This is a genomic window from Bacteroides sp. L10-4 (assembly GCF_013373675.1).
Taxonomy (GTDB): Bacteria; Bacteroidota; Bacteroidia; order Bacteroidales; family Bacteroidaceae; genus Bacteroides; species Bacteroides muris.
In genome coordinates, this window is sequence record NZ_JABXJH010000035.1 from 1 (window position 1) to 51499 (window position 51499).

Genomic DNA, 51499 nt, shown 5'->3' on the forward strand with positions numbered 1-51499 from the left:
ATAAGCTTGGCACAACCCATCACTGGAGATGCACCTTATAGTAGGCTACCGCTGACGGAACAGCGGGTTAAATCATGCAACTAATATCACTGTTTAACAATCAATTACGCGACTTTACAGGTCACACCCAGGTCTTGTTCAAATTGAGCATAATCGTGTAGGCAGATTCGTAGGCATCCGAGATGTCCGCCATGAATTTCGGGTTGATGGGATTGCACCTGTGCGAACGTCGCGGATCATCGAAATTGATGACATAAAATTCCGGCTTCACTTTGTAATTCTGAGTGTGTTTAAGTAGATGGTTATAAGCAATTTCGGACAAATCTGGGGCGGGTAGGTCGGCGCCCTTGCGGGTGCTTTCCCCCCTAAGAACCGTGCGTGATAGTTTCCCATCACACGGCTCAAGCAACAATATTTCAGACTTACTCCGAAACACGCTCATTCTTACACTTCTTTTTATGTGTCACACTCAAATAACAGTTTTCGTGGACAATAGACAATGAATTCTTACCGTTTACGGTTGACATCATTGTATGCCACGGTGTTTCAACTGTTATCGGCTCACCACAGATTGGACATCTTTGGTTTTGCCTTTTCCAAATATTGAAAAGCGTCCTTTTACCACTCATCGACATCTTCATTTTGACGGTGCGCCGTTTTTCACGGTACTCCGTCCATTCGGGGTCAAATGGATTGAGGTCGCATTTCAGTTGCGGATATGTCTGGATTTTTGTATTGAACAATATTGTCAACGGTACGAAGTATTCTTCTCCCTTTGAGTCAATTTTTGTCGTAGCAAATACCCAGACCCGATTTCCAATCTTGTGGAAATAGCGTTGTTTAATCCATGTACGGTTTTTGTTTCCGTGCCTACGGATTCCCCATCGCCACAGTTTCTTGAAGATTAGATGGTCCGCTTTTCGGAACGTTTCCGAGGCCGCACTATATTGATAATAGTTCGCCCATCCTTTGAGAATAGGATTGAGACGCATGATAAGTTCATGTTGGGAAGTTCCACGCGAGCGGTGTATCTCTTGCTTTACCTTATCCAACATCCTCTTTACACGGCCTTTGGCTGGTCTTGTCAGCAGAGTACCATTGAATTTGCGGACGTTGAAGCCGAGGAAATCGAAACCATCTTCAATATGTGTTATCAGCGTTTTCTCTTGGGACAGGGTAAGACCCCTTTCTGCAAGAAACGATGCTACCAACGGTTTGACTTTCTGTTCCAGCAGCTCCTTTGATTCGCCCGTGATAATGAAATCATCTGCAAACCTTACAAGCCTTACTTTCGGACAGTACCAGCCCGAGGAACCTTTCTTTGGTTCCCAAGGAAAGTTGTCTTCGAGTAGTTTCTGTAATCCATCGAGTGCCATATTGGCAAGCGTTGGCGATATGATACCACCTTGCGGTGTACCCTCGTCTGTCGGGAAGACTTCGTTTTCAAAGATATAACCACATTTGAGCCATTTCCCAAGTATGGTTTTATCCATTGGGATGTGCTTCATCAGCCAGTCGTGGCTGATGTGGTCAAAGCACCCTTTGATGTCACCCTCCAGAATCCATTGTGGCGAGTACCCCTTAGAGAGAAGAGTGTGGCAACGTGCCATTGCATCGGCAGTGCCTCTTTCCTTTCTGAAGCCAAAGGAATAGTTGTCGGCAGTTGTTTCCGACACAGGTTCCAAGGCGAGTAGGTAGAGTGCCTGCATTGCTCTGTCTTTCATTGTGGGGATGCCCAACGGTCTCAGTTTGCCATTGTGCTTCTTTATGAACATTCGTCTCAAAGGCTGAGGCTTGTAGCCTCTTCTTCCGAGTGTGAAGATGGCTTTGTATTTCGATTTCGGGGTTGACCACAATACCTTGTCAACACCCGAAGTCTTTTTGCCATCGTTTGAAGTGACACGCCTTACAGCCAATGCCTTGGCGTAAAACGAGTGGGTAAGAGTCCATTGCAAAGCCTTCACCTTGCCAAACTTACCCTCTTTCTGAGCTTTTACAATACGCGCTTGTAGCTTACTGACCGCTTTCTCACACTTGTTCCAATCAATGTTTTCCCAAGTTGATTCCTTGTGGTCAGAAGATGCACACGAGTTTTTAGGCTCGTCCATTTGCTTTTCTTCTTTCATAAGTTCTAAAAGTTATCTTGTAAAATGTTACCATATCGGAAGTCTGCACACTTTCGTGTCGGATGATGTGGCTCTCTGCCATACATGGCAATGAGGTCAATCCATATCCTCTCCGTTACAGAGCGGCATTCGCTTTCTCCGATTTTCCTTTACCTACATACCATTGTGCCTCCCTTGCGTTCGGCCTACCATGATTGCTCATGGAGATATATAGGCTTACCGTGTTCTGCATCAGTGCCGATGACGGTTTAGGCTCTGCCTCTCCACCGGTGGCTCTGTTGTTCGCGTAACCCCAAAATCCACAGGGTTATCCGGCCACACACCGTTTTGGTTCAAGCTTGTAAGCATTCGTAAGCTTGTTCGACTTAACGATGGTTCTGACAATTCACTTGCGTTAGCCATGCCGTCAAGCCAAGCTCCCCAACCACATAATGCTTGCGGTTCTTGAAGTCCCCTCACGGTTCATTCTCGACCCTTTCGGGAGGGTTACCTTGTCCGAGCAGCTTGGTACATCATAAGACGCACCTGCCGTAGGCTACTATTGGCGAAACAATAGGTCAACTCTTTTCACTCCTCTGAGTGAATGGCTGACAGCCACTGATGCAACTTTTCACGTCACACAAACTTATAATCGTAAATATACATGGCGAAGGATTTTTCAATCTGCTGTTTTATGTAGTTGTTTACCACTGCGTAGCTCTTACCCGAGCCGGGAGTTCCAAGCACGATGGACGCACGAAAAACATTTACAACATTAATCCATCCGTTCCATTCCCTGCCTTGATAGACGAACTTTGTCGGCAGGTTGACGGAATACTCGTTCTCCATGAGCCGTGTCTCCTGCATGAAACTCTCGTTGGCGGTATTGAATACATCTTCCATGAGGTTGTGTTTCAGCATCCGGCTTATCCACACGCCGGACATCAACAACAGGATATACCCGGCTGTAAGTGTTGCCGTGTACAAGGTGGCATTGACCATCGGACTGAACGGCAGGTCGAGCATCCACCAGTTCATGAAAAACAGCACCAATCCGGCAAGGAAAGAGGCATATATTTTCTGCCATGTCATCTTCTGATTCTTTACGCCTTTTGTTCCCAAACACGAGAGGGCAAGGAATATGACGGCAAATACTTTTGTGATGAGCAGGTTGCTGAAAAGCCCCGCTGTCCTCTGGAAATTCAGGAGTATCCTGTCGACTACCCCGATATTGATACCCATATCCACGAATGAACGGTAGCAGTACCAATAGACGTGGATGACAATAAACACGATGGATATGGCACGCATGAACTCCATGACCTTGGCCAGTCCCCTCAAATCATCTTCTTGTTGCATAATGAATATAGTTTTAATGGTTTATAAAATCTGTAATCAGGATATTCCGCGGGAACGGCGTTTCTTTTTCTTCTTGCGTTGCAGCCTGCGGGCAAGCGCCTCTTCCTGCGGGTCGGGACCGTTGGCGTCAATGCCGAAGATTCCGAAAGCCTGTTCGATGGAGCTTTCCATTTCGGAGGAGAAAACGCCTTGCCGATTAAGAGCAGGCATTGGCATATCCAAGTCAGGCATATTGGTCGGACTGTTAAACAGCCGCTCAAAAGCGTTTGCCGAAAACTCTTTTCCAAGTCGGGAACCGTTATATACCTCACGGTTCTTATGGTCGATGAAAGTTGCGCCATAGATACGTCCTTCATCATTTTCACGGAATACCACATCAATACCTTTCCCGGCGAGCAAACGGGTGAACTCCTCCTTGTTTCCACGGCATCCGTGCATGGCAAGCGCCACTTCGTTCCGTATCTTCGGTTGCCATTTCTTGTTCTTGTATTCACGGGCGTTGTACCCGATACGCTTTTCCAATCCCTCGTAGCCGTAGCGTTTTTCGATAAGAGAAGATTTGACGGGCGTACATATCGGCTTGCCACTATCATCGGTCATCGTATAGACAATTCCATTATAGGGTGTTCCTTCAAATTCGCCTTTTACTTGTTTCGCCTCGATATTGAAACAGGAGAGCAAGGCGCTGTACTCGCCGAAAGACTGGAAACGATAAGTGGAGAATACACTCTTGACGATATTGGAAACCTGCCGCTTCACATCACCATTTTGGTAGTCAGCCTTTTTCAGATACGGCTCCAATAGTTCCTTGCGCTTGTCATCCACCTGTTTCAACCCGAATTTCTTTTCCAGTTCCCGGCAGGCTTTCATCGAGCGGTTCCACTCGTAGGCGTCGTCTATCTTTTCACCTTTTTCGTTCACGCAGGTGGAAACGATATGGATATGCCTCCGGTCTATGTCCTCGTGCATATATACAATGTAAGGCTGGTTGCCATAGCCCATTCGCTGCATATACTCCCTGGCCAGTTCCGTGAATTGCAAATCCGTGAGCCGGTCGTCCAAAGAAGGGTTCAACGATATATGCAGGACTGGCTTTTCTGTATTCTTGTTGGCAAGCAGGTAGTTGTCAAACGCCCACAGGGTCTGTTGCATGACACGCTCCGTGTTCCCCGACACATTGGCAATCATGCGGTTCCCGTAAATGATGCGGGCTGTATTGTCGTTCACTTTCTGCTGGTTGTAGATGATTGCACCGTAGAGCGAAGCACCTCTGTTGATTTTAGCCACCATTTTCCTCCTCCTTCCGTTGTTTTATCAGATAGTTTTCTTCAAACTCACGGGTCAGCATGATAATCCGCTTGCTCAGCAACACTAAGTCTATTGTTGCTTTTTCCAGATTACGGAGCAGGACGAAAGCCCGTTTCTCCCCGAAATTTGTCTTTACGGCTTTCACCGTCTGGTTGTAGTTGTTGCCGATACTCTGGAATTGGTGGTAGAAATTGGTCAGGCGGATATAATAATCCATCGTCGCCTTGTCTATTCTCACCACCTTGATTTCCTTGCCGAAAATCATTGTCTTGATAAACTTGGAGCGTTCTTTCAATCCTGATTTTTGGAATTGAATATCAAAACGTCCGTTCTCTTCCGAGTTCAACCGTACCACATAACGATGCACGGCAGGGTCGGATTTTGGTTTCCTGCCTGCGCTTTTTCTTGAGTTTTTCTTCTTGTTTTCTTCCATACGCATTGATATTTTCAGTTTCTAATCTTCCGGCCCCGGATTCACGACTTTGGAGTGAATCCTCCCCGAGCCGTCAGGCGAGTGGCAAGTTGTTTTGAGTGCCCGAATTTATTTCGGGTGCCTCAAAACACAACTTGCTATGTTCGCTTGAACATGAATTTTCCTTCCGTCAAATTGTGTTTGACCCTCCGGCCTCATTCTTCGGCTTCGGGAAAGCCCCGCAGCGGTGTCCGTTCCGTTGTCGGTGCAAAGTTACGGCGGTATATACTACTGTAAAATAGTGAGTTATATGTAACGTGATGACAAACGATGACACAGGTCGTCACCTCCCTTGAAACATGGTGCCGGTATGAAAAAATACCCTTTTATTTGCAGCGTGAACGGATGAAACCGCACTTCCGATAATGGTATAATGGTCATATTGTTTGATGCTTCCGTTATCGGTCCGGATAGTGGAAGCAATGTCGGATATGACAGTTATCGGAATGTCATGACCAACAGACCGACCATTAACGGAAAGATGCTATAACGGATAAGTTACCGGTCGGAATAACGGATGAAGCATATCGTGGTCGGTTGGAAGGAAGCGTTCACGGATTGACGGATGAAACAGATATATATTCAATAACCCATTAAAAGAAAAGATTATGAGCAAAGAGCCTTTATTCGTTGCAGTCAGCAACCAAAAGGGAGGGGTCGGGAAATCGGCCTTGACGGTAGTGCTTTCCAGCTACCTCCATTTCGAGAAAAACCTGAACGTGGCAATCATTGATTGTGATTCTCCACAGCACAGCCTCGTGCGCATGAGAGAACGGGATAAAAAAGCCATTGCCAACAGTGCCTATTTTCAACAATTGTTACAGCAGCAATGGAATCGCGTACCAAAGAAAGCTTATCCGATTGTCGGGTCTACTTCGGAAAAGGCAAGGGAAGCCGCGGACGAGCTTGCCGCAAGCGGTGACTATGATCTGATTTTTGTGGATTTGCCCGGAACAGTGGAATCCACGGGGGTGTTCCGCACCATCGTCAATATGGATTATGTCCTGACTCCCACCACTCCCGATCTTATCATCATGCAGAGCACGCTCGCTTTTTCCACGACGGTTCTTGATTATGTCAAGAACACGAAAGATGTGCCGCTCAAGGATATTCTCTTCTTCTGGAACAAGTTGAAAAAACGTACCAACGTGGAAATTTACAAATCCTATGCAGAGGTCATGAGGGAACTGCATCTGACTGTCCTTGACACCAAACTTCCCGATTTATGCCGTTACGAGAAGGAAATCACACATGCAAAACGTGATTTTTTCCGCTGCACCCTGCTGCCTCCGCCTCCCAAGCAATTGGAAGGAAGCGGTCTGAAGGAACTGGCGGAGGAGCTTATTGTCAAACTTAAATTGGAACACGCATGACAAAGAAAAAGGTGGAAGTGAATGAGGATATCCTCAAGAATATCATTGTCGGGGATATTCCTGTATTCGGCAGGGCGCAACCCATGAACGAGAATACGGAACAACCCGGACAGGAATCCGTACCCGTCAAAAATACGGGACCGGCTCCAGCTACGGAACCGGTTGAGATACAGTCTGAGAAAACGTCCCCTGTAAAACCTCGAAAAAAGAAAGATGAAGCGGGTAGCTATAGAGACAAGTATCTGGTAAACATTCCGGCATCTAACCGTTCCCATGTCTATATAAATCGCGAGGTGGCCGAATGTATCAAGCGCATCCTTCCGGTCATTGCCCCGGACATGAGCATATCGGGGTATATAAGCAATATCCTCGTTGACCATATCCAGCAGCATTGGGAGGAAATCAGCGAATTGTATAACAAAGAATATTACAAACCATTAAAACCATTTTAGTCATGACACAGATTATCTTTCACATTGCGGCCATTGCCTGCATCGTTTACACAGTTTGCCGTTTCGGATTGTTCATTCACAAAAGAATGCGCAAGAACAAAAACATCGGAAAGCACGTCCACGTTCCTCCGCCCGAAACTTCCGGCAAAGCGGAACCGGATACCTGGGAAGACACCGCTTGTACATCTGCCTTAAAGGATGTCATCAACACGTCTTCAATTCAAATCGTTGAAGATCCATCGTATCGAACGACATATCTGGTAAATCACCCTATAGGTAATCGAATCCAGGTTTACATAAACAGGGACAGCTATGCCTACATCAAACGTTTTTTGGCAGTTGTCGCTCCGGAGACATCCATGTCAGGATATGTAAGCACAATCATTGATGAGCATCTGACAAAATATGAGGATGAGATGTCTGAATTATACACGGAAGCCATAAATAAACCCCTGTAGCCATGGAAGCAAAAATTTATTTCACGATAAAACTCGTGTGTGCGGTTTTCATATTCCGGCAACTGTGGATATTCATCTTCAATCGGGAAATGTATGGCATTTGGGAGAAAGCCTACCGCTTGATGCGCATAGTCCGCATCAATCTATGGAAATACCGGAAGAAACGTTCGGAACAAAAAGCGCGTGAGGCCAATAAAAAGGCAAGGCGAAGGGAAAAGACCGACGCACACAACAGGCATACGGCACAGCCGTCTTCTGCTGTTACTGAAGATGTAATCGGCAAGACAAAAATTGTCTATCTCGAAGACCCGGAAGTGGCGAGAAAAACTCCGACACGTTCCGAACCTATGGAAAAAGAGTCGATAGAGGAGGATGAGGAAATCGGTCCGGATGATGTAATACAGGAAGAAAAAGGTCTCACCAAAGAGGAAAAAGAAGAATTGATGGCTCCTGTGGATGCTGAACCTGACCCGGATTTTGACACAGCCATGACCTTTGAGGATATAAACAATGTGGCAGAGGTGCTGATATCTGAAAATCCGGATGAAGAGAAAGCCATACGTGCAGCCACTACCATACATCACAAGATGCACGATACGGTTATACTATCTTTTCTCACGGACAAGTTGAGTAATCAGGAAAAGGTAAACCGCCTGGTCAGCGAATGTCTGGATGAATCGGGCAGACCGTTGGCAAAACGAAAGACCGCATCCAAGAAGGTGGAGGCTTTCAACATAGATAAATTCGTTTAATTGTTTCTTTTTGCTGTCATAGTTTTTGAAGGCATGTCGATGTGATATCGGTGTGCCTTTTCATTTTCAGAGAATATCATCGGATAAAATTCAAATAATCATATCGTTATCATAATGGCAGGATTCGTACCTTTGCAAAAAATGAATGATTATGGCAGTGACAAAAGCGATATTGGAGAAATGGATGGTGGAGCAGAAACGCCACCGCCTTTTCGACAAACAGGTGCAGATGGCCCGTGAACTGGGATTGAACCCTGGCAAGCTCGGAAAGATAGATAACCACAAGCAGGATCACGAAAAGAAAAGCCAAAAAGCGACAAGAAAAAGATGAGTCCTACAAAATGTTCTTCCCGTTTCCGAATACTGCTGTTCCCCGTTACGGCGGGCAATTACCACTTGCAACCCCAAACTGAACCCGAAGCCGAGCATATAAATCGCCAAGAACCATATTCCGGCAATGGCGGATGCGCCCAGTTCCACATCACCCACATGCCCCAAGAACAAGGCATCGGTAATATTTATCAGTTGTTCGATAAGGATGCTCATCATTACAGGAAAAGCGATGAGCCAAATTTTCTTATAGGTATAATCCATTTGTTCAAACCAATATGATACAATAAGCCATGCCGCTTGGACAGCACAACAATCTTGTAGATTTACAATTAGGGATAATGACAAGGCAGTAATAGACAAACTTAAACGATAAGCCTGTCTATTGCTGAATAGCGTTAATCGAGGGCGCTATTCGCCCGGCGTAGCTATATGCACAACTGCCATTTCATATTGTTGAACAACTATTCTTTTTCTGTTAGGGCTACAAAGATAGCGTTTTTCCCTGAATTTGTATCTGTAAACTATCAATTAGCAGTTTTAGGAGAAACTATATTTTTGTGCTATACCTATTATATAATATGCAAATCAGCCCCCCGGAAAGAAAGATAGCTGGCAGAATAAACCAATAGTTGTTACTTATCAGAAACTTGGCTATCCAAAAAGAAGGGAGAAATGAAAATACATATTGGGTACTATCTGTAATGACAAAAGGTATGATCAATCCCACCATAACCAAAGCAGATACTTTTGCAAGTGCCATACCTTCCACTTTATTCCCCGCGTATGCTAAAATAATCATAGCAGCCACAACGCTTAGTATTGTAGCCAATATGGATATGATAAATGTAGTCCATAATGACATATCTGATACGGAACAGAAAGAAAGCAGCACGAAAGAAACAATGGCTGCAAATAAAACAGGAATAATCAATCTTGATATAAGATAACCCTTCTTCCCAAGTGGGGTGATTGTGATATACCTGTTGATTTTCATATCTGTTTCATCCAATACCACCAAGACCGAAGCGAAGCAAATCATGTAAGGACACATAATTGCAAGGAATAAATCCAATATCGGATAATATAGACTGAAATCCTTTAGCATCGGATAATGCTGTACAATTAAGGGGAAAACAAACCTATATATTGCCGCTAATAGTAACGGAATACATATTATTGCAGATAACATACCATCTGAGAATATGTTTCTGATAAACATTTTGAAAGAAATAATATTCTGATTCATAATTATATCGTCATCATTTTTTTTACTGACAGACAAGAAAAAATATACATCGCAATGCACCAAATGCTTATTGCCATTAGAGATATGACACTGATATTTCCAGACATAAGTTCTATCAGACTTATACTTGGATGTAATAGCATAACTCCCGATTTATAGCCCATTGTATAAACAGATATGGGAGCTACGGATATTATTAAAGTGGGAACCATAATCAGCATAAAGTTATTCATGGTTGAAATGAAAGCGGAAAGTGATATTCCAACCAGTGTGAATAATGCTGAACCTAACATAATTCCAACAGCAAGATGTATGTAAGAATGTTCCATGCCTGAGAACAATGCGATGAGAACTCCACTTAGCAAAGAAATTAGTCCAATGGAAATTACCTTTGACAAAATGTATGCGTGTATCGATATGGGCGAAACAGCTAATGCCTGCATTACTTTTTCGCTTTTCTCGAATAATATGATTGCTCCCATAAACATTAATCCAATCAGCACGGGGTCTGAAAATATAAGGGTAGTTGTGCATAGTTCTTTCCACTGCATAGGAAGAATGCGCAATACAGCAATATACACCAGTGTAAATAGCGTATATAGGGCATAAAAACCATATTTGTATTGTTGCCGAATATCGCCAAGTATTAAACCTTTAAGTTTCATAGTAATTTCCTCCCTGTTATTTCTGAGAATATATGGTCTAATGTCGGCTCATTGCTATGTATTGACAATAAGGCATTAGCTTGAATCAGAGATTGCAGCTTTTTGTCTGTACTTATTTTGTCAAGTGCGATTGTAGTATTCAATTCTTGTTGATTCTCCAAATATGAATATGTCACTTCATTATAACGCCTTGACATGATAAGATTATGAGGAGTGTCCATAGCTTTAATGTTGCCATCGACAATAAATGCCACACGGTCACAAAGTTCGGTCGCATCGTGCATATTGTGAGTAGTCAGAATGATTGTCACTCCTTTATTTTTAAGCTCACGAATAATGTCTTTCATCACTTGGGAGTTTGAGGGGTCTAAACCTGATGTTGGCTCATCCAAAAATAACACTTTGGGTTGATGAATGATTGACCGGGCAAAGTTTAATCTGGATTTCATTCCTTTAGAAAAACCTGCCACTTTCTTGTTGGCATGTTGTGACAGTCCGACCATTTCTAATAGTTGTTCGGCAGGAATAAGCTTGCTGTCATATAAAGAGCCAAAGAATTTTAAGTTCTCCAATGCGGTGAATTTCTCATAAAAACTAGGAAATTCAAAATCGACACCAATACTCTCATAGAAATGGTCAGGCTTATTTCTAATTTCATTATTATTAATAGAAACACTCCCCTTATATTTAGGGAGCATACCTATTAATATCTTTTGAAGAGTGCTTTTTCCTGCTCCAGAAGGTCCTAAAAAGCCAAATATTTCTCCGCTTCTTACTTGAAAATTCATATTCTCAATAAATGGTAGTTGAGAATAACTAAACGATAAGTTTTTTACTGTAATCATAATTTTTAATTTTTATATTTTATGACTAAATTAGTCTATATGGTCATATTGTGAATTCAGAGCATCGCCATGTAGCATATTTGCACATAGTCAGTTGATATTATATAATCTTATTGTGTTGGATTAGTCTTTAAGTAGTTGCTTTACTATTCCCCTAACTATAAACTTGAAAACTTCATTGTAAATATCTGTTCCAATTGTTTTCTCGTTTAGAATAGTCAAGAATGCAGCTCTTAAAGCCCCTGCAAATACCTTTGTGTCAATTGATTTACTTTCTGGAATAAATTTCAGCACTTCGTTTGCCAGCATGACATCATCATCTACGTGTTGTGAAAGTACTTCTTGAGGGAGCTTTCTACTTAGATATTCCACGTCACTATTCACAAAGACAGATACAAAGTATGGCTTGTTGTTGATTAGCAAGTCAGATATAATATCTGTCAATGTATCAACCGTAATATTATCGGTATGCTTATTTATGGCATTAAGAAATTCTTTTTCCAATTTCTTATGATAGTCTATTATTGTATCAAAAAAAAGAAGTTCTTTTGATGTATAGAATAGATAAAATGCTCCTTTAGAAATATTAGCATATTTAACAAGCTCATCTACAGAAGTTTTACGTACCCCTTGTTGCTGGATAAATAGCAAAGCTCCTTCTTTGAGTTTATCCTTTATAAGCTTCCTTTCGTTGTCATCAAATGCTTTTGCCATACCGTGTGACTATTTTATTATTATTGGTCACTGCAAACATAAGCGTTATTTTTGAATTGACAAAGAAATATCAGTTTATTTTTCCCCAGAAAGTTACTTCATATCAACTTGCAGTTATATCTTTCGACACAAATTAGTCAGTGTAAAGTCCAATGTGATTGCCCGCAGGGTCAGCAAATACGGCAAAATACCATTTCCCATCGGCTTGAATTTTAGTCTTGGGATAACTATGCTGCCACCTTGCTTCATTACTTGCCGGATTGACCTGTCAATGTCTTCACAGTTAAAGTGAATTAATACACCATGCTCTGAGGGTTTGAAGTTCGGTGCATAAGATATAGTACCTACCGTTTGTCCGTCCTGCACGAAACAAGCCATTTTCTCGTTATTATATTCGGCTACCATAAGTTCAACTCCCAAGATTGTTTGATAGAAATTTACTGATTGGTAGAAGTAGGTAACGGGAATTTCAAAGAATGCGATTAAATTTTTCACGTTCTTTTTCTTTTAGTTGCTATTTTGTCCTGCGCTAAGACAGTGCAAAATTACGATTGGCATAAGGAACTGGATAGAACGAAGGGGACATTTTAGAGGGTGCAACTTCACACGTTGTTGCCCCCTCCCTGTTGTTAACTTTCACTGACAGTGAAAGTTTTAGATTTTCTTTCCGATATAAAATACATAGCCATAAAAGCCTTTATACTTATTGTATAATGCTTCTTCAAGATGCTGAAACTCTATGAGTTTCTTTACGGTTTCATTATGGGGATATTTTTTCAGCATTAGTTTACGGGCTTCACTCAAAGGCTGATAGTAATGTTCCGTCCAGCATTTTTCCGGCAACACAAATGAAGCAACTGGGAGATAGCCAGCTCTCTGCATTTGTGCGACTTTAACAGGAATTGTATCTATCTCTTGATACCCCTGCATCCAAAAATCGTGTATTTCAGCCGGACGCTTTTCTGTAAACCATGAACTTTCCGAAACTGCAATATACCCATTAGGTTTCAAATAATCACGCCATTCATTTATACCTCTCTCAAAGCCGATATTATAAATAGCACCTTCCGACCATATCAAGTCTAAAGATTCTTTTTCAAAAGGTAGATTGTCCATTGAGCCGACAATCCCCTTTACTCTATTTTGCAAATTCAGCTTTAAGGCATCAAGATTAAACTTGTCAATAAACCCTGAAAAGAAATCAAGTCCTGTAATAGTTCCTGATACATTTTGTGCCAAAACCATAGTTTGACCTCCCGTTCCACAACCAATGTCTGCAATCTGCGCAGTATCACTCAGATTATCAATGAAACTTAAAGCCTTTAATGTAACATCAGGACTTCCCGGACCTTGCCTTTTTGTATTAAGAAAAAAATCACAAATTAAATTTACATCAAACCCGTAAATTGTGTTGTTATTGTTATTCATTTTTATTGTATATATTGTGTACAGGGAAAATATGATGATACCTTACCTATACACAGATTAAAATTATAATATAAGCACACGAAAATAGCCCCCGAAAAGAATTATCCGAGAGTAAACGTAAAGAACAATCTACATTAGAAATGCAGATTGCTTACAACACAATATCCGATTGGTTTGTTTTCTTCATGCGAGCGAAGGTAGTGAATTATTTTATGCCATGCAAATTCAGCTTTGAATTTAGGTCGAGTATGCCTGGGCATTTCAGCCCAAACCTACTCGACCCAATCGTAAAAAGTTTATTTTCAATGATTTGTGTTTGTAGAAATAGAATGGTATCTTTGAACTGAAGATAAAGGCAGACACAATCCCGACAAGGGAAGCCAAATGTCCTTTGAAAAAAGTACCTAATTCGTATCCATCAAAAGATTGAGGTACGCTAAAATATTGATTTTAAGACTTGTGAACTGCTCGATTCAAGTCCCGAGCGGAACCGAGGAAAGTGCCGCTTCCACAGCTTATAGAGCACATCTATTTCAAGCGGTTCAAGCGTGAGAAACCGGAAACGGTCAAGCCGCTGAAACAGATTCTGAAGGAAATGGAGACCAAGAAGAAGCTGCAAAAAGAGAAAAAGGAGGAACGGAGGAAACAGCGTGCCCTCTCTTCCGATTCCGCAGCAGAGTAAACAGCGTTCACATGACATGAAGCGAAGTCTGAAAGCCGTCCGGTTTTCAGGCTTCGCTTTTTTGGTGATTCGAACCAATTGTCGCTTTTTCATTCCTCATGAAGAGTGCCCGTTTTTATTTTCTGTTTTTCCCATCCTTCCCTGCCCAAAATCCTCTTTTTTATCGTTTGGAAAATCCTTGCTGATGTAACGTGATGACATACGATGACACGCATCGTAAGGTTTGTAAATCAATGAATTAAACGCTATATATTCGCTGTCGAAATGATTTTTTGTTTCACCAATTAAAATTTTCGACACATGAAAAAAAGATTCTTTTCGGCAGCTTTCATGCTGCTTGCGACAGTCGGGGCTTTCGCCCAGGGTAACGGTATCGGCGGCATTACGGAAGCCACCAACATGGTCACTTCCTACTTCGACCCCGGCACCAAGTTGATTTACGCCATCGGAGCCGTCGTCGGCCTGATCGGGGGCGTGAAGGTCTATTCCAAGTTCTCCTCGGGCGACCCTGACACCTCGAAGACCGCCGCGAGCTGGTTCGGCGCATGTATCTTCCTTATCGTGGCCGCTACCATCTTACGCTCATTCTTCCTGTAACATGGCGAAGTATCCGGTCAACAAGGGGATAGGCCGCAGCCCGGAGTTCAAAGGGCTCAAGAGTCAGTACCTGTTCATCTTCGCGGGCGGGCTGCTCGCCCTGTTCGTGGTGTTCGTCATCATGTACATGGTGGGTATCGACCAGTGGGTCTGCATCGGTTTCGGTGTCGTTTCCGCTTCGGTGCTTGTCTGGGCGACATTCCGAATGAACGCGAAGTACGGCGAATGGGGGCTTATGAAACTCCACGCGCTGCGTAGCCATCCCCGCTACATCATCAACCGGAGGAAGTTCCTTCGGTTGATTTCTCCAACCGCAAAAAAAGGAAAAGTATGAGAAATGTAATGAAAACAGCAACGCTGGAAAGCAAATTCCCGTTGCTCTCGGTGGAGCACGGATGCATCGTCAGCAAGGACGCGGACATTACCGTGGCTTACAAGGTGGAGCTGCCTGAACTCTTCACGCTCACGAAGGCGGAATACGAGGCCGTCCACTCGACCTGGGCGAAAGCGGTCAAGGTGCTGCCGAACTACAGCATCGTGCACAAGCAGGACTTCTTTATCGAGGAAAGCTACCGTCCCGACATTTGCAAGGACGACCTGAGTTTTCTCAGCCGCAGCTTCGAGCGGCATTTCAACGAACGCCCGTATTTGCAGCACACCTGCTACCTGTTCCTGACCAAGACGACTAAGGAACGCAACCGCACGACCAGCAGCTTCAACGCCCTCACGCGGAATTTCATCATCCCGAAGGAAATGACGGACAGGGAGACCATCACCCGTTTCATGGAGAGCTGTGAGCAGTTCGAGCGTATCGTCAACGACAGCGGTCTCCTTCGCATGACACGCCTGACGGATGAGGAAATCACGGGAACGGACACCTCTGCGGGAATCATCGAGAAATACTTCTCGCTCTCGCAGGAGGACACCGCCTGCTTGCAGGACCTGTCACTCGGTGCCGGGGAGATGAAGATAGGCGACAACTACCTCTGCCTGCACACCCTTTCCGACCCGGAGGACCTGCCCTCAAACGTGGCTACCGATTGCCGCTACGAACGGTTGTCCACCGACCGGAGCGACTGCCGCCTCTCCTTCGCCGCGCCGATAGGCATCCTGCTCACATGCAACCATGTCGTGAACCAGTACCTCTTCATCGACGATTCGGCGGAGAGCCTGCGCAAGTTCGAGCAGACCGCGAGGAACATGCACTCGCTTTCCCGTTACAGCCGTTCCAACCAGATCAACCGCGAATGGATCGAGGAATACCTGAACGAGGCGCACAGCAAGGGGCTGACTTCTATCCGGGCACACTGCAACGTCATGGCATGGAGCGACGACCGGGAGAAACTCAAACGCATCAAGAACGATGTCGGCAGCCAGCTGGCACTCATGGAGGCGAAGCCGCGCCACAACACGGTAGATGTCCCGACGCTGTTCTGGGCGGCGATACCCGGCAATGCCGGTGATTTCCCGTTCGAGGAGAGTTTCCACACCTTCATCGAGCAGGCGTTGTGCCTGTTCATCGGGGAAACGTCCTACAAGGATTCGCTATCGCCGTTCGGCATCCGCATGGTGGACCGGCTGACGGGCAAGCCCGTTCATCTGGATATTTCCGACCTGCCGATGAAGAACGGTACAATCACGAATAGGAATAAATTTATACTCGGACCCTCCGGTTCGGGCAAGTCTTTCTTCACCAACCACATGGTGCGCCAATATTATGAACAAGGGACCCACGTGCTTTTGGTGGATACCGGAAATTCCTATCAGGGACTGTGCAACCTTATCCACGCGAGGACACACGGCGAGGACGGCATCTACTTTACCTACAAGGAGGAAGACCCGATTGCCTTCAACCCTTTCTACGTGGAGGACGGCGTGTTCGACATCGAGAAAAAGGAATCCATCAAGACGCTCATCCTGACCCTTTGGAAACGTGACGACGAACCGCCCACGAGAGCCGAGGAGGTGGCACTGTCCAATGCCGTGAACCTCTTTTTGGCGAATATCCGCAAGGACAGGAGCATCAAGCCCTCCTTCAATAGTTTTTACGAGTTCATCCGTGACGAGTATCAGGACATCCTGAAGGAAAAGCGCACCCGCGAGAAGGATTTCGATGTATTCAACTTCCTGAACGTGCTTGAACCTTACTACCGGGGCGGCGAGTATGACTACCTTCTGAACAGCGACAAGCAGCTTGATTTACTCGGTAAACGTTTCATTGTATTTGAGTTAGACAATATCAAGGACAACAAGGTACTGTTCCCGATTGTGACCATCATCATCATGGAAACCTTCATCAACAAGATGAGGAAGTTGAAAGGTGTCCGTAAGATGATATTGCTGGAAGAAGCCTGGAAAGCCATCAGCAAGGAGGGCATGGCGGAATATCTGAAGTATCTCTTTAAGACCGTCAGAAAGTTCTTCGGCGAGGCCGTTGTCGTCACGCAGGAGGTCGAGGATATCATTTCGTCTCCTATTGTCAAAAGTACCATCATCAACAACAGCGACTGCAAGATTCTTCTTGACCAGCGCAAATACATGAACAAGTTCGACGAGATACAGGCGTTGCTCGGCCTGACCGACAAGGAACGTGCGCAGATCCTTTCCATCAACATGGCGAACAATCCTTCCAGAAAGTACAAGGAGGTCTGGATTGGTCTGGGAGGTACACAATCGGCGGTATATGCCACAGAAGTTTCACTTGAGGAATATTATTGCTACACGACTGAGGAAACGGAAAAGCTGGAACTGTTCCGTCTTTCCGAAAAGTTAGGTGGCAATATCGAGCTTGCCATCAAGCAGTTGTCGGAGAGCAAACGTGAGAAGAACATCTTATAAACCATCTAAATCACAAGTATGTATAGCGATTTGGAATCAGACCAGAGGAAACGCGAGGAAGTCATCTCGTCCCTTTATTGGTCATTGATGCAGAATTGGGACATTCCGAAATCCATTTATGACCATTACGGATTTACAGAGGATTACCGGCTGTTCCATCAACTTGAAGAGTTGGAGCCTGCCGAATACAAGCGGAAAAGAGAAACCGGTGAAGTTCCTGATATTCTGGAAGTGGATGCAAGGCTGACCCGCACAGTCGAAAAGGTCTTTGAGAGTTTGTGCGGTAAACCTCCTGCACCGTATCTCGACAAGATGAACGAGGAACTGGAGAAGTTGGGACAGATTGCCGCCTTGCCGGATTCCGTCCATGACATCCTCCATATCACTCCTGCCTTTCTCGTCAAGTACGGTATAGACAAAAATGCCTCTGCCACGGAACGCTCCTGTCAAGCGGAGAAAGCATATCGGGCACTGGATGCCAGGTTTGTGAAGATGACAGGACGCAGACCGTATGCCGATGAGCTTTTCGCTTCCCTCAGACAAAGGAAGGAAAAGACGCCGGAGGCGAAACGTCCGAAGCAGGTACACAAGCCTATCCTCCGCAACTCGCCGTCCAAAGGGCGAAAGATGGGACTTTGACATTCAACAGAATTTTATTCACCAATTAAAACAGTTACATCATGAAAAAGAAAATTCTCATGCTGTGTATGGGCTGTTTCTTCATCAGCCTTACAGCGAAAGCGCAATGGGTCGTGAGCGATCCCGGCAATCTTGCCCAGGGTATCATCAATGCCGCCAAGAATATCGTTCACACGTCTTCCACCGCGAGCAACATGCTCAACAATTTTCAGGAGACAGTGAAGATTTATAAACAGGGCAAGGAGTATTACGATGGACTCCGCAAGATCAAGAACCTTGTCCGCGATGCACGTAAGGTGCAGCAGACCATCCTCATGGTCGGCGACATCACGGATATCTACGTGAACAGTTTCGAGCGTATGCTCAGCGACCCTTATTTCACGCCGGAAGAGCTGAGTGCCATTGCAATCGGTTACACGAAGTTGCTGGAAGAGAGCGCACACCTGCTGAACGACCTGAAAACGGTGGTCAACGAGAACGGACTTTCGATGAACGACAAGGAGCGGATGGATATCATCGACCGCTGCTACACCGATATGCTGCAATATCGCAGCCTGGTGCAATATTACACCAACAAGAACATCGGCGTTTCCTACCTGCGTGCCAAGAAACGGAACGACCTGGACCGTGTGATGGCCCTTTACGGCTCACCGAATGAACGTTACTGGTAATCCCTAATCCGATTCACTTATGGTATTGTTGGCAATAAATTTCGACAACCTGCATCAGATCCTGCAAAACCTCTACACGGATATGATGCCGCTCTGCTCGCAGATGACGGGTGTGGCGAAAGGACTCGCGGGGCTTGGCGCCCTGTTTTACGTGGCCTACCGGGTATGGCAGTCTCTGGCAAGGGCGGAGCCCGTGGATGTCTTTCCCCTTCTCCGTCCGTTTGCGTTGGGGTTATGTATCATGTTTTTCCCGACCATCGTGCTGGGCACGCTGAACAGTGTCATGTCGCCTATCGTGAAAGGTACACATTCAATACTGGAGGCACAGACCTTCGACATGAACGAGTACCGTGCGCAGAAGGACAGGCTGGAGTTCGAGGCGATGAAGCGCAATCCCGAGACGGCCTATCTGGTCGACAAGGAGTCTTTCGACAACAAACTGGACGAATTGGGGGTTATGGACGCGATAGAGGCCTGCGGGATGTATGTAGACCGGGCAATGTACAACATGAAGAAGGCGGTTCAGAATTTCTTCCGCGAACTGCTGGAACTCATGTTCAACGCGGCCGCCCTTGTCATCGACACGCTGCGGACGTTCTTCCTGATTGTGCTTTCGATACTGGGACCGATTTCGTTCGCCCTGTCCTGCTGGGACGGTTTCCAGGCCTCGCTCAGCCAATGGTTCGTCCGTTATATCAGCATTTACCTGTGGCTCCCGGTGAGTGACCTCTTCAGCAGTGTGCTGGCACGGATACAGGTGTTGATGCTCCGGCAGGACATCGAACAGCTTTCCGACCCGAACTTCATCCCGGACGGCTCCAACGGGGTTTACATCACTTTTCTGATTATCGGTATCATCGGGTATTTCACCATCCCAACAGTGGCCAACTGGATTATCCAGGCAGGAGGCGGTGCAGGCAATTACGGCAAGAACGTGACCCAGACGGCATCCAAGACCGGTTCCGTGGTGGCAGGAGCCGGCGGTGCGGCGGTAGGCAACATCGCAGGAAGGCTCATCAAATAGTAATAACCATCTTAAAACGACATTGGAATGGAATTCAAATCATTAAAAAACATCGAGACCAGTTTCAGGCATTTGCGTCTGTTCGGTATCGTCTATCTCTGCGCGTGTACCCTGCTTGTGGGATATTCGGTGTGGAAGGCATACGGCTTTGCCGAGGCGCAGAGGCAGAAAATCTATGTGCTGGACGAGGGGAAGTCGCTCATGCTCGCCCTCTCGCAGGACCTGGAGCAGAACCGTCCCGTGGAGGCGAGGGAGCATGTCAGACGCTTCCATGAGCTATTTTTCTCGCTGGCTCCTGACAAGAGTGCGATAGAGGGCAATATCCAGCGTGCCATGTTCCTGAGCGACCGCTCTGCCTATGCCCATTACCGGGATCTGGCGGAACAGGGCTACTACAACCGGATCATCTCCGGCAACATGAGCCAGCGCATCGGGATTGACAGCGTGAAATGCGACTTCAACAGCTACCCGTATGAGGTAGTGACGTATGCCCGCCTTTCCATCATCCGGGAGAAGAGCGTGACGGAGCGCAGCCTCGTCACGCGGGGCAGGCTGCTCAATTCCACCCGCAGCGACAACAATCCGCACGGCTTCATCCTCGAAGCCTTCCGTGTGGTGGAAAACAGGGACATCAGAGTATATGACCGTTAAATTTTGAATGTATGAAAAAGATGCTTGTAAAAATCAGGGACTTGGCCGAAGAAAAACTGCGCGCTGCCTGCGCCGGGTTGAGTCCTGAAAAGAGAGTGATAACCATCGTCGTGCTGACCGTCCTGTTCGCGCTTGGGAATTTCTACATGATTTTCCGCGCCATATACGACATTGGACGGGAGGATGCCAAACGTGAGGTCATCGAGATAACCCCGCTGGATATCCCGGACTTTATTCAGGCGGACACCCTTACGGACAGTAAAATCCGCGAGATGGAAGAGTTTTTTAACCAGTTCAACAAAGAAGACAATGAGTAACGATGCAAACAAATTGAGACAGAGGCAGGAAATCAGGAAATACCTGGTCTTTGCCGGAATGTTCCTCCTGTTTGTCGGCTGCATGTGGCTGATTTTCGCGCCGTCCAAGGAGGAACGGCAGAGGGAGGAAAGGAATGCCGGTTTCAATTCCGAACTGCCCGACCCGAGAGGGGCAGGTATCGAGGCGGACAAGATTGCCGCCTACGAGCAGGCGGACATGAAACGCAGGCAGGAAGAGAAGATGCGCACGCTGGAGGATTTTTCCGCGCTTGCCGATGAAAACAGGCAGAATGAAACAAGCAGTCCTGTCGTGGAAATACCGCAGGAGCGGGAATCCGAAAGTGCATCATCCTATCGTGGCAGTGGAAACCGCAGGAATGGGGCCATATCTTCGTCCACATCCGCCTATAACGATATTAACGCCACGCTCGGCAGTTTCTATGAGGCACCGAGAGAAGACCCCGAAAAGGAGGCATTGAAAGCCGAGGTGGAGCAGTTGAAGCAGGCTGCCGCGGTACAGCAACCCGCACAGATGACCTACGAGGAGCAGGTAGCATTGCTGGAAAAATCTTACGAACTGGCCGCCAAATATACGCCGGGCAAGGATGGCGCAGGTACGGAAAAACGGGAAGAAACCGAACCTGCCGCCAACGGCAGGAAGGCAAGAGCCGTTCCCGTGGGACAGGTCTCCACACCGGTGGTGTCATCGCTTCCGCAACCCGTCAGTGATTCCGTACTGTTGGCACGGATGGCACAGACCGGATATGCTGGATTCCATACCGCCGTGGGAAAGACGGCTGACGGGCATACGAGGAATACCATCCGTGCCTGCGTGCATGGTGACCAGACCATAAGAAGCGGGCAGAGCGTTAGGTTAAGGCTTTTGGAACCGATGCGTGTCGGCAGGTATGTCCTTCCACGCAACTCCCTTGTCACGGGCGAGGGGCGCATACAAGGCGAAAGGCTCGGCATTGGAATCATACAGGTGGAGCACGACGGCATCATCATTCCCGTGGAGCTTGCCGTGTATGACAATGACGGACAGGAGGGCATCTTCATTCCCGGCTCGATGGAAGCGAATGCCGCCAAGGAGGTAGCGGCCAACTTGGGACAAAACCTTGGCACGAGCATATCCATCACCAACCAGTCAGCCGGAGACCAGCTGCTCTCCGAACTCGGCAGGGGTGCCATACAGGGAGTGTCGCAATACATATCCCGGAAGATGCGGGAGGAAAAAGTACACCTCAAATCCGGTTATACCCTGATGCTTTACCAGAACGATAATCAATAACCCATTAAAATTCACAAAGTATGAAAAAGATTTTTGTAATGTTTGCCCTCATGACGGGCGCAGTGAGTGCTTTTGCACAGAATGCAGCCGATTCTATATCGGCAGAAACAGGCAGAGTCACAATGACCAGGGAACTCTATCCCGGGCAGGAGGATGGCGACCTCTACCACGGTCTGACCCGGAAGCTCACCTTTGACAGGATGGTTCCCCCGTATGGGCTGGAAGTGACCTACGACAAGACCACGCACATCATTTTCCCCTCCGCCGTCCGCTATGTGGACCTCGGTTCCCCGAATCTTGTGGCGGGAAAGGCCGACGGTGCGGAGAATGTTATCCGCGTAAAGGCGGTGGTCAGGAATTTCCGTGACGAGACGAACATGTCGGTCATCACCGAAAGCGGCAGTTTCTACACGTTCAATGTCAAGTATGCGGACGAGCCGTTGTTGCTGAACATCGAGATGAAGGACTTCATCCATGACGGCAGCAAGGTGAACCGTCCGAACAACGCGCTTGACATATATCTAAAGGAACTGGGCAGTGAATCCCCCAAACTCGTGCAACTGATCAACAAGAGTATCCACAAAGAGAACAAACGCCATGTCAAGCACATCGGTAGCAAGGCTTTCGGCATCCAGTACCTCCTGCGCGGTATTTATACCCATAACGGGCTGCTCTATTTCCACACGCAGGTACGCAACCAGTCGAATGTGCCTTTCGAGGTGGATTTCGTGACGTTCAAGATTGTGGATAAGAAGGTAATGAAGCGTACAGCCATCCAGGAGCAGATTGTTTTTCCTCTCAGAGCCTATAACTATGCCACTTTGGTAGCTGGAAATAAGGACGAACGTACCATGTTCACTTTTGACAAGTTCACCATCCCTGCCGGTAAGGTGCTGGTCGTGGAACTGAACGAGAAAAGCGGCGGGCGTCACCAGTCGTTCACCGTGGAGAGCGAGGACATCGTGAGAGCCAAAGTGATCAACGAACTTAAAGTGAAGTAGCCATGCGTAAGGTCATCTATATGTTAGTAGCGGTCGTATCGCTTGCCCTGTTTTCAGGGCAGGCATACGCCCAACGCTGTCTCCCCGGCATGAAAGGCGTGGAGCTGCGGGGCGGATTTGCGGAAGGCTCGAAATCACCCTTGAACCATTATGCGGGATTCGCGGTATCGGGATATACCAAGAAAGCCAACCGCTGGATTGTCGGTGCGGAATACCTGTTGAAGAATTACGAGTACCGTAACGTGTCCGTTCCTCGTGCGCAGTTCACTGCCGAGGGTGGGTACTATCTGAAATTCCTGTCCGACCCTTCCAAAACACTGTTCCTTTCCATCGGCGGCTCGGCTTTGGCCGGTTACGAAACCGTGAATTGGGGGAATAAGATGTTGTATGACGGCTCGAAGTTGCTCGCCAAGGATGCCTTTATCTATGGCGGGGCGATAACACTGGAGCTTGAAACCTATGTCACGGACCGTATCGTGCTGCTTGCCAGCGTCCGGGAACGCGCCATGTGGGGAGGTTCATTATCCGTGTTCACTATGCAATTCGGGCTGGGCGTGAAATTTATCATCAATTAAAACATCACGGCTTATGAATATAGAAGATATAAGGAAGATTCCCATTACGGATTTTCTGGCACGGATGGGACATGAGCCGACGGCCCGGAAAGGGAATGAATGGTGGTATTCCGCCCCTTATCGGGAAGAACGGACACCGTCGTTCAGGGTGAATATTCTAAAGAATGTGTGGCAGGACTTCGGCATCGGGCGTGGCGGGGATATATTCTCGCTTGCAGGAGAAATCATTGGCAGCGGTGATTTCAAGTCGCAGGCTAAATTCATTTCGGAATCATTGGGTGGTATTGTTCCGGAAATAGTTTTCCGTCCGAAAGAAAAATGTTTCGACACCACACCTGGTGAAGAGAATTGCTTCGTGAATGTACGCATTGAGCCATTGAACAACAAAATCCTGCTCAATTATCTGAAAGAGCGTGGCATTTGCAGCGATGTGGCATTGCCGAACTGTGAGGAAGTCAGATATACCTTGCATGGCAAGCGGTACTTCTCCATCGGATTCAGGAACATCAGCGGTGGGTATGAGTTGCGCAGCCGCCTGTTCAAGGGCAGTATGTCGCCGAAGGACATATCGCTCATCGACAACGGTTCGGACACCTGTAACATTTTCGAGGGGTTCATTGACTATCTCTCATGGATGGTGCTCGGCCTGGGATGCGGCGATGACTACCTCGTGCTGAACTCGGTGGCTTTATTGGAACGCTCGTATGGTTTCCTTGACAAGTACGACCGGGTCAATTGTTACCTGGACCGTGACGAAGCGGGGCGAAGGACACTGGAAGCCCTCCGCAAACGCTACGGCAACAAGATAGAGGACTGTTCTTCCCTGTACAAGGGATTCAAGGATTTGAACGAATACCTGCAATATTGGGAAGGAATTATTGAACAATAGAAAAACCATTAAAATGACAATGAACATGAAAAAGAAAAATAAGATGAACGCGTTTGCCGCTATCTTTTCGGCAATGCTTGCGACTGTAGTAGCAATAGCCCTGGTATCCTGTGACAATGATTTGGATGTGCAGCAGGGATATCCCTTCACAGTGGAGACGATGCCAGTACCCAAACGTATCGTGAAAGGCGAGACCGTGGAAATACGGTGCGAACTCAAGCGTGAGGGCCGGTTCTCCGATGCACGGTACACCGTCCGTTATTTCCAGCCTGACGGCAAAGGCTCGCTCCGCATGGACGACGGGATGGTGTTGCTGCCCAACGACCGTTATCCGCTTGACAGGGAGGTGTTCCGGCTGTACTACACTTCCGAGTGCGAGGACCAACAGAGTATTGACATATATTTCGAGGACAACAGTGCCCCTGCACAATTATTCCTGCTTAGTTTTGATTTCAACAACGAGAAAAAGGATGACGCAGAAGATGATACGGGAGGAACCGGCAGAATTCCCCGAACCGGTGGGGAACTTGTGAAAAATCCTTTGGTGAACATTGAAACGGTTACGGTATGCGAGTGATTGTAGCGGCTATATGCCTGATTCTAACCTGTAACTGTCTGGCGGCTCATCCACGGGGAGGCGGTGGCTCGCCTCCCACTGCCACGGAAATCCCGGATTCGCTTTTCGAGCAGGCCATCGCCTGCATCAAGCGGTTCGAGGGTTGGCATGGAAAACATCTGCCTTATGTGGGCTGGGGTCACAAACTTTTGCCGGGAGAGACGTTCAGACCGGATATGAGCAAGGCACAGGCGGATTCATTGCTCAGAGCGGATTTGAGGAAACTGTGCAGGATGTGCAGCCGTTTCGGAAAGGATGCCCTTTTAGTCGCCACCTTGTCTTATAATGTGGGATATTACCGTGTGGTCGGCTATGGCAAGATACCCAAGAGCAGGCTTATTCAAAAGTTGGAAGCCGGGGACAGGGACATTTACAACGAGTATGTCTCATTCCGGTGCTACAAGGGGAAAGTGGTACCGAGCATTGAACGGAGAAGAAAAGTGGAATATATGCTACTGTTTAAGAAGTAAAAAAGAAGAGGGAGAATCATTCGGCATCAGACCGCCAGGTTCTCCCTCTTTTGTGATTTCAATGGAATCCATCCGTTCAGCCTACCGGTATGGCGTCCATGATTTCCGCTTCTTCTGGCAGGCGTGACAGCAATAGCTCCGCCATCGCCCCGTTCTGCGGAATCAAAGCCGGAAAGTCCGTCTTACCAGGTTTGTATATCTCCGTAGCGACATTGTAAAGATCCCAGGCGGTAATCTGTCCCTTTGTCATTACCAGCTTCAGCACCTCTTCCGTGAATACCGATATCTGCCCCTGATTCAAGGGATAGGTCTCCACGGTGGAGGAAAGGTTCTTGTCCGCGCTGTCGTGGGAAACACGCAATGCCGTCAACAGTCCTATATACATATATATTTCTTCCAAAGGGATAACTCTGCGTTTCAATCTCTGTATCCGTTCGATGTCCTCGTTCATGTTCACCTCGAAGTTTGCCATCCAGCCATCCACGGTGTCGAACAACTCTTCTGTAGTCACCTTTTTCTTTCCATAATTACATACGCTTCTTTCCGGAGAAAGGATGCACTGGTTATGGCAGATTTTCACACAAGGGCCTATGGCCGCCTGTACCCCGTCCTGGTGGTAGGCTACGACAAGCGTGGTCGTCAGCTCGTCGGTTTCCCAGTCCTTGATGCGGATGGTGGTGAAGATACGGCGGAGTATATGCGCTTCCACCGCCTTTTCCCCGTGGATTTGTTCCACTTGCGGGAGTATGCTCACGCCGGGTTGTGTCTTGTTCCTGTTTTGTGCGGCGAAGATTTCCTCCACCTCGTAGTCAAGGTTGTGCTTTTCACAGATATCCATCATGCGCTGGATGACCTGGTAATGGTAGATGCCCTGTACCGGATTGTTGTAAATGTCATTCTCCTTGTAGGTACGCTGTAATGTCTCGAAGTCCATCACTTCGATTCCGTTCTGCTGGAAATCAAACTGCTGTTGTCTTTCCAATACTGCCAGATTTGCCATAATCTTGAAGTTTATTAAGTTAATACTATGTTGATGTTACTTTTCCTTTTGTTCCGGTCAGGTATGTATCTGCCATCCGTGGAACGGTTCCAGTGTGACGGCAAAAGACCTGTCCGGTATTCCGTGATAAAGCAGGCCTCCCACGATGCCGGTTCTTCCATCGGGATAGCGTTGCGTGAAGCCGAACGAATACGGGGCATGGTCGTAGTAGAGCGATATTTCATTGGGATGGTCGGGATTCTTCTCCCAGCTTTCCAGCCTGTCCAGGCACTTCTGGAACGAGGTGTCGCCGATGGACTCGGCATAGCGCTTTACATTCTCGAAATGTTCTTCATTCAGGATTTTCATGACTTTTGCATTTTATCTGTTAAACACGTCCGGCTCCGGGAGCCGGTATTTTTATTTCTCGCCTGCCTGACTGTCCCGTGTCCGCATCCGGCAAGGTTTGGCGAAAGAAAATACCGCAGCAGCGGCGAGGATGATTTTCTTTCAGCCAACCCCGAAGGGACCTGACCTTGCAGGATACACAGGACACGGGGCTACCTTTGCAGGGTGGGAAATAAAATAATAGCCCCGTTGTTGCCTGTTTTGTCAGATACGATTCAATTTTTGCATGGATTCCATCTCAGAACGGATTTCATGTTCCAATGCCGTGTATTTTTCCTTTTTCATACGCAGTTTTTCACGAAACCCTACCAGCTGTTCATCTGTATTTTCATCAAAGAACAGGTTGTTTGTACGCTGGTATTGGATATACTCACGTTCTTTACGCTCCGCGATGGAGATTTGGGCTTTGGCTGCTGACAGTCTTGACAGTGAGGAGTTGAAATTGGTACGCAGTCCGGTACGTCTGTCATAATAGCTGTAATAGGTATTGATTTGCCTTTTGGGGTACAGGCATTGCAACCGGGCTTCACGCCAGCGGACTACCCAACGGTAACGCTTGTGCAGTTCCCTCGGAAGGTCATACGAATGAAGCCGGATTGGATTGCCGGCTTCATCCTTGCATTCGATGGAAATGAATACCCAGCGTTCAACCCGCAGTTCACGCTCGGCACGTGCCAGTTCCCTGGCATATTCCATCCAGTCGTCCATTCGTTCCTGTGCCATATCGAGAAAGGTCAGCTTTCGGTAATTGTTTCCAGAAATGTCAGGTAAGCGGCAATAGCCTTGTGGCAGCCGGAAAAATCAGGCGTGCGACAACCGCGTTTCTTGTAGAAACGAATGCTCCCGGACTTATTCAACCCGCATACATGACGGTTCAATGTCCCTTTGGTCCGTATATGGATTTCAAAGCCGTCCCGTTTGGTTATTTCAAGGAACATATTTGCCGGGATGTATTCCCCGTTCAGAAACTTTTGTTTCTCCTCGTTAAGTTCCTGTTGCCACTTCGCTTCCTCCAGCCTGCGTTTCTCCTCTTCCTGTTCTTTTTGCTCCTGCCGTCTTTGTTCCTGTTTCTTCCGGTACGCTTCACGGGCTTGCAGCAAAGGAACTGTGTCAAGTCCGAGTTCTTCAAAAACACGGATCGACAAAAGGGAGACATGGTTCCCGTTTTCCGCATCCTGAAGCATATTCGCAATCCAGTTTTTGCAATACTTGACAAGTTTTTCTTTTTGTTCCTCCCTTCCAAGCATTTCCCTGGAATACTGCCCGCAAGAGAAATAGATGTTTTCAACCTTGCAGACCACATGGAAATAATCATAGTTTTCATTCCCGTATTCGTTCTTGTCCGATAACGAGAGATAGATGTTTTCCGCATACGCTTCCAGTTCCATGTACGGAGCCACGACGGTATTTCCGTCAAACTTGTATTTCAATACTTTCGCTTTCATGATTCATTCTTGTTTTGACATTTCGAGTTGTCTCAGTTGGTTTGTATTCGCCTTGCCTGCCATGCCTGATGTGCAATAATGACCTCTTCGCGTTCTTGTTCCAGCAAAGTCTTCGTCTCCGGGGTATATCCGAGGAATTGGATGTATCCGCCATTATACCCTGTGAGTCTGCACCGCATTCCGGCCTGTTCTAATTTGTCAATCCGCTTTTGCGCGGTTTTGGCACTTGAATACTCTTTCGGCCAGAAATAATGCTCGCCTTGTGAGCCGTAATGGTCTTCCCCGAGTATCATCTCGCCGATATGCCTCCTGTGTTCGATGAAACCGAACCGTGCCGTACCCAATGCCTGCCGCAGGGCCTTGTGCGCCGTACCTTCGGGGTGCTTGAACACTTCCTGCTTCTCCTTTCCCTTGCAGGCGAGTTTCGGCAATTCCACCTTGTAAGGTTTCCGGTAGCTGCCTATGCCCAATGTCAGGTAGAAATTGGTGTGGAAATAGTCCGTCATGGCATTGCTGTCATCGAAGTTGTACGACATGACAAAGTCGCAGACATTCATCATCACCTCCTTCGCACGGTCTGTAAGGTCAGGATTCCACTCTATGTTGTAGTGGTTGATGGTGTCCTGCACCTTGCCGGATTCCTTGGTGAACGCCTCGAAGTCCGCGCTCATCAGCTTGATGTAAATGGAATTGTAATTCTCCCGTCTGACGGAGAACCTGTATCTGGGATAGGTTTCCTTGAGCCAGGTCCGCACCAGTTCCACAATCTCGGGAGCGTGCTGTCCCTTGTAATTGCGGCCTTTCCACCGGTATTCGTTATATACATACTCGGCATATTCCTTTGCCGTGGCCCCGGAATAGTCATATTCGTAGCCGGTGGTGTCAGCGGACATATTAGTGGAGTCCTTCCACACGTCATAAAGTTTTTCAAACTCGACGTTCACCTGCTGCATGACGGCAGTGTCACCACCCTTGTCCGGGTGGTGCTGCAATGCCAGACGGCGGTACTCTTTCTTCAAGTCCGCCAGACTGTGTATGTTCTGAAAATAAGTCATAACCGTAAGTTTTTATGCCCCTGCAAGGCGATTGATAAAATATTCCTGATAGTCGAGGTCGAGACCGAGATTGCTGCAAGCGAGTTCAATGTCGCCTTCCCTCAAATCATCCACATCCTGTAATTCGTGCAGGTATTGAAGTTCGGAATCCAGATACTCCTGCGCTTCTGTCTTGTCGCAACTGCATGAGTTGCAGATTAAGTCAATGATATTTTCTCCCATATTATTCATTGTTAGAGGTATGTTTGTTATAGACATTTCGCTTTCCGTCGTAATCCAGATTATACCACCATTTATCGGTAGCACCGGCAAATGTCTGTGAACTATTGTTGGAAAGATAATCCGTTTCTTTCAGTCCTGTAATGCCTTCCAAAGTCCTGATGTCATTGCCGGTCCACCAACTTTGCATTATCTGCTTGAATTCTTCCAACGAACAGAAGTCAACATTCTCCTCACATTCTTCACACCATTTGCCATCACAATCATGTGCCGTATCGCAGATATACATTTCTGTATTCGCATCTATCCAGGCCTGTGTCTCCACTTGCCTTGAACCACATTCTTCGCATACCAGAACTTTAGAATCATCAGGCTCTTTTCTAAAAGCCTTGCCGTCATAAAGCGATACGGCACGTTCCACCAGCAAAGTCCGGCTGCATTCCGATAATTCGGTATAGAACCGTTCCGCCGCACCATAAATGGAATTTTCAGCCTGTGCGTTCCATTTTTCCCAAAAGTGCAGGTAGTCACCTCCGAACACGACTTTACATTCCTCCTTGCTCCATGCGTTCCACATATAGTAGAAGAAGCTGGAGACTGCATTTTCTGCGTGGTATTTCATGATTTTTCAGTTTCAGGTTCAACATTTTCTTTGCCTTCCAATTGCCTCCATACGACATCATACATTTCGTGGAGCCAGTCGATGTTCCTCGTTCCGAGTTCAAACGGACTGTGACATTCCACTTCATAACCGCTCTCTTTCTCCTCGGCAAAAACGGTCAGGCTGTTTTCCGTTACCCGAAGTCCTGTTACCATACATTCATACGGATCACCGTTCTTACTGAACCATATCACCCAGACCGGGTCGTATCCATCATCTTCAGGGAACCGTATCTCGGTCATGCAGTGTGCTTGAAGCAATTGTCGTATCGCTTCAATGATATCCGCTCGTAATTCCTCAATTCTCCCGCTAAAATCAATGGATGCCGAAGTCCCTTTCCCGTTTCGTTGAGCCACAGAAAGAATCTGTGTGTCGGGGTGAACCCCGAAATTCCAGTCTACATCTTCATCATCGAGAGTAGTGTGGATATTGCCGCCCAGAACCAGCCCACAGTCCTCAGACACCATTTGTCTTGCTTCATCGTGGTCTTCAGCCACTACCGTGTAAGTGCCCTCGAAGGCATACCTTACTCTTACATCATACTTTGCCATAATTCTTATGATTTGATTGTTTGTAATTGATTTAACATTAAGAGACTATGCTGACAGGATTGTTGAAAAATGAATCGTCCACGCCATACACATGCTGTATGGAATAGTCGTACTTGGATCGTTCATCGTCCAGACGGAAACGGAAGCCGTTACAGCCTTTGACTTCCAGCTTGAGCTTCACATCTTGTTTCAGTTCCATTTCAAGCAGGCTTCCGCCGCCATACGTGGAACTGAACAGCCCGCAACAGTTCCCTTTGGGGATAATGACCTCTTTCAGCGAGAAGTCTGCATCATACAACTCTTTCAGACTTACCTTTCCGATATAGGTCAGCAGGTTCGCACCGCAACAGGAATTGATAAGTTCCTCGTAGAATTGCTCGTATGAGACCTGTTCTTTCCCGTTCCTGCTTTTCCGGTTCGGGAAACGCCCGTAAACTTTGTAGCCGTGGCTCGTCAGCAGTTTCTTTACTTGCGCCGGATTGAGGTTCAGGCTGTCTACCATGTCCCCGAAATAGGATTCCTCGTAACTGTAACCGCCCTGCGATTCAAACCAGTTGGAGTTGATGCAGTCGTAGTCGGAAAGCATCTCCACCCGGATGGGAATGTCATCCGTGTACCTTATCAGGTCTTTCACTACGTCCGAATCGTTCCTGCTGTAAATCTCGTCCCGGATTGCATCCTCATGTTCATCGAAAAAGGCATCGACCTCGTGTTCGTCAAAGTCGTTGAATACAAAGCATTCTTCTTTCAGCTTTTCCATAATCCCATGAACAGCTTCATATTCCGCATCGCCATACCATTCGCCCGCCTTTTCCCACAGGCAATCGCAATTCCGCCTGTCCAGACATTTCCGGATGATGTCAAGGTGGTTGTCAAGGTTGTCGTTATAATCCGTCCATACCAGCGTGTAGGATGGTTCCATGAGGGATTTCACGAAATCCAACGTAAGCGTTCTCTGTTCTTCCATTTTTCTTTACCTGTGTACGGCAGGGTTCTGTTTCCCGTACATACCGTTATAAATGACAGAAGCGACCTTCCGGCCGCCTCCGTATTACTATTACCCATACAGTTCTTTCACTATCTCGTCATACCTTTCCTTTACCATCTCCGTCTTACGGTTGAAGTGAAAATATGCGGTGTACCTGTAACCGGTACTTGGCTCTCCGCCGCATTGTCGTATTGCCGTGTCAATATCCCAGTCAATATCACCAATGCCGAGTGATATGCTTGTGCCTTGCAACAGACAACGGGCAAGCCGGAGCGCGGAATCCTTCTTGTTTTCCTTGCGAAGCCTGTCGAAAGCCATCATTGCAATTTGCCGGTTTGAAATCTTCAACTCTTCCATATATTCATCTGTTTGGGTCAGACAATCCCGGCCAGTTGTTTGAACCGCGCTACGATCTCATTGCACTTGCTTTCGGCAAGCCCTTCATGTTTTCGGCAAATAGCACAATATTCCTTCCAGGGCCTGCCTTCAAGCTCGTGTTCGTATGATGACATGACCAATTCCGGATATTCCTCAAAAAGGATATTGAACGCTTTTCTCCATTTGCGAACCTGCCACGAACCGCTTGCTACCAATTTTATGAATTCAAACATCTGTTTGTCCGTTTTTACATCCAAGTCATAAAAATGGTCTGTTTTCGGCCATACGTTGTTGGAATGCTGCCAGGTCTCAATCTGCTTGTTTTTGGCATTGTATGCCATTTTTGTGATTATCTGGTAACTCATGTTGATATATATGTTTTCAGTTCATTATCATATTGTTCCTTTTCCTGTCGCGGCTTGCCAGCATACCGAAATGGATGCTGAATATGCGCTGTCCGAAGCAGATTGGTGAATTGTACTCCATGCGCTGCCACAGCGTGAAATGGTCGTTTGCGTAAGACCAGCGGAAATGTCCCGACAGCGAGCCGAAGGTGGGATTGACGTTTCTTCCGATAAGCATCCGGTTCACGTCCACGATGTTGTCGGAGGTCAGGATGATGTTCAGGATTTCCACGAAAGCCATCTGCGTGAAACTGTCTGTCGGTAAGACCGGTCCGAGAAAATTGATGTTCATAAGCGTTTGTCTTTTAATCGTAATTGTCATCGAATACTTCAAAACGAGGGAAACAGTTATCGAAATAGTTGCCTGATATGCCCGGATAATACAGCAGGCTGTCATCCCCGCTGTCCGGGCAGGAGTCATCGTCGATATAGGTCACGTTCCCGAACAGTTCCAGGTAATGCGCTACCAGCAGGTGCGGGTCTTCCGTACTGATATCGTGTCCGTAACGGTCGCACCAGTCGAAGAAAAAATCCTTGTCGGGTTCCTCCAGCTGCTCCATTGCCTCCCTTATATCAAAGAAGTTGGGACAAAGCCATTCCCTGTTGATAAGCGGGTCCGGGATTTCCTCCCATTTCGTATACCTGTACTCCGGTGTTTCCTCTTCGGGAAACAATTCGGAGCAGGTGCATAGGAATTCTCCCATGTCGCCGAAATCGGACATACGCAGCAGGCTGTCCCTTTCCTGCCGGATGTCGATGAGATGCTGCGTGGTCACTGCCACTTCTGCCTGATTCAAGTCCATAATCTTTTTCATTACAGTTATTGATGCGGAACCGGGGATTTTATTCCACAGGCTCCAAAAGGTCCGGGCCCCGGCTGTGCAGGGTTTTTCGGGGAAATACCGGAGCCTCCGGCGAGGATGATTTTCCCGAAAACCGCTTGCGGCTTGACCTTGCCCAGCCGGTAAAGGCGCGGAGTTACCTTTGCCTGTGGAATGGAATCTGCGGTTATTCATGTTTTTTCATTTTTAGCCGGTTATGCGCTGGCTTCCCCAGCTGATATGTATCTTGCCCTCCCTGTCACGTTCCCTGACCAGCAGGCTCTCGATGACGGACATAGTGACGTCAAACTCCTCGAAGATGTCTGACTGTTCTTTCACCTCACCACTTTTGATGAACTCGTTCAGCCGCTCCTTGGTAAGTACCAGTGCCATCAGGTTCTGCTCCACGGAATCCTTGTAGGTGACATAATGTACGTCCTTCAGTTCTTTGGAATCAAGACGTATGAAGCGGAAGTAGAACTGCTCCATCTTCGGGATATTCCATTGGAGCGATTCCAGAATCACATCGTTACAGGTCGGGATGTTCACCGAACTGCTCAGACTCTGCTGTGTGCAGACCAGTATGCCGTTGACGGTGGAATCGAACTCAGTCACGATGCTCTGCCGTTTCTTGAAGGTCACGTCGCCTTTGACCACAAACACCGGACGGTTCGGAAAGCATTCGCGGAGATGATTCTCGTAAAGGTCGAACGCCGCTATGGAGGTGCAGCCGACAGCCACCTTGCCGGGAATCTTCCGTATCAGTTTCTCGATATATCTTGTCTTGTTCGGAATCCCGTCGCCGAAATAGCCATCTATCAGGTGCGGGACGGAGCACGCCTTGATGAGCAGCTTGATCTGTCGCATGAGCCTAAGCCCGGCATCCTTCTTCGCGTCTCCCGTACTGTTGTAATACAGCTCGCAAATGCGGCAGAATTCCTCGATAATGACGCGGTAAACCTCGTGCTCGCCTTCAGCCGGGCTGACCGTATGGGTACGTATCTTGTACTTCTCGCCTGCGAAGTCCCTGAACTTGCGGGTGATGATGGTCTTTCCGATAAGCTCCGCCAGTTCCTCCTTGTTGTACACGTCCTGGTTCTGCTTCTCTATGCCGAATACGGTGGATTTTCCGGGGCAATGACAGGAACGGAAAAGCACATGGCCTCTGAAAGCCGGGAACGGCTCTCCGTAATGCCGGTTGCTTTCTTCCTCTATCTCCTTGTCTCTGTTCTCGTGGTATATCCGGTCGCACCAGCAGACCATGTTGACGGAATTGTTGTACAGCAGTTCAAATTGGCTGTACAGTTCCGCGATGTTGTTCCGCGTGGTGGTTCCCGTGTCGAGTATCTTGTATTTGAGACGGCGGAAAATGCTCAAGACAAGCCTTGTCCGTTGTGAAGACGGGTTGGTTATCTCATCGGATTCATCGAAAACCAGGCAGAGTTTCCCGGATGTGCGTCTGACAAATTTTGACAGTCCACGCTTCAGTTTGGAGAGTATGGAGGTGGAGAGGATGAGTAATACACCTTCAGGTACTGTTTCCAAATCGGCATTACTTCTGACTATACGGAATTTCTCCCGATTGATTGTCAGAAACGGTATCCAAGTCATATTGGTGGCAATGGCCGGAGCCAGAATGACGGCATTGCGTACCTTATGGAATTTAAGCAGGTATTTTGCCCGATGATACACGGCTGCCGTCTTGCCGGAACCTTGCTGCCAGTTCAGCAAAGCATAACGCTTCTGCAAGACCAGGTTCAGGTCGTGTTTTTGAAGTGATGTAAACTCACATATCTCACCGTCCTTGTTTCTGAAAGTGGTGCGATCGAGGTATTCTTGCAGAAATGGGTCTGGTTGCATTTCTGTAAACTGCCGGTTCTGGTTTTCGTATTGCCTGCGTTTCTTGCGTATCAGTTTTTCCGCTGCACGTATCTGGCGCATGTTCTTTTCAGTCGGCAGTTCCGGTAAGGGAAGTTCGCTCCGTCCCAGCACAAGGTCATTGATACTTGCCGCCTTGTGTGAAACCTTATCCAGCAGACGGGGTGCATACTGTTTCAGCTTGAAGCCGTAGGAGGTCTTCACCAGGGCCACTTCCTTGCGTGGTACGGTATTCTGCGAGGTGATATACCTGCGGATGATACCGAGGACTTTGGTCGTGGTCAGCTTGTTCTTCTCCCATTGGTTTACCTGTTCCCGGGTGGCATTTTCCGGCGGTTTCTGGTTACGGAACTTCGTGACCAGTGCTTCCGCTTTGTCTATGTGTTTGTTCAGCTTGGTGTGGGCTTTCAACTCGTACATGTACTTGGCGAGTTTGTACTCGAATACCTCCAGTTCCTCCTTGTCAATCCGGTTGGTCTCGCGCATCAGGTCGAAGCGTATTTTGTGCTTCATCAGCCTTGCCTCGCGGATGCGCTCTTTCAATTCAGACATGGAGATGAACTCTTCCGCGTTGTAGGCCTGCATCTCGATATGCAGCGACTTGCGCAGGAACACCATTACTTTCGTGTTGAAGTTGTGGACTCCCGTGGAAGCGAAGGCATTGGGATTTAACTTCACTTGCCCGATGAACGAGAACCGGCTGTTGATGCCCGTTATGCGTGTCTTCTCCCAGAACTCGCTCTGCATGAACGAGCTGGGAACAATGACCATCAGGATGCCTGCCGGGTTGAGCACATCGTAGGCTTTTTCCATATAGTATTCCTGTGACAGCCTGTAATCAAATTTCAGGTTGAAAGGCGGATTGCCGATAATGATGTCAAAGCGTTGTTCCGGGTAATATTGCCGGATGTCGCATTTCCCGATATGGGCGTCCGGGTAGAGATACCTTGCAACGGCCACCGCCTTTCCGTCTATGTCGAAACCGTAGGTGTTATGATGGTTCGGAAGGTGGTTGAAGAAGTTTCCCATGCCGCAGCACATGTCGAGTATCATCTCGGAAGAGGCCGGAGACAGCATATCCACTATGTCTCTGCATACTTCATGCGGGGTGAAGAACTGTCCCATCTCATACTCTTTCTTGGCCTCCGCGTACTCGTTGTAATTGGCAAAGTCGGACTGTTTCAGGTTGTGCAGCCCGCCGATGCCGGTATAGCAGTTGTAGATGCTCTCCGCCAGAATCAGATCCTTGCCGGAGTCTATGGCGAAAAGAATCTTCTCGTTGACCTCGGCCCGCCTGTCCTGTGGTATCTGTTGGGGTATGATGGCGTACATATCTTTAATAGTTTACGGTTGGAAATGAAGACACCCCGCAAGAGTTGCCTTACGGGGTGCTGTGGGATTCTTCTCATGGTCAGTTCTCCGGTAATGTGATTTCATCCAATCGGAGACGCTTGAAGCAGCTCTCGGCTGCCGCGCTGTCCTTGAATTTGACGTCGATACGTCCGTTCTTGTAGAATCGGATTTGCTCGGCGTTGGTGGTCGTGAGGTCGTACCAGTCATTGACAGACACGTCGTTGTCATCGAAACGGATAATCATTTTCGAGTTGCCGCACAGTACATCATCCGCACCGTAAGCGATACCCGCGCATAGGGTTTCCAGCTCTCCACTGTAATTGTAACTGATTTTGCACCGTTGGTGGTATTGTATGTAATAATCATCGAAGCGAATGATTTCGGGAAAGACAATCTTGTCCTTCTTCAGCTCCGTTTTGACCTTGCTCCAGCAGGAAGGCTTGACTACCTTTGCGACTCTGGCAAGCAGTTCTTCCACTGCCGTTTCCCGGAAACTCTTGCCACCTAAATGCTCGATAACCGCATCCACGTATGTCCCATAGACCGGACGGAAGCCCATGCGGAGTGTCTTTTCGTTTATCCTTTGTTCCGGCACCGACACGTTGTACGTCCTGTTGAAGTAGGCGATGATACGGTTGGCGAAGTTAGAGTTGGCGTTGTGGTTCTTGTCTACCAAATCGTTCAGCACATCGAACGGCTTGAACTCGTTGTGCGAATAATCGTCCTTACCGTTTCTGAGCGAGTAAAGGTCACGCATGGATATTTTCCCATTGTCGTCGTATGAGAAGTCCCGTTCTGTTCGGTATTGTTCCGCCTCTTCCTTGAAGATGGTATACCAGCGGTCTATCCGGTCAAGCGTCTTGTAGAGCATGTCCTGCTGGTTCTGACAAAACAGGCGGTCTTGCTCGGTAATCTTGTCCTCGTTTCTTACTTGTACGCTCAATATTCCTGAAAGCAGGTCGGGAGCGTTGCCGGGTTTGAATGATGTTGTCGTTTGCATATCTGTTTGATTTTAAGTGTTAGAAATCCTGTGATTGGATACGGTGGAAATAGGTGATGTGCTTCTCCATGTCCTTGACAATCTTCACCTGCTCGGGATGGAAATTAAGCCTTCGCTCCACTGCCGGGACATCAATCTTTTCCCATTCCGACAGAGGCAGGAAGACATATTCCCTGCGGAAGCACCATACCACGATCTGGTTTTTCCAATTCCCCTTGAATACCGTTCCCTCATAGTCTTGCAGGAATTGCCGGAAGTCCTCTTCATTGTGAAAAGCGATATCAAGACTTTGGTAGAGGTTTCTCGCTTCCAGGTCTTTGTGAAGATAAAAACGGCGGTATGTCTCTGTCGTGAAATCACCATAGAGCGGTTCCGGCTCACGGTAAATCCATTGTGGGACTTTTGCCGTGAATGTAACTGATCCGTGAGCGCACGATCCGCAATGTCCCCAGTCTTTGAATGCTCCTTCCGTCCAACCGTTGAATTTCAGATCATCCGTTTTTACATGGTGGAAAGCTCCACCGCTGACGCTCAGGCGGATATTATCCGCAGATTGCCATACGAATGGGACATACGGCTGTTCGCAGATGGAAAGCAGGCCTTTCTTTTCATCCATACTGTCTATGAGTGCATTGCCGTAATAGTCCCCATGACGGCTGAGATAAATCAGCCTGTCACCGGTTTGCGGTGTGATTTCCGAGCGCGTCTGCTCTATAAGTTCGACATAACGGTTGGCCATATCCACATCCTCCTGCGTCAGCCAATGTTCATGGTCGTACAAAACATTCAGTGTCTTGAGCGTTTCAATACCGTACTTGTTCTTTGTTGCCTGTAACATGACATTGTTTTTTTGTTAGTCCGGCTTTTCGGGGCCGGAGTTCCCGTAACTACAGGCTTTAAAAGGTCGTGTTCCGTACATGCAAGGTTGGCGGGAAAAATACCGAAGCCCTCCGGGGCGAGGATGATTTTTCCACGCCACCCGGAGGGCTTGACCTTGCTTGTACGATAAGAACACGAGTTACCTTTGCCTGTGAGTTACGTGAACTCGGCTACGGTACAGATGTCATTCTTGATTTGGATTATTTTTGAAATCACCGTGAAGATTATACCCGGAAAATTCCGGTATTCAGAGGAAAAACATTATCTTTGCAGAAAGATAAAGAGTTATTTGACAGCATGAGGAATATAGTGATTCTAAACAGTTTGCATTTTTCTTATCCGTTGCCCATTCTCATGCGAGTTTCATATAATACACTGATAGTCAAACAAAATACTTCTGACTATTACAAATATACGGAATTTATGAAAGACGGTGCCATTGATACGGCCGAGCGCAAGACTCTGGACGAGATGATAGCCGAAATTCAGAAAGCCGGTGTCGACATTGTGGATGCGGCTAACAAGCTTTTCCCCACTCTTGATACGGGAGCCATCAACCGTGCGGAAGAAGCCGCCCAGGAAGCGGAGAACGCCCGTAATGAAGCTGAGCAGGAATGGGAGTCGTTCTCTGATGGTATTCTGAATTCCTTGTGCGATATAGAGGCCACAGCGGAGGATATTTCCGATGACATGAGCGAATACATGCGCAAGGCTTTGATTAAGGCCATGTATGTGGAGAACTTCAAACCGCAGATGCAGAAGTGGTACAATGAGTGGAAAAAGGCCATGGGAGATGACGACTTGACTTCCGAAGAAAAGCAGCTCCTCGACTCCATGAAACAGACGATGGTTGACGACATGAAGAAAGAAGTTGATGCCATCAACCAGTTCTTTGGAACCATGTTTTCACAGCAGGCGAGTAGTAAGGGTTTTGAAGCCATGTCACAAGATACCGGCGAAGAACTTAACGGACGTTTTACAGCTTTGCAGGTTGCCGGGGAAGAAATAAAGAACCAGTCCATTCAACAGACCGGTTTACTTTCATCCATCAATGGCAAACTTTCATTGCTCAATCTTAGAAGCGGGGATGTCCCAGCTTTGTTATCTGGAACTCCTAATTTCGCAGATAGAGCCAAAGAGACAATAGCGAGCGGCTATCAGTCGCAGGTACATGTTGTTTTCCCGACAGAGGACATAAAGGCATTGACCGATAAAGTCTCCAATATGGAAAGAATCGTAGATGAAATGAGAACATTCCAAGTAGAAGGTAACATGGACCGTAGAGATATACTTGAAAACTCTGTTATTCTTGCCAAAAATAGTCCGCGAATACTCGATAATACAAATGATATCAAGCAGGATATAAAGAATCTATAATAGTTATGGCAGAATTAATAATAAACGGAAGAGAAGCCCTAAAAGAGTGGGGTGTTAGAATGGGAGATAACTTTCTTGATGTACTGGGAGCACCGGTACCTCTGAAAGAGTTTATAGAGAATAAATCACGCTTGGAACATGGGAAACAAGTTCTTATGGATAACCCCAAGCTTGATGAGCGTGAGTTAACTCTTGTTTTTACAGTAGAAGGTGATTCTCCTGCCGATTATCAGGCAAAGAAAACAGCTTTTTATGAAGAACTTTACAAAGGTAAAATTGATATTCAGATTCCTGAGAACAGTAGTGATATTTATCATTTGCTATATTTAGGAAAGAGCGTTTCTTATGCCCAAAGCTTAGACCGGACATTTGGGAAAATATCAGCCAAATTCTGTGAGTACAATCCATCTAACCGTGTTGTAGGCTAGAAATTTACGACATTAAATTCATTGTCGTGTATGGAAGCTCTAATTTTTAGGGCTTCTTTTTTTTATGTCCGACCTTTGTTTACATGATAGATATTAAGGACATACAAGGCAATACCCGCTTTTCAACTGGTATCAATCCCGGTGCAAAAGGCAAGTTCTCTTTAATGAAAGAGGACTATGTCGTACTACCTTTTAATACTCTGTCCCCAGTCGATTTCCAAGTAGGTGATTACGTTGACTTGCGTGGGGTACTCGATGCCTCCATGGGCGGTAAATTGGCAAAAATCTATCAGATTGTAGATATTCCCTATCCGACCTACAAGAACGGAGGCTACTCCTATGAACTTCGTTTTGACGCTTACTATTTCAAGTGGAAAACAAAGATATTCAAGTACACCCCGGAGTACGGAGGACTGGAAGCGTCCTGGTCCCTTACCGCTTCACTGGATGTCCAGATGGGTGTATTCCTTCGCAATTTGAAAGCTCTTGGTTATAAATATGAGGGAAAAGACTTCGTGTTTTCCATTGACGATAGTGTCGAGAACTCCTCCAAATTGATGACCTATGACAATACCAACCTCATTGATGCTATGTTCAGCATGGCTGATAACTGGGGTTGTGATTGTTGGGTAACGGACCATGTCATCAACTTCGGACGCTGTGAGTTCTCCGACGCTGTTAAGATAGAACTGGATAAGGAAGCCAAGGACATGAGCCGGAGTGACAGCAAGGGTACTTATGCCACAAGAATCTATGCGTTCGGTTCAACAAGAAACATCCCTACCAACTATCGCCCGGTAGACCAGACCACTGTTGTCAACGGTATCGTCCAGAAGCGCCTTATGCTTCCGGCAGGCACTCCATACGTGGATGCCCACGAGGGCTTGACCGATTTGGAAGCCATTGAAGCCGTTGTTGTATTCGACGACGTCTATCCCAAACGGGTGGGTGAAATCACCGGTGTAAGCTCTTATGAGAGCGAGGTAGATAATGAAGATGATACAAAGACAAAAGTTACCTTCTACCGGTTCAAGGATTCAGGCATCAACTTCTCGAAGGAATACATCCTTGAAGGACAGGAACTCAAAATCAGGTTCGAATCCGGCAAGCTCAACGGCATGGAGTTCGGTGCTGCCTTTAACCCTCTTGGTCTGACCGAGAAGAACGACGACGGCACATGGAATCCTGATGCCCAGCTTTGGGAGATTGTACAGAATGAAGACTACGGCCGTTCCTTGCCGGATGAAGTGTTGTTCCCTTCAAAAGGTGACAAGTATGTACTGTCTGGTTGGAATGCCGAGAAGATAACCGAACTTGGGCTGGTGGCTGCTGCCGAAGAGGAACTGCTTGCCACTGCAAAGAAGTACGTGGCAAAGACCTGCATCGACGACGGCACCTATACGGCTACGCTCAACTCCATCTGGGTACACAAAGACCAAATAAATCACAGCTTTGACATAGGACAGCGCATCAACCTTGTCAATCCTGCCTACTTCAAGGACGGGCGCTTGTCCCGTGTCATCGGCTTTGAAATCAACCTCGACAAGCCTTACGATTCCCCGCAGTATACGATTGGCGAAAGCACCGCCTATTCCCGCCTTTCCGATATTGAAACGCAAGTCGAAGAGTTGACTTTTAAGGGACAGACCTTCACCGGTTCGGGAGGAAGCAACATCTATGTCATCAAGACCAACGACGCTACGGCCGCAAGCAACTTCAATGTATTCTCTGCTTTACGTACCCTAAGAATGTTCTTGAGAAAGGATGCAAGCGACGTAGCGGAGGAGGTTATCACATTCTTAAAAGGCCTTTTGATTGGCAAGAATGGCAGTGGTATTACCGTCCGTGAAGACGGTACTTCCCAAGCTGTCGTTGACCGTCTGTATGTGAAGATAAAGGCCGTCTTTGAAGAACTGCAGGTTAAGAAAGCCACCCATGTAGGCGGTGAACAGATAATCACCCATGCCGGTATGAAGTGCATCCGCGTGGAGGAACTGGAAGATGCCTACCGCTGCTATTTCCTTGCCGAGCAGGAAGGTGAAGCGATAGCAAACGAATTTAGTGTAGGCTCGCTGGCGCAAGCAAAGGAGTGCAACATCGTCGAAGGGACTACCCTGAACGCCTCCAACCGCTACTATTGGCGTGAGGTCATGGCTGTGGGGCGTGACTATATTGACTTATCCAAGGCCATCTGTGATGAAGGTAGTGATATCCCCCAAGCAGGTGACGATATTATAGGATTGGGCCACCGTACAGATGTAGACCTTCAAAGCGCAATCGTGCTATCGTCTACCAACGAGACATCCCCGTCTATAACTTTCTACACCGGCATTGACGACTTCAACCTAACGGGGAAAGATGTAATCTCCTTCGGTGTTGACAAATCCACCGGGCATGCCTACATGAAAGTGTACGGTACTTCCTATATCGGCGCCCGTGATGAGAGCACTTACATCAAGTACACACCGGAAGGTGGCGTAGAAATCAAAGGGCGATTCCTTACGATGGCCGGTGAGGACATCCTGACAATGTTCACTGTCATTGAAGGACTTATCAAGTCTGAAATCTCATCCGTGCGTGATGAAATCAATGCCCTGAACAATTACCTTAACAATGCGTCTTTTGCCGCTGACATGCAGTACTGGACCGGTAGCAGCAACATACGCATCTTCCGAGTTGACGGTCGGCTGCTGTACTTCAACAGTAACTTCTATGCGAACAAGGAATCTTTCGCCGATATAGTAAGCGAACGCGCAAAGAATGTGCTACGCCTTAAGAACAGCTATATCGAGCAGGTCAACTCAGACTTTTACCGCCATCCGGATTTTGAGACCTTCGACGAACTCAAGCGCCCCCGGCAGTTCACTATCTCTTTCAAGTATCTGGTGAAGCGCCCCGGCACTCTTGCCTTCCATTTCAAGAACGAGAACAAAGAAGGTTTTGAGGAATACACCCCGATTTCCTTTTCTAAGGACCTATATCCCAGTACTGAATTCAAACAGATGGAGATAACCGGTAAGTGGAACGGAACCGGTGATTTCCACATGTCTTTTACCGGTGACATGTACTTGTATGCACTTACGCTAACCGATGATGCTCTTGCTGACTTGCGCGAGGAATTCAATATGCGTTTTGAACTTACAGACAAGAAGATTCAGGCGAACCTTGACGAAATCAGAAGCACGGCAGGCAAGCTTGAAGAGTATCACAGTGAATTCCTGCTTACCGCGCGCAACCTTGAAGCGAAGTTCACGGAGGACCTGACGAATACTGAGAGTCGTATAACGCAAGAATACACCTCTGCTATCGACATCTCCGCCCGTGGTCTGAAAGCTGAATTCACGTCCGGTCTTGTAGGCCTTGAGACTGGAATTACCGAAGCATATAAGTCTGCTATTGACATATCGGCCCGCGGTCTTCGTGCAGACTTCAGTGCGTCCGTCTCTGACCTGGACGGCAAGCTGTTCGCCCATGCAGGCAGCTTTCATGTGACTGCCGAGAAGATAGAAAGTATGGTGACCGCCACAAACAGCCTGAAGGGTACCGTGGAACAGCATACCTCAGCCATCAGCCAGACGGCCAGCCGTATAGACCAGTTCGTGCAGAAGATAACCTTCGATTCCAAAGGTAACATTACCAATATCGACAAAGCCGGTTTAGTGACGGAGAGCAATATCGCCACCATGTTTGCGGAAAAGGTCGACCCCAACGGTGATATCGTCAGGCGTGCTCAAATCAGCGCGTTCATCACCGAAGGCGAAGCGGGCAGGTTGATATCCAATGCTACAATCGAGGCTGACCGGATAAACTTTACGGGAAAGACCATCATCAACGGCAGTTTCGTGGTCGATACAAACGGGCGTGTGACGATGAACGACATCACGGCAAACAACCTGACTCTAAAGGGCAGCATAACGGGCACGGATGCTACGTTGAACGGCATTACAGCTAATAATCTGACATTAAAAGGCAATATCTCAGGTATTGACGCCATCCTGAACGACATTACTGCCAATAACCTTACGTTGAAGGGCAACATTACCGGGGTGGGGGCTACACTGAATGATATCACCGCCAATAATCTTACCTTGAAAGGGAGTATAACGGGCAGGGATGCTGTCTTGAACGATATCACCGCGAACAACCTTACCCTGAAAGGTACCATATCCGGTGCCAATGCCACGCTTAACGATATCACAGCCAATAATCTTACGTTGAAAGGAAATATTTCCGGTGCCAACGCCATATTGAACGGCATCACCGTAAACGGAAAGATAAACGCCTCCAGCGGCCGGATAGGTGACTATCTATATCTGCATGGTAACGGTATATCCACCAACTCGAGAGCGTTCGTGACCGACCTTACAGATAGCACTACGCAATTCGAACTCAGCAAGAGCTACTATCTGCATGCGATAGCGTCGGACGGAGGAGCCAATAGCATCCTGATAAGGCCCTACCAGACTATGGAAGCGGGCACAGTCAAAGGGGTGGTAACCATCTCTGCAACCATTCCGGGGCGCAATAGGGCCATACACGTATCTTCCGGCGAGAGCTATTTCGGTGGTGATGTGATAGTGGGGAAGATGTATGCTCCGTCCTCCGGGACTCTGGAAATTGCCGGGCCGCTGAAGACGCAAGGTGTATACCGGAATACTGACGTGATACTCTCTTCGGTTACAAGGTACAGCATTAAGGCGACCGACCACACACTGCTTTTTTACGGTAACTGTACTATATCCCTTCCGTCCTCTTCTGACGGGCATGAGATATGGATAATGCCGAACGGGAATACCATCAGTTTTCCTTCTGGTACGTTCGCGAACTCTTCCAGGACGAATATCAACGGGCGTGAATGGCATGTGATAAAACGGGTTTTGGGGAATTGGTATCTGTCATGGATGAGTATATAGAATAATTAAAATAGAAAGTATGAAAATCAACTTTAAGAAAATCGAGGCCCAGACCTCATTCGAAGGCGCCAAGCAGACCTTCGACGTAGCCGAAACGGTCGGCAATGAAATGATGTACAACGGAAGTATCCTTCTGGATATAGGCTTTGAAGACTTGGCACGGGAAATCTACTACTCGAAAGATGCGGTGGAAATCCCGGAACAGTATTGCAAGGCTCTTGAACTTGTGGTGAAGAACTCGCGGCTCATAGCTGCCGTGAAACGTGCGGTAATTAACCAACTGAATGTCATCCAGCCATCTTAAATCAATTCTGAAAATTATGGTATTGGAATCAAATCAGTTCAACCAGCTTGTAGAGGAGGTGAAGAAAGCCCTTCTTGTCGGCTCCCAAGGTGTGGGCGATGTGGAGATTGTCGATTCGCTGGCCGATATCGTGAGCCTGCCCGCCCTCCGTCTTGCCGGTATGGAAGAATCGGTGGTCGAGGCACCGCTTGAGTTGCTGTCTGCCCCTGCTGAGGAAGCTGCTGAGGAAGTGCGCAAAGCCGAAGCGGAGCGTGTCATAGTGGAGAACGCACGCAAGGAAGCTGAGAAATCCCGTGAAACGGCTGAGACAAAGCGTGCTTCATCTGAAAGTACCCGCGCATCTGCTGAAACTACGCGTATCAATGCCGAAAAGGAACGTGTGACAGCCGAAGGTCTCAGGAAAACGGCAGAGACAGAGCGAGACAAAGCTGAAGCGGTCCGACAGACGTCTGAGACCGGACGGGCAACTGCCGAAACCGGCCGTGTTACTGCCGAAGGTAAACGTGTCAGCGCCGAGGAGGAACGTAAAAATGCTGAGACAGTGCGGGCCAACGCAGAGTCAACCCGACAGACAGCCGAAACGGGTCGTGTCAATGCTGAAACCGGTCGTGCTACAGCAGAAGGTAAGCGCGTTACTGCTGAGAATGCCCGAAGCACTGCTGAGGATACACGTAATAGTGCGGAAACTAACCGCCAAACAGCCGAAACCGGACGCGTAAATGCTGAAAGTACCCGTGTCACTGAATTTGCTGCCCTCAAGCAGGAATCGGAGACGGCTACTGCGAATGCTACTGATGCGGCAGAACATCCTACCTACATCGGTGCAGACCACTATGTATACCAATGGGATAAGAGCGCTAAAGAATACGTTAAGACGGATATCTATGTGAAAGGCAAGCCGGGAGATACATTCACCCTTCTTGGACGTTACGATACGCTTGATGCCTTAAAGACTGCTGTACCTGACGGGTCAAACATCACTGGCTTCTATTCCGTTGGAACTGCATTGCCTTATACATATTATGCCTGGTATAACGGTGATTGGCAAAGTCAAGGACAATTGCAAGGTCCAAAGGGCGATAAAGGCGAGAAGGGGGATACGGGAGCGCAAGGTCCTCAAGGCGTACAAGGTCCACAGGGCATGAAAGGTGATACCGGTGCCACAGGACCGCAAGGAGTAAAAGGTGATACTGGTGCTACCGGTCCTGCTGGTGCAAAAGGCGCCACTGGTGCACAAGGAATACAAGGTCCAAAGGGCGATAAAGGAGACAAAGGTGATACGGGTGCAAAAGGCGCTACCGGTGCTACTGGTGCCACGGGTGCAGCAGGTGCAAGTGCCAGTATTACCGGTGCTACTGCTACGGTTGACGCCAACATCGGTACGCCCTCCGTGACCGTTTCTCTCGGTGGTACCGCATTGGCCAGAACCTTTTCCTTTGCTTTCAAGAACCTGAAGGGTGCTACCGGAGCAAAAGGCGCTACGGGTGCTACCGGAGCTACTGGACCTAAAGGGGCGACTGGTGCGCAAGGACCACAAGGGCCGCAAGGTGTCGGTGACCCGACAGTCACCGGTGCGAATACGGTCACGACACTGGCCTCCCTGCCAATTTCCAAGAGAAGTATCACTGCAAGGTTGGGTTCTGCCACGAACATCAGCCTTGCTTCCGGAATGTCAGTGGGCAATGACTTGTATATCCGCTGCGTCGCATCGGCGGCATTCACACAGCCGATACCCAATACCGGCGCGTTCACTTCGATGTCCGGTACTTCAATCAGTGTTTCCGCTGGAGATATCTTTGAGATTAGTATCTGGTGCTATGCCGCTGGCGCCTATTCAATATCCGTAAAAACAAGGGACTAAGGTTTATGAGTGTATTAAAAAGACGAAGCAATAATATAAAGGACGGTCAGTATGTGATTGCATTCTCCGACAGTAGAGCCTTAATAGATATTTCCAAGGATTGTGGAATGACATGGACCAGAAGACAACCTTCCGACCTTCCTAATGTAAACGAATACTTTTTCAGCAACGATAGAACGAGGATTGCCATGTCCGGAGACGGCAGGCATATCTATTGCTCGTGCTATATGGCAAATGTGGGATTATTGCGTTCTACGGATTTTCTGGAGACGGCAGAACCTTTCAAGCCTGATAATTGCTATTCCGTGTACTCGATAGCCTGCAACGGCAGGGGGAATCTGGTCGCTATTGTGTGTCAGAATAGCAATAACAAATATGATTTGATGCTTTCCGGGGATTATGGGAAAACATGGCGGGTCTCTAATGGATTAAAAGACAATACCGTGCCTCTCATGGGGGTGGAAATGTCCCATTCCGGCAGATACGTAGTGGCATATGCGTCAAATTCTCCCTATTATACTACCCATGAGCTGTTTATATCTTCCGATTATGGAGAAACTTTCAGCAGTGAAATGTTCAGGGGGCCTATCACAAAGATTGCCATTTCCGGTGACGGCAAATACATGTTGTGTTGCTGCAACAGGGAGAGTTCATCAAAGTTATACTATGCCTATTATTCCGGGGATTATGGGAAGACGTGGACTAAAATTACCGATTCGAGTTTCTCTGCCCGTACATTGGCCATATCCTATGACGGGAAATATATGGTTATAGAGGGAGGGTACTCTTATTCCGGTGCACGTATATCCGCCGATTACGGAAAAACCTGGGCATTGAAGCATTCCGTTATTGGCAATAGCTTTGCTTTGGGGCTTTCGTCTGACGGAAAGTATGCGATAGCACAGGAAAGTTCTTCTCCGTATCGTATGTTCAAATCTTCGGATTATCTGGGCTCATTTACTGAAATAAATACGGCACCGCTTACATCAGGTATTAGAACGAATTACCGATTTATCATAATGAATAAAAATAGGCTTTAACAATAATGCAATATATACATATTTATTCAGAGGAGAAAGTTGTCCGTCTTGATTTTGAACTGGACGAAAACTATGAAGTGGGTACAACCTATGAGGATTACCTGGATGGAGCCTGGGTACCGTTGAATGCGGAACAGGAAGCATTTTACGAAGCCCATCCGGCAGCGTCTGCAAAGGAAATTCTCGAATGTGAATTAACCCCTCCCTATGAACCGACTTTGGAGGGTGTGAAGAGTGCGAAGGTCAATGAAATTGCTGTTTACGACGGGTCCGATGCCGTGAATTCCTTTACGCTTGGCGGCAAGCGGATGTGGCTTGACAAGGATACGCGGGTAGGACTGGTAAACTCAATTACTATCGAGCAGGCTGTGGGTAAGGAGACAACCGTGCTGTGGTATGATGCCGTGAAGTATGTAATCCCCATTCCTCTTGCCTTGCAGATGCTGGCCGCACTGGAACTGTATGCCCTGGAATGCTATAATGCCACGCAGGAACATCTGACCGCGGTTATGGGACTTGCTACGAAAGAGGAGGTCGGAGCGTATGATTACACTTCCGGTTATCCTGAAAAATTAGTGTTCAACCTTTAAATTGATAGCTTATGATTTACTTATGTTTTATGTCGCTGTTTTTGCTCACTATGTACATAATGTATGCGGTGAGAGTGTGCGGAGTGCCCTGGTCGCTCTCTGACACCTATTATCAACTGAAGAAACGGAACCGCTCGGCGTGGCTGTTTCAGGCGGCGATGGCCGTTCCTGCCATGCTGCTTATGCCGGTGTGGATTGAATGCTCATCGGAGAACCTGCAATGTTTGGCATTTCTTGCTTGCGGTGGGCTGATGTTCGTCGGGACAGCCCCGCTGTTCAAGGAGGAATTTCAGAGCAAAGTACATTATGCAGGGACAGTAATAGCCGGATTAGCTACAATTCTTTGGGTTTGTCTCTCCGGTATGTGGTACTTGCCTGCGGTTGCTTTCCCGATAGCCGTTGTTATCATGTTGAGATACCGGAAATGGCTGTTCTGGGCGGAGATGGCAGCGTTTGCTTGTGCTTATGTGGGGGTGCTTATAATTTGTATCGATTGTTAAACCGGGAGAAATGGAAATGAATGATTGGATTATGTTGGTGACCGCACTCGGTGGCATCGAGGGCATCAAGCAGCTTGTTAAGTGGTGGATGTCGCGCAAGACCAATGCGCGTATTGAGGATGCCCATGCGGATGTTGAGGAGTTCAAGGCTTTACGGGAGTACAACGAGTTCCTGCAGAAGCAGCTTTCGGAGAAGGAACAGCGGTTTGTGGAGCAGACTGACCGGCTCCGTAAGGTGCAGGATGAATTGTTTACACTGAAGGAGACTAATTCTGACCTGAAACTGGAACTGGCGCTTAAACGGTGTGAGAGGAAGAAATGCGGTGACAGAGAACCGCAAAACGGCTACTGATTCGCGGAAAGGAAGGTGTTTCACAACGACTCCCTTTCCCTTAATACTACACAACTTAAAGTTTAAACAAAGGCGTTTGCAAATATATTGTATTTTTATGTAAAACCAAAAATCAAGGAGGAAAATAAGAATGGTGAATGTGTATAAATTAGCGCCGTGGATTCTCAAATGGGAAGGCGGTTTCGTGAATGACCCGGCAGACCTTGGAGGTGCTACGAATATGGGTGTGACTATCGGTACGTGGAAGTCATGCGGCTATGACAAGGACGGTGACGGTGATATAGACGTGGATGACCTGCGTCTGCTTACCCGTGAGGATGTCGTTAACCGGGTGCTCAAGCCACATTATTGGGACAGATGGAAAGCTGACGAGATTAAATCGCAATCAGTTGCTAATATATTGGTTGATTGGGTGTGGGCATCCGGTGCACACGGAATAAAGATACCTCAACGCTTGCTTGGTGTTACTGTGGATGGAATAGTAGGTCCTAAGACCATTGCTGCGGTGAATGCCAGGAACCCGCGTGAGTTGTTCGACATGATTAAGATTGCACGGTTCGATTTCATCGAGGATATATGCCGTTCTCGTCCGGCGAACAATAAATTCAAACGGGGGTGGATGAACCGTATAAACGATTTGAGATTCGAGGAATGAAAAAGTTACCGTGGATATTAATTGTACTGCTGGCAATTGCTTGTATAGTGGTTTGGTTCCGTCCGCATGAGCAGCCTCCGGCTGAAGTTCGTGTAGAGACGAAGATAAAGACGGTTGTCAAGGTAGATACGATGCTTATCTCTGCACCGATGGCTGTGTTCTGGCGTTTCGTACCGGATGACACGACACGGATAGGTGATACCTTGCTCCATCGCCGACAAGTGGTATATAGAGACAGCTCGTATCGGGCTGTGGTGAGCGGATATGTAGACCCTCGGCTGGATAGTTTGCAGGTATTTCCTAAGACGGTGTATCAGACGGTGACGAATGACATCTATCATTCGGTGGTTGTTAAACCGAAGAAGAAGCGGTGGGGATTTGGTTTGCAGGCTGGGTATGGTTATCCGGATGGATGGTATGTTGGTGTTGGGGTGAGTTATAACCTTTTGCAGTGGTAGACTTTAATCTGAAGTCTGGGATTGAGTGAGAAAATGAAGGTGTAGAAATGATGTGTTTTTAAGTAATATCTATATCACTACTGTCCCATTAAAATCTGAAAAATTTCTTTGAAATTATTGAAATATAGTTAGTTACATGGATTTTTCGAGCGAACGGACTTGAAATTTTATCTTTGCGGTAGTTTTACTATGACCGCATATGTTTCAAGACAAGTTTGTATTTGCTCAGTT

54 protein-coding genes and 5 pseudogenes are annotated in these 51499 nt (G+C 47.4%); 31 read left to right on the top strand and 28 right to left on the bottom strand.

Annotation, left to right across the window (positions count from 1 at the left end; genetic code table 11):
- Nucleotides 1–124: 124 nt before the first annotated feature.
- The 5 genes and pseudogenes from HU824_RS11890 to mobA all read right to left on the bottom strand — a co-directional run.
- Nucleotides 125–328, bottom strand: a pseudogene (locus HU824_RS11890) (conjugal transfer protein TraG); the annotation flags it as partial.
- Nucleotides 329–422: 94 nt separating this feature from the next.
- A complete protein-coding gene (gene ltrA / locus HU824_RS11895; RefSeq protein ID WP_148332200.1) occupies nt 423–2108 on the bottom strand; it encodes a group II intron reverse transcriptase/maturase in 1686 nt (561 codons plus the stop codon).
- A gap of 639 nt (nt 2109–2747) precedes the next feature.
- Nucleotides 2748–3464, bottom strand: a pseudogene (locus HU824_RS11900) (YWFCY domain-containing protein); the annotation flags it as partial.
- Between the two features lie 36 nt (nt 3465–3500).
- A complete protein-coding gene (gene mobB, locus HU824_RS11905) occupies nt 3501–4754 on the bottom strand; it encodes a conjugal transfer protein MobB (protein WP_008766671.1) in 1254 nt (417 codons plus the stop codon).
- Nucleotides 4744–5211, bottom strand: a complete 468-nt coding sequence (gene mobA, locus HU824_RS11910) for a conjugal transfer protein MobA (protein ID WP_032560424.1) — start codon at nt 5209–5211, stop codon at nt 4744–4746. Before mobA ends, mobB begins: the two co-directional genes overlap by 11 nt.
- Before the next feature lie 641 nt (nt 5212–5852).
- Between mobA and HU824_RS11915 the strand changes: the two genes are divergently transcribed.
- From HU824_RS11915 to HU824_RS11935, 5 genes are all read left to right on the top strand, one after another.
- Nucleotides 5853–6617: a ParA family protein gene (locus HU824_RS11915; RefSeq protein WP_008766669.1), complete on the top strand. Its 765-nt coding sequence runs from the start codon at nt 5853–5855 to the stop codon at nt 6615–6617.
- Nucleotides 6614–7069, top strand: coding sequence for a DUF3408 domain-containing protein (locus tag HU824_RS11920; RefSeq protein ID WP_008766668.1), 456 nt, complete (start codon nt 6614–6616; stop codon nt 7067–7069). The genes HU824_RS11915 and HU824_RS11920 overlap by 4 nt, the downstream gene beginning before the upstream one ends.
- Before the next feature lie 2 nt (nt 7070–7071).
- Nucleotides 7072–7527 (top strand): DUF3408 domain-containing protein, encoded by a 456-nt coding sequence (locus HU824_RS11925; RefSeq protein ID WP_016270787.1) that lies wholly within the window; start codon nt 7072–7074, stop codon nt 7525–7527.
- A gap of 2 nt (nt 7528–7529) precedes the next feature.
- Nucleotides 7530–8279 carry a DUF4122 family protein gene (locus HU824_RS11930; RefSeq protein ID WP_008766666.1) on the top strand — a complete coding sequence of 250 codons (750 nt, stop codon included), beginning with the start codon at nt 7530–7532 and terminating at the stop codon, nt 8277–8279.
- A 151-nt stretch (nt 8280–8430) separates the two neighbouring features.
- Nucleotides 8431–8610, top strand: coding sequence for a hypothetical protein (locus HU824_RS11935; protein WP_008766665.1), 180 nt, complete (start codon nt 8431–8433; stop codon nt 8608–8610).
- Here the strand turns inward: HU824_RS11935 and HU824_RS11940 are convergent.
- The 7 genes and pseudogenes from HU824_RS11940 to HU824_RS11970 all read right to left on the bottom strand — a co-directional run.
- A pseudogene (locus tag HU824_RS11940) lies at nt 8595–8873 on the bottom strand (MATE family efflux transporter); the annotation flags it as partial. The gene HU824_RS11935 and the pseudogene HU824_RS11940 overlap by 16 nt on opposite strands.
- Nucleotides 8874–9159: 286 nt before the next feature.
- The gene (locus tag HU824_RS11945) at nt 9160–9858 is read right to left on the bottom strand and encodes a hypothetical protein (RefSeq protein ID WP_008766663.1); all 699 of its coding nucleotides are present in this window, start codon (nt 9856–9858) and stop codon (nt 9160–9162) included.
- A gap of 2 nt (nt 9859–9860) precedes the next feature.
- Complete coding sequence (locus HU824_RS11950; protein ID WP_016270785.1) at nt 9861–10523, bottom strand: hypothetical protein; 663 nt, start codon at nt 10521–10523, stop codon at nt 9861–9863.
- Complete coding sequence (locus HU824_RS11955; protein ID WP_016270784.1) at nt 10520–11368, bottom strand: ABC transporter ATP-binding protein; 849 nt, start codon at nt 11366–11368, stop codon at nt 10520–10522. Before HU824_RS11955 ends, HU824_RS11950 begins: the two co-directional genes overlap by 4 nt.
- A gap of 123 nt (nt 11369–11491) precedes the next feature.
- A complete protein-coding gene (locus HU824_RS11960) occupies nt 11492–12082 on the bottom strand; it encodes a TetR/AcrR family transcriptional regulator (RefSeq protein WP_008766657.1) in 591 nt (196 codons plus the stop codon).
- A 133-nt stretch (nt 12083–12215) separates the two neighbouring features.
- Nucleotides 12216–12577 (bottom strand): annotated as a pseudogene (locus HU824_RS11965) (VOC family protein).
- 159 nt (nt 12578–12736) lie between these two features.
- Nucleotides 12737–13510, bottom strand: coding sequence for a class I SAM-dependent methyltransferase (locus HU824_RS11970; protein WP_016270783.1), 774 nt, complete (start codon nt 13508–13510; stop codon nt 12737–12739).
- A gap of 496 nt (nt 13511–14006) precedes the next feature.
- On the opposite strand from HU824_RS11970, the pseudogene HU824_RS11975 reads away from it, so the two are divergent.
- The 15 genes and pseudogenes from HU824_RS11975 to HU824_RS12045 form a co-directional block, all read left to right on the top strand.
- Nucleotides 14007–14192: pseudogene (locus tag HU824_RS11975) on the top strand (hypothetical protein); the annotation flags it as partial.
- Nucleotides 14193–14492: 300 nt separating this feature from the next.
- Entirely contained in the window at nt 14493–14789 is a 297-nt protein-coding gene (locus tag HU824_RS11980) for a DUF4134 domain-containing protein (RefSeq protein WP_008766654.1), read from the top strand.
- 1 nt (nt 14790) lies between these two features.
- Nucleotides 14791–15123 (top strand): DUF4133 domain-containing protein, encoded by a 333-nt coding sequence (locus HU824_RS11985; RefSeq protein ID WP_032841196.1) that lies wholly within the window; start codon nt 14791–14793, stop codon nt 15121–15123.
- The gene (locus HU824_RS11990) at nt 15120–17627 is read left to right on the top strand and encodes a TraG family conjugative transposon ATPase (protein ID WP_016270782.1); all 2508 of its coding nucleotides are present in this window, start codon (nt 15120–15122) and stop codon (nt 17625–17627) included. The genes HU824_RS11985 and HU824_RS11990 overlap by 4 nt, the downstream gene beginning before the upstream one ends.
- An 18-nt stretch (nt 17628–17645) precedes the next feature.
- Nucleotides 17646–18266 carry a hypothetical protein gene (locus tag HU824_RS11995; RefSeq protein WP_008766652.1) on the top strand — a complete coding sequence of 207 codons (621 nt, stop codon included), beginning with the start codon at nt 17646–17648 and terminating at the stop codon, nt 18264–18266.
- A 41-nt stretch (nt 18267–18307) separates the two neighbouring features.
- Complete coding sequence (locus HU824_RS12000) at nt 18308–18937, top strand: DUF4141 domain-containing protein (RefSeq protein ID WP_008766651.1); 630 nt, start codon at nt 18308–18310, stop codon at nt 18935–18937.
- 19 nt (nt 18938–18956) lie between these two features.
- A complete protein-coding gene (traJ, locus tag HU824_RS12005; RefSeq protein WP_008766650.1) occupies nt 18957–19961 on the top strand; it encodes a conjugative transposon protein TraJ in 1005 nt (334 codons plus the stop codon).
- A 27-nt stretch (nt 19962–19988) separates the two neighbouring features.
- On the top strand, nt 19989–20612 hold the full coding sequence (gene traK / locus HU824_RS12010; protein ID WP_008766649.1) for a conjugative transposon protein TraK: 624 nt from the start codon (nt 19989–19991) through the stop codon (nt 20610–20612).
- Nucleotides 20613–20623: 11 nt separating this feature from the next.
- On the top strand, nt 20624–20929 hold the full coding sequence (locus HU824_RS12015) for a TraL conjugative transposon family protein (protein WP_008766648.1): 306 nt from the start codon (nt 20624–20626) through the stop codon (nt 20927–20929).
- Entirely contained in the window at nt 20922–22220 is a 1299-nt protein-coding gene (gene traM / locus HU824_RS12020; RefSeq protein WP_008766647.1) for a conjugative transposon protein TraM, read from the top strand. The genes HU824_RS12015 and traM overlap by 8 nt, the downstream gene beginning before the upstream one ends.
- Nucleotides 22221–22240: 20 nt before the next feature.
- Complete coding sequence (gene traN, locus HU824_RS12025) at nt 22241–23221, top strand: conjugative transposon protein TraN (RefSeq protein WP_008766646.1); 981 nt, start codon at nt 22241–22243, stop codon at nt 23219–23221.
- Between the two features lie 2 nt (nt 23222–23223).
- Complete coding sequence (locus HU824_RS12030; protein ID WP_008766645.1) at nt 23224–23796, top strand: conjugal transfer protein TraO; 573 nt, start codon at nt 23224–23226, stop codon at nt 23794–23796.
- A gap of 13 nt (nt 23797–23809) precedes the next feature.
- The gene (locus tag HU824_RS12035) at nt 23810–24685 is read left to right on the top strand and encodes a toprim domain-containing protein (RefSeq protein ID WP_008766644.1); all 876 of its coding nucleotides are present in this window, start codon (nt 23810–23812) and stop codon (nt 24683–24685) included.
- 43 nt (nt 24686–24728) lie between these two features.
- A complete protein-coding gene (locus HU824_RS12040; protein WP_227034968.1) occupies nt 24729–25262 on the top strand; it encodes a DUF3872 domain-containing protein in 534 nt (177 codons plus the stop codon).
- Nucleotides 25253–25771 carry a hypothetical protein gene (locus tag HU824_RS12045; protein WP_016270779.1) on the top strand — a complete coding sequence of 173 codons (519 nt, stop codon included), beginning with the start codon at nt 25253–25255 and terminating at the stop codon, nt 25769–25771. The genes HU824_RS12040 and HU824_RS12045 overlap by 10 nt, the downstream gene beginning before the upstream one ends.
- Nucleotides 25772–25847: 76 nt before the next feature.
- On the opposite strand, the gene HU824_RS12050 is transcribed toward HU824_RS12045, so the two are convergent.
- The 16 genes from HU824_RS12050 to HU824_RS12125 all read right to left on the bottom strand — a co-directional run bounded on the left by HU824_RS12050 (nt 25848) and on the right by HU824_RS12125 (nt 38749).
- Nucleotides 25848–26771, bottom strand: a complete 924-nt coding sequence (locus HU824_RS12050) for a hypothetical protein (RefSeq protein ID WP_008766256.1) — start codon at nt 26769–26771, stop codon at nt 25848–25850.
- Nucleotides 26772–26828: 57 nt separating this feature from the next.
- Entirely contained in the window at nt 26829–27119 is a 291-nt protein-coding gene (locus tag HU824_RS12055; RefSeq protein WP_016270778.1) for a DUF4120 family protein, read from the bottom strand.
- Between the two features lie 243 nt (nt 27120–27362).
- The gene (locus tag HU824_RS12060; RefSeq protein ID WP_008766255.1) at nt 27363–27881 is read right to left on the bottom strand and encodes a hypothetical protein; all 519 of its coding nucleotides are present in this window, start codon (nt 27879–27881) and stop codon (nt 27363–27365) included.
- Nucleotides 27882–27892: 11 nt separating this feature from the next.
- Complete coding sequence (locus HU824_RS12065) at nt 27893–28603, bottom strand: hypothetical protein (RefSeq protein WP_148332192.1); 711 nt, start codon at nt 28601–28603, stop codon at nt 27893–27895.
- A 32-nt stretch (nt 28604–28635) separates the two neighbouring features.
- A complete protein-coding gene (locus tag HU824_RS12070; protein WP_008766253.1) occupies nt 28636–29658 on the bottom strand; it encodes an LPD29 domain-containing protein in 1023 nt (340 codons plus the stop codon).
- Between the two features lie 12 nt (nt 29659–29670).
- A complete protein-coding gene (locus HU824_RS12075; RefSeq protein WP_008766252.1) occupies nt 29671–29880 on the bottom strand; it encodes a hypothetical protein in 210 nt (69 codons plus the stop codon).
- A gap of 1 nt (nt 29881) precedes the next feature.
- Nucleotides 29882–30499, bottom strand: a complete 618-nt coding sequence (locus HU824_RS12080; protein WP_008766251.1) for a hypothetical protein — start codon at nt 30497–30499, stop codon at nt 29882–29884.
- Nucleotides 30496–31089: a hypothetical protein gene (locus tag HU824_RS12085; RefSeq protein ID WP_008766250.1), complete on the bottom strand. Its 594-nt coding sequence runs from the start codon at nt 31087–31089 to the stop codon at nt 30496–30498. Before HU824_RS12085 ends, HU824_RS12080 begins: the two co-directional genes overlap by 4 nt.
- Before the next feature lie 37 nt (nt 31090–31126).
- Nucleotides 31127–32056, bottom strand: a complete 930-nt coding sequence (locus HU824_RS12090; RefSeq protein WP_008766249.1) for a hypothetical protein — start codon at nt 32054–32056, stop codon at nt 31127–31129.
- Nucleotides 32057–32146: 90 nt separating this feature from the next.
- Nucleotides 32147–32434: a hypothetical protein gene (locus tag HU824_RS12095; RefSeq protein ID WP_008766248.1), complete on the bottom strand. Its 288-nt coding sequence runs from the start codon at nt 32432–32434 to the stop codon at nt 32147–32149.
- Nucleotides 32435–32451: 17 nt separating this feature from the next.
- Complete coding sequence (locus tag HU824_RS12100; RefSeq protein WP_008766247.1) at nt 32452–32820, bottom strand: hypothetical protein; 369 nt, start codon at nt 32818–32820, stop codon at nt 32452–32454.
- A gap of 16 nt (nt 32821–32836) precedes the next feature.
- Nucleotides 32837–33151 carry a hypothetical protein gene (locus tag HU824_RS12105; protein ID WP_008766246.1) on the bottom strand — a complete coding sequence of 105 codons (315 nt, stop codon included), beginning with the start codon at nt 33149–33151 and terminating at the stop codon, nt 32837–32839.
- Between the two features lie 13 nt (nt 33152–33164).
- Nucleotides 33165–33662 carry a hypothetical protein gene (locus tag HU824_RS12110; protein WP_032559782.1) on the bottom strand — a complete coding sequence of 166 codons (498 nt, stop codon included), beginning with the start codon at nt 33660–33662 and terminating at the stop codon, nt 33165–33167.
- A gap of 225 nt (nt 33663–33887) precedes the next feature.
- The gene (locus HU824_RS12115) at nt 33888–36890 is read right to left on the bottom strand and encodes an N-6 DNA methylase (protein ID WP_176468965.1); all 3003 of its coding nucleotides are present in this window, start codon (nt 36888–36890) and stop codon (nt 33888–33890) included.
- 79 nt (nt 36891–36969) lie between these two features.
- Nucleotides 36970–37911, bottom strand: coding sequence for a hypothetical protein (locus HU824_RS12120; RefSeq protein WP_008766243.1), 942 nt, complete (start codon nt 37909–37911; stop codon nt 36970–36972).
- Between the two features lie 19 nt (nt 37912–37930).
- A complete protein-coding gene (locus tag HU824_RS12125) occupies nt 37931–38749 on the bottom strand; it encodes a DUF4121 family protein (RefSeq protein WP_008766242.1) in 819 nt (272 codons plus the stop codon).
- A gap of 464 nt (nt 38750–39213) precedes the next feature.
- Here HU824_RS12125 and HU824_RS12130 point away from each other — a divergent pair, with 464 nt between their 5' ends.
- From HU824_RS12130 to HU824_RS12180, 11 genes are all read left to right on the top strand, one after another.
- Nucleotides 39214–40167, top strand: coding sequence for a hypothetical protein (locus tag HU824_RS12130; protein ID WP_176468966.1), 954 nt, complete (start codon nt 39214–39216; stop codon nt 40165–40167).
- Between the two features lie 5 nt (nt 40168–40172).
- Nucleotides 40173–40595 (top strand): hypothetical protein, encoded by a 423-nt coding sequence (locus HU824_RS12135; protein ID WP_005837071.1) that lies wholly within the window; start codon nt 40173–40175, stop codon nt 40593–40595.
- 83 nt (nt 40596–40678) lie between these two features.
- A complete protein-coding gene (locus tag HU824_RS12140) occupies nt 40679–45508 on the top strand; it encodes a hypothetical protein (protein ID WP_176468967.1) in 4830 nt (1609 codons plus the stop codon).
- Between the two features lie 19 nt (nt 45509–45527).
- Nucleotides 45528–45812, top strand: a complete 285-nt coding sequence (locus HU824_RS12145) for a hypothetical protein (RefSeq protein WP_008664647.1) — start codon at nt 45528–45530, stop codon at nt 45810–45812.
- Between the two features lie 16 nt (nt 45813–45828).
- A complete protein-coding gene (locus HU824_RS12150; RefSeq protein ID WP_148356429.1) occupies nt 45829–47673 on the top strand; it encodes a hypothetical protein in 1845 nt (614 codons plus the stop codon).
- Between the two features lie 5 nt (nt 47674–47678).
- Complete coding sequence (locus HU824_RS12155; RefSeq protein ID WP_176468968.1) at nt 47679–48713, top strand: sialidase family protein; 1035 nt, start codon at nt 47679–47681, stop codon at nt 48711–48713.
- A 5-nt stretch (nt 48714–48718) separates the two neighbouring features.
- Nucleotides 48719–49303: a DUF4376 domain-containing protein gene (locus HU824_RS12160; protein ID WP_136010967.1), complete on the top strand. Its 585-nt coding sequence runs from the start codon at nt 48719–48721 to the stop codon at nt 49301–49303.
- Between the two features lie 11 nt (nt 49304–49314).
- Nucleotides 49315–49803 (top strand): hypothetical protein, encoded by a 489-nt coding sequence (locus HU824_RS12165; RefSeq protein ID WP_005837078.1) that lies wholly within the window; start codon nt 49315–49317, stop codon nt 49801–49803.
- Between the two features lie 10 nt (nt 49804–49813).
- Nucleotides 49814–50155 (top strand): hypothetical protein, encoded by a 342-nt coding sequence (locus HU824_RS12170; RefSeq protein WP_061412130.1) that lies wholly within the window; start codon nt 49814–49816, stop codon nt 50153–50155.
- A 130-nt stretch (nt 50156–50285) separates the two neighbouring features.
- Nucleotides 50286–50810, top strand: a complete 525-nt coding sequence (locus tag HU824_RS12175; protein ID WP_136010966.1) for a glycoside hydrolase family 108 protein — start codon at nt 50286–50288, stop codon at nt 50808–50810.
- Nucleotides 50807–51268: a DUF6808 domain-containing protein gene (locus tag HU824_RS12180; RefSeq protein WP_176468969.1), complete on the top strand. Its 462-nt coding sequence runs from the start codon at nt 50807–50809 to the stop codon at nt 51266–51268. Before HU824_RS12175 ends, HU824_RS12180 begins: the two co-directional genes overlap by 4 nt.
- The last annotated feature ends 231 nt before the right edge of the window (nt 51269–51499 follow it).

Coding starts and splice junctions, on each gene's coding strand:
- ltrA (WP_148332200.1), bottom strand. CDS start 2,108: ATGGACGAGCCTAAAAACTCGTGTGCATCTTCTGACCACAAGGAATCA.
- mobB (WP_008766671.1), bottom strand. CDS start 4,754: ATGGTGGCTAAAATCAACAGAGGTGCTTCGCTCTACGGTGCAATCATC.
- mobA (WP_032560424.1), bottom strand. CDS start 5,211: ATGCGTATGGAAGAAAACAAGAAGAAAAACTCAAGAAAAAGCGCAGGC.
- HU824_RS11915 (WP_008766669.1), top strand. CDS start 5,853: ATGAGCAAAGAGCCTTTATTCGTTGCAGTCAGCAACCAAAAGGGAGGG.
- HU824_RS11920 (WP_008766668.1), top strand. CDS start 6,614: ATGACAAAGAAAAAGGTGGAAGTGAATGAGGATATCCTCAAGAATATC.
- HU824_RS11925 (WP_016270787.1), top strand. CDS start 7,072: ATGACACAGATTATCTTTCACATTGCGGCCATTGCCTGCATCGTTTAC.
- HU824_RS11930 (WP_008766666.1), top strand. CDS start 7,530: ATGGAAGCAAAAATTTATTTCACGATAAAACTCGTGTGTGCGGTTTTC.
- HU824_RS11935 (WP_008766665.1), top strand. CDS start 8,431: ATGGCAGTGACAAAAGCGATATTGGAGAAATGGATGGTGGAGCAGAAA.
- HU824_RS11945 (WP_008766663.1), bottom strand. CDS start 9,858: ATGAATCAGAATATTATTTCTTTCAAAATGTTTATCAGAAACATATTC.
- HU824_RS11950 (WP_016270785.1), bottom strand. CDS start 10,523: ATGAAACTTAAAGGTTTAATACTTGGCGATATTCGGCAACAATACAAA.
- HU824_RS11955 (WP_016270784.1), bottom strand. CDS start 11,368: ATGATTACAGTAAAAAACTTATCGTTTAGTTATTCTCAACTACCATTT.
- HU824_RS11960 (WP_008766657.1), bottom strand. CDS start 12,082: ATGGCAAAAGCATTTGATGACAACGAAAGGAAGCTTATAAAGGATAAA.
- HU824_RS11970 (WP_016270783.1), bottom strand. CDS start 13,510: ATGAATAACAATAACAACACAATTTACGGGTTTGATGTAAATTTAATT.
- HU824_RS11980 (WP_008766654.1), top strand. CDS start 14,493: ATGAAAAAAAGATTCTTTTCGGCAGCTTTCATGCTGCTTGCGACAGTC.
- HU824_RS11985 (WP_032841196.1), top strand. CDS start 14,791: ATGGCGAAGTATCCGGTCAACAAGGGGATAGGCCGCAGCCCGGAGTTC.
- HU824_RS11990 (WP_016270782.1), top strand. CDS start 15,120: ATGAGAAATGTAATGAAAACAGCAACGCTGGAAAGCAAATTCCCGTTG.
- HU824_RS11995 (WP_008766652.1), top strand. CDS start 17,646: ATGTATAGCGATTTGGAATCAGACCAGAGGAAACGCGAGGAAGTCATC.
- HU824_RS12000 (WP_008766651.1), top strand. CDS start 18,308: ATGAAAAAGAAAATTCTCATGCTGTGTATGGGCTGTTTCTTCATCAGC.
- traJ (WP_008766650.1), top strand. CDS start 18,957: ATGGTATTGTTGGCAATAAATTTCGACAACCTGCATCAGATCCTGCAA.
- traK (WP_008766649.1), top strand. CDS start 19,989: ATGGAATTCAAATCATTAAAAAACATCGAGACCAGTTTCAGGCATTTG.
- HU824_RS12015 (WP_008766648.1), top strand. CDS start 20,624: ATGAAAAAGATGCTTGTAAAAATCAGGGACTTGGCCGAAGAAAAACTG.
- traM (WP_008766647.1), top strand. CDS start 20,922: ATGAGTAACGATGCAAACAAATTGAGACAGAGGCAGGAAATCAGGAAA.
- traN (WP_008766646.1), top strand. CDS start 22,241: ATGAAAAAGATTTTTGTAATGTTTGCCCTCATGACGGGCGCAGTGAGT.
- HU824_RS12030 (WP_008766645.1), top strand. CDS start 23,224: ATGCGTAAGGTCATCTATATGTTAGTAGCGGTCGTATCGCTTGCCCTG.
- HU824_RS12035 (WP_008766644.1), top strand. CDS start 23,810: ATGAATATAGAAGATATAAGGAAGATTCCCATTACGGATTTTCTGGCA.
- HU824_RS12040 (WP_227034968.1), top strand. CDS start 24,729: ATGAACGCGTTTGCCGCTATCTTTTCGGCAATGCTTGCGACTGTAGTA.
- HU824_RS12045 (WP_016270779.1), top strand. CDS start 25,253: ATGCGAGTGATTGTAGCGGCTATATGCCTGATTCTAACCTGTAACTGT.
- HU824_RS12050 (WP_008766256.1), bottom strand. CDS start 26,771: ATGGCAAATCTGGCAGTATTGGAAAGACAACAGCAGTTTGATTTCCAG.
- HU824_RS12055 (WP_016270778.1), bottom strand. CDS start 27,119: ATGAAAATCCTGAATGAAGAACATTTCGAGAATGTAAAGCGCTATGCC.
- HU824_RS12060 (WP_008766255.1), bottom strand. CDS start 27,881: ATGGCACAGGAACGAATGGACGACTGGATGGAATATGCCAGGGAACTG.
- HU824_RS12065 (WP_148332192.1), bottom strand. CDS start 28,603: ATGAAAGCGAAAGTATTGAAATACAAGTTTGACGGAAATACCGTCGTG.
- HU824_RS12070 (WP_008766253.1), bottom strand. CDS start 29,658: ATGACTTATTTTCAGAACATACACAGTCTGGCGGACTTGAAGAAAGAG.
- HU824_RS12075 (WP_008766252.1), bottom strand. CDS start 29,880: ATGGGAGAAAATATCATTGACTTAATCTGCAACTCATGCAGTTGCGAC.
- HU824_RS12080 (WP_008766251.1), bottom strand. CDS start 30,499: ATGAAATACCACGCAGAAAATGCAGTCTCCAGCTTCTTCTACTATATG.
- HU824_RS12085 (WP_008766250.1), bottom strand. CDS start 31,089: ATGGCAAAGTATGATGTAAGAGTAAGGTATGCCTTCGAGGGCACTTAC.
- HU824_RS12090 (WP_008766249.1), bottom strand. CDS start 32,056: ATGGAAGAACAGAGAACGCTTACGTTGGATTTCGTGAAATCCCTCATG.
- HU824_RS12095 (WP_008766248.1), bottom strand. CDS start 32,434: ATGGAAGAGTTGAAGATTTCAAACCGGCAAATTGCAATGATGGCTTTC.
- HU824_RS12100 (WP_008766247.1), bottom strand. CDS start 32,820: ATGAGTTACCAGATAATCACAAAAATGGCATACAATGCCAAAAACAAG.
- HU824_RS12105 (WP_008766246.1), bottom strand. CDS start 33,151: ATGAACATCAATTTTCTCGGACCGGTCTTACCGACAGACAGTTTCACG.
- HU824_RS12110 (WP_032559782.1), bottom strand. CDS start 33,662: ATGGACTTGAATCAGGCAGAAGTGGCAGTGACCACGCAGCATCTCATC.
- HU824_RS12115 (WP_176468965.1), bottom strand. CDS start 36,890: ATGTACGCCATCATACCCCAACAGATACCACAGGACAGGCGGGCCGAG.
- HU824_RS12120 (WP_008766243.1), bottom strand. CDS start 37,911: ATGCAAACGACAACATCATTCAAACCCGGCAACGCTCCCGACCTGCTT.
- HU824_RS12125 (WP_008766242.1), bottom strand. CDS start 38,749: ATGTTACAGGCAACAAAGAACAAGTACGGTATTGAAACGCTCAAGACA.
- HU824_RS12130 (WP_176468966.1), top strand. CDS start 39,214: ATGAAAGACGGTGCCATTGATACGGCCGAGCGCAAGACTCTGGACGAG.
- HU824_RS12135 (WP_005837071.1), top strand. CDS start 40,173: ATGGCAGAATTAATAATAAACGGAAGAGAAGCCCTAAAAGAGTGGGGT.
- HU824_RS12140 (WP_176468967.1), top strand. CDS start 40,679: ATGATAGATATTAAGGACATACAAGGCAATACCCGCTTTTCAACTGGT.
- HU824_RS12145 (WP_008664647.1), top strand. CDS start 45,528: ATGAAAATCAACTTTAAGAAAATCGAGGCCCAGACCTCATTCGAAGGC.
- HU824_RS12150 (WP_148356429.1), top strand. CDS start 45,829: ATGGTATTGGAATCAAATCAGTTCAACCAGCTTGTAGAGGAGGTGAAG.
- HU824_RS12155 (WP_176468968.1), top strand. CDS start 47,679: ATGAGTGTATTAAAAAGACGAAGCAATAATATAAAGGACGGTCAGTAT.
- HU824_RS12160 (WP_136010967.1), top strand. CDS start 48,719: ATGCAATATATACATATTTATTCAGAGGAGAAAGTTGTCCGTCTTGAT.
- HU824_RS12165 (WP_005837078.1), top strand. CDS start 49,315: ATGATTTACTTATGTTTTATGTCGCTGTTTTTGCTCACTATGTACATA.
- HU824_RS12170 (WP_061412130.1), top strand. CDS start 49,814: ATGGAAATGAATGATTGGATTATGTTGGTGACCGCACTCGGTGGCATC.
- HU824_RS12175 (WP_136010966.1), top strand. CDS start 50,286: ATGGTGAATGTGTATAAATTAGCGCCGTGGATTCTCAAATGGGAAGGC.
- HU824_RS12180 (WP_176468969.1), top strand. CDS start 50,807: ATGAAAAAGTTACCGTGGATATTAATTGTACTGCTGGCAATTGCTTGT.